Source organism: Variovorax davisae, from assembly GCF_030316845.1.
GTDB lineage: Bacteria > Pseudomonadota > Gammaproteobacteria > Burkholderiales > Burkholderiaceae_C > Variovorax > Variovorax davisae.
On sequence record NZ_JASZYS010000013.1, the window covers coordinates 166,189 to 207,932 of the forward strand.

General features: G+C 66.2%; 44 protein-coding genes and 1 pseudogene (1 of these 45 running past the window's edge). 10 read left to right on the forward strand and 35 right to left on the reverse strand.

The genetic code is table 11. The features are described 5' to 3' along the window. Positions 1 to 47, reverse strand: partial view of a TIGR01841 family phasin gene (gene phaP / locus QTI33_RS26515; protein ID WP_286509349.1) — the beginning only. It extends 490 nt beyond the left edge of the window; 47 of the gene's 537 nt are visible here — the first part of the coding sequence; the start codon lies at positions 45 to 47; its stop codon lies beyond the left edge, outside the window. A 331-nt stretch (positions 48 to 378) separates the two neighbouring features. Beyond that, positions 379 to 561, reverse strand: coding sequence for a DUF3606 domain-containing protein (locus QTI33_RS26520; RefSeq protein ID WP_286509350.1), 183 nt, complete (start codon positions 559 to 561; stop codon positions 379 to 381). Positions 562 to 761: 200 nt separating this feature from the next. On the opposite strand from QTI33_RS26520, the gene QTI33_RS26525 reads away from it, so the two are divergent. Beyond that, positions 762 to 917, forward strand: a complete 156-nt coding sequence (locus QTI33_RS26525) for a hypothetical protein (RefSeq protein ID WP_286509351.1) — start codon at positions 762 to 764, stop codon at positions 915 to 917. 125 nt (positions 918 to 1,042) lie between these two features. Here QTI33_RS26525 and QTI33_RS26530 read toward each other — a convergent pair whose 3' ends face one another. Next, positions 1,043 to 1,333: a hypothetical protein gene (locus QTI33_RS26530; protein ID WP_286509352.1), complete on the reverse strand. Its 291-nt coding sequence runs from the start codon at positions 1,331 to 1,333 to the stop codon at positions 1,043 to 1,045. Positions 1,334 to 1,738: 405 nt separating this feature from the next. Next, complete coding sequence (locus QTI33_RS26535; RefSeq protein WP_286509353.1) at positions 1,739 to 2,167, reverse strand: serine/threonine protein kinase; 429 nt, start codon at positions 2,165 to 2,167, stop codon at positions 1,739 to 1,741. 1,103 nt (positions 2,168 to 3,270) lie between these two features. Between QTI33_RS26535 and QTI33_RS26540 the strand changes: the two genes are divergently transcribed. Then, complete coding sequence (locus tag QTI33_RS26540; RefSeq protein WP_286509354.1) at positions 3,271 to 4,230, forward strand: fasciclin domain-containing protein; 960 nt, start codon at positions 3,271 to 3,273, stop codon at positions 4,228 to 4,230. A gap of 235 nt (positions 4,231 to 4,465) precedes the next feature. Here the strand turns inward: QTI33_RS26540 and QTI33_RS26545 are convergent, their stop codons facing one another. Both QTI33_RS26545 and QTI33_RS26550 read right to left on the reverse strand, forming a co-directional pair. Then, positions 4,466 to 5,233, reverse strand: a complete 768-nt coding sequence (locus QTI33_RS26545) for a Crp/Fnr family transcriptional regulator (protein ID WP_286509355.1) — start codon at positions 5,231 to 5,233, stop codon at positions 4,466 to 4,468. 53 nt (positions 5,234 to 5,286) lie between these two features. Further along, positions 5,287 to 5,805: pseudogene (locus tag QTI33_RS26550) on the reverse strand (Crp/Fnr family transcriptional regulator); the annotation flags it as partial. Positions 5,806 to 5,994: 189 nt separating this feature from the next. Between QTI33_RS26550 and QTI33_RS26555 the strand changes: the two are divergent. The 3 genes from QTI33_RS26555 to QTI33_RS26565 all read left to right on the forward strand — a co-directional run bounded on the left by QTI33_RS26555 (position 5,995) and on the right by QTI33_RS26565 (position 7,951). Continuing rightward, a complete protein-coding gene (locus QTI33_RS26555; RefSeq protein ID WP_286509356.1) occupies positions 5,995 to 6,957 on the forward strand; it encodes a hypothetical protein in 963 nt (320 codons plus the stop codon). Between the two features lie 146 nt (positions 6,958 to 7,103). Then, positions 7,104 to 7,301 (forward strand): hypothetical protein, encoded by a 198-nt coding sequence (locus QTI33_RS26560; protein ID WP_286509357.1) that lies wholly within the window; start codon positions 7,104 to 7,106, stop codon positions 7,299 to 7,301. Next, positions 7,274 to 7,951, forward strand: coding sequence for a DUF4124 domain-containing protein (locus QTI33_RS26565; protein ID WP_286509358.1), 678 nt, complete (start codon positions 7,274 to 7,276; stop codon positions 7,949 to 7,951). Before QTI33_RS26560 ends, QTI33_RS26565 begins: the two co-directional genes overlap by 28 nt. Positions 7,952 to 8,047: 96 nt before the next feature. On the opposite strand, the gene QTI33_RS26570 is transcribed toward QTI33_RS26565, so the two are convergent. The 4 genes from QTI33_RS26570 to QTI33_RS26585 all read right to left on the reverse strand — a co-directional run bounded on the left by QTI33_RS26570 (position 8,048) and on the right by QTI33_RS26585 (position 9,910). Then, positions 8,048 to 8,404 (reverse strand): DUF2934 domain-containing protein, encoded by a 357-nt coding sequence (locus QTI33_RS26570; protein ID WP_286509359.1) that lies wholly within the window; start codon positions 8,402 to 8,404, stop codon positions 8,048 to 8,050. A 130-nt stretch (positions 8,405 to 8,534) separates the two neighbouring features. Next, positions 8,535 to 8,774 carry a hypothetical protein gene (locus QTI33_RS26575; RefSeq protein WP_286509360.1) on the reverse strand — a complete coding sequence of 80 codons (240 nt, stop codon included), beginning with the start codon at positions 8,772 to 8,774 and terminating at the stop codon, positions 8,535 to 8,537. Between the two features lie 496 nt (positions 8,775 to 9,270). After that, complete coding sequence (locus QTI33_RS26580; RefSeq protein WP_286509361.1) at positions 9,271 to 9,516, reverse strand: hypothetical protein; 246 nt, start codon at positions 9,514 to 9,516, stop codon at positions 9,271 to 9,273. A gap of 217 nt (positions 9,517 to 9,733) precedes the next feature. Then, positions 9,734 to 9,910, reverse strand: a complete 177-nt coding sequence (locus QTI33_RS26585; protein WP_286509362.1) for a DUF3606 domain-containing protein — start codon at positions 9,908 to 9,910, stop codon at positions 9,734 to 9,736. Between the two features lie 1,778 nt (positions 9,911 to 11,688). On the opposite strand from QTI33_RS26585, the gene QTI33_RS26590 reads away from it, so the two are divergent. Then, entirely contained in the window at positions 11,689 to 11,874 is a 186-nt protein-coding gene (locus QTI33_RS26590) for a hypothetical protein (RefSeq protein ID WP_286509363.1), read from the forward strand. Between the two features lie 382 nt (positions 11,875 to 12,256). Here the strand turns inward: QTI33_RS26590 and QTI33_RS26595 are convergent, their stop codons facing one another. Beyond that, complete coding sequence (locus QTI33_RS26595; protein WP_286509364.1) at positions 12,257 to 12,952, reverse strand: winged helix-turn-helix transcriptional regulator; 696 nt, start codon at positions 12,950 to 12,952, stop codon at positions 12,257 to 12,259. A gap of 125 nt (positions 12,953 to 13,077) precedes the next feature. Between QTI33_RS26595 and QTI33_RS26600 the strand changes: the two genes are divergently transcribed. The 3 genes from QTI33_RS26600 (at position 13,078) to QTI33_RS26610 (ending at position 16,672) form a co-directional block, all read left to right on the forward strand. Continuing rightward, a complete protein-coding gene (locus QTI33_RS26600) occupies positions 13,078 to 13,965 on the forward strand; it encodes a class I SAM-dependent methyltransferase (protein ID WP_286509365.1) in 888 nt (295 codons plus the stop codon). A gap of 73 nt (positions 13,966 to 14,038) precedes the next feature. Then, the gene (locus tag QTI33_RS26605) at positions 14,039 to 14,920 is read left to right on the forward strand and encodes a Fic family protein (RefSeq protein WP_286509366.1); all 882 of its coding nucleotides are present in this window, start codon (positions 14,039 to 14,041) and stop codon (positions 14,918 to 14,920) included. A 597-nt stretch (positions 14,921 to 15,517) separates the two neighbouring features. Then, positions 15,518 to 16,672, forward strand: coding sequence for an epoxide hydrolase family protein (locus tag QTI33_RS26610; RefSeq protein WP_286509367.1), 1,155 nt, complete (start codon positions 15,518 to 15,520; stop codon positions 16,670 to 16,672). Positions 16,673 to 16,693: 21 nt separating this feature from the next. Here the strand turns inward: QTI33_RS26610 and QTI33_RS26615 are convergent, their stop codons facing one another. The 24 genes from QTI33_RS26615 to QTI33_RS26730 all read right to left on the reverse strand — a co-directional run bounded on the left by QTI33_RS26615 (position 16,694) and on the right by QTI33_RS26730 (position 39,991). Further along, entirely contained in the window at positions 16,694 to 17,500 is an 807-nt protein-coding gene (locus tag QTI33_RS26615; RefSeq protein WP_286509368.1) for an IclR family transcriptional regulator, read from the reverse strand. 30 nt (positions 17,501 to 17,530) lie between these two features. Beyond that, a complete protein-coding gene (locus QTI33_RS26620) occupies positions 17,531 to 17,845 on the reverse strand; it encodes an NIPSNAP family protein (RefSeq protein WP_286509369.1) in 315 nt (104 codons plus the stop codon). A 43-nt stretch (positions 17,846 to 17,888) separates the two neighbouring features. Then, positions 17,889 to 18,680 (reverse strand): SDR family NAD(P)-dependent oxidoreductase, encoded by a 792-nt coding sequence (locus tag QTI33_RS26625; RefSeq protein ID WP_286509370.1) that lies wholly within the window; start codon positions 18,678 to 18,680, stop codon positions 17,889 to 17,891. Positions 18,681 to 18,684: 4 nt separating this feature from the next. Continuing rightward, complete coding sequence (locus QTI33_RS26630; protein WP_286509371.1) at positions 18,685 to 19,665, reverse strand: Bug family tripartite tricarboxylate transporter substrate binding protein; 981 nt, start codon at positions 19,663 to 19,665, stop codon at positions 18,685 to 18,687. 38 nt (positions 19,666 to 19,703) lie between these two features. Then, positions 19,704 to 20,498: an SDR family NAD(P)-dependent oxidoreductase gene (locus QTI33_RS26635; protein ID WP_286509372.1), complete on the reverse strand. Its 795-nt coding sequence runs from the start codon at positions 20,496 to 20,498 to the stop codon at positions 19,704 to 19,706. 13 nt (positions 20,499 to 20,511) lie between these two features. After that, positions 20,512 to 21,297 carry an enoyl-CoA hydratase/isomerase family protein gene (locus tag QTI33_RS26640; RefSeq protein ID WP_286509373.1) on the reverse strand — a complete coding sequence of 262 codons (786 nt, stop codon included), beginning with the start codon at positions 21,295 to 21,297 and terminating at the stop codon, positions 20,512 to 20,514. A gap of 51 nt (positions 21,298 to 21,348) precedes the next feature. Further along, positions 21,349 to 22,401 carry an acyl-CoA dehydrogenase family protein gene (locus tag QTI33_RS26645; protein ID WP_286509374.1) on the reverse strand — a complete coding sequence of 351 codons (1,053 nt, stop codon included), beginning with the start codon at positions 22,399 to 22,401 and terminating at the stop codon, positions 21,349 to 21,351. 10 nt (positions 22,402 to 22,411) lie between these two features. Next, positions 22,412 to 23,593, reverse strand: coding sequence for an acyl-CoA dehydrogenase family protein (locus tag QTI33_RS26650; protein WP_286509375.1), 1,182 nt, complete (start codon positions 23,591 to 23,593; stop codon positions 22,412 to 22,414). Positions 23,594 to 23,626: 33 nt separating this feature from the next. Further along, positions 23,627 to 24,616, reverse strand: coding sequence for a quinone oxidoreductase family protein (locus tag QTI33_RS26655; protein ID WP_286509376.1), 990 nt, complete (start codon positions 24,614 to 24,616; stop codon positions 23,627 to 23,629). Next, positions 24,613 to 26,220, reverse strand: a complete 1,608-nt coding sequence (locus QTI33_RS26660) for a class I adenylate-forming enzyme family protein (RefSeq protein WP_286509377.1) — start codon at positions 26,218 to 26,220, stop codon at positions 24,613 to 24,615. Before QTI33_RS26660 ends, QTI33_RS26655 begins: the two co-directional genes overlap by 4 nt. A gap of 14 nt (positions 26,221 to 26,234) precedes the next feature. Then, entirely contained in the window at positions 26,235 to 26,951 is a 717-nt protein-coding gene (locus tag QTI33_RS26665) for an SDR family NAD(P)-dependent oxidoreductase (RefSeq protein WP_286509378.1), read from the reverse strand. Between the two features lie 37 nt (positions 26,952 to 26,988). Continuing rightward, the gene (locus QTI33_RS26670; RefSeq protein WP_286509379.1) at positions 26,989 to 28,089 is read right to left on the reverse strand and encodes a glycerol dehydrogenase; all 1,101 of its coding nucleotides are present in this window, start codon (positions 28,087 to 28,089) and stop codon (positions 26,989 to 26,991) included. A gap of 2 nt (positions 28,090 to 28,091) precedes the next feature. Then, positions 28,092 to 29,078, reverse strand: coding sequence for a transketolase family protein (locus QTI33_RS26675; protein WP_286509380.1), 987 nt, complete (start codon positions 29,076 to 29,078; stop codon positions 28,092 to 28,094). Beyond that, positions 29,071 to 29,916, reverse strand: coding sequence for a transketolase (locus tag QTI33_RS26680; RefSeq protein WP_286509381.1), 846 nt, complete (start codon positions 29,914 to 29,916; stop codon positions 29,071 to 29,073). The genes QTI33_RS26675 and QTI33_RS26680 overlap by 8 nt, the downstream gene beginning before the upstream one ends. A 17-nt stretch (positions 29,917 to 29,933) precedes the next feature. Next, positions 29,934 to 30,650, reverse strand: coding sequence for an ABC transporter ATP-binding protein (locus QTI33_RS26685; protein ID WP_286509382.1), 717 nt, complete (start codon positions 30,648 to 30,650; stop codon positions 29,934 to 29,936). After that, positions 30,631 to 31,368, reverse strand: a complete 738-nt coding sequence (locus tag QTI33_RS26690) for an ABC transporter ATP-binding protein (protein ID WP_286509383.1) — start codon at positions 31,366 to 31,368, stop codon at positions 30,631 to 30,633. Before QTI33_RS26690 ends, QTI33_RS26685 begins: the two co-directional genes overlap by 20 nt. Further along, positions 31,365 to 32,414: a branched-chain amino acid ABC transporter permease gene (locus QTI33_RS26695; protein WP_286509384.1), complete on the reverse strand. Its 1,050-nt coding sequence runs from the start codon at positions 32,412 to 32,414 to the stop codon at positions 31,365 to 31,367. The genes QTI33_RS26690 and QTI33_RS26695 overlap by 4 nt, the downstream gene beginning before the upstream one ends. Positions 32,415 to 32,424: 10 nt before the next feature. Next, on the reverse strand, positions 32,425 to 33,309 hold the full coding sequence (locus tag QTI33_RS26700; protein ID WP_286509385.1) for a branched-chain amino acid ABC transporter permease: 885 nt from the start codon (positions 33,307 to 33,309) through the stop codon (positions 32,425 to 32,427). 83 nt (positions 33,310 to 33,392) lie between these two features. Further along, entirely contained in the window at positions 33,393 to 34,658 is a 1,266-nt protein-coding gene (locus tag QTI33_RS26705; RefSeq protein WP_286509386.1) for an ABC transporter substrate-binding protein, read from the reverse strand. A gap of 127 nt (positions 34,659 to 34,785) precedes the next feature. Beyond that, positions 34,786 to 35,208, reverse strand: a complete 423-nt coding sequence (locus tag QTI33_RS26710; RefSeq protein ID WP_286509387.1) for a PaaI family thioesterase — start codon at positions 35,206 to 35,208, stop codon at positions 34,786 to 34,788. Positions 35,209 to 35,409: 201 nt separating this feature from the next. Further along, positions 35,410 to 36,018 (reverse strand): site-specific integrase, encoded by a 609-nt coding sequence (locus QTI33_RS26715; protein ID WP_286509388.1) that lies wholly within the window; start codon positions 36,016 to 36,018, stop codon positions 35,410 to 35,412. A 717-nt stretch (positions 36,019 to 36,735) separates the two neighbouring features. Next, positions 36,736 to 37,032 (reverse strand): hypothetical protein, encoded by a 297-nt coding sequence (locus QTI33_RS26720; protein WP_286509389.1) that lies wholly within the window; start codon positions 37,030 to 37,032, stop codon positions 36,736 to 36,738. Continuing rightward, a complete protein-coding gene (locus QTI33_RS26725; protein WP_286509390.1) occupies positions 37,029 to 38,966 on the reverse strand; it encodes an aconitase family protein in 1,938 nt (645 codons plus the stop codon). The genes QTI33_RS26720 and QTI33_RS26725 overlap by 4 nt, the downstream gene beginning before the upstream one ends. 23 nt (positions 38,967 to 38,989) lie before the next feature. Beyond that, positions 38,990 to 39,991 carry a tripartite tricarboxylate transporter substrate-binding protein gene (locus QTI33_RS26730; protein ID WP_286509391.1) on the reverse strand — a complete coding sequence of 334 codons (1,002 nt, stop codon included), beginning with the start codon at positions 39,989 to 39,991 and terminating at the stop codon, positions 38,990 to 38,992. 104 nt (positions 39,992 to 40,095) lie between these two features. Between QTI33_RS26730 and QTI33_RS26735 the strand changes: the two genes are divergently transcribed. Next, positions 40,096 to 41,004, forward strand: a complete 909-nt coding sequence (locus QTI33_RS26735; protein WP_286509392.1) for a LysR family transcriptional regulator — start codon at positions 40,096 to 40,098, stop codon at positions 41,002 to 41,004. Positions 41,005 to 41,744 lie beyond the last annotated feature (740 nt).

Here is a 41,744-nt window from a genome sequence, read left to right on the forward strand (position 1 = left end):
TAGATCGTGTGCACGGAAGCAGTGGCATCGGCAGCGAGTGAAGTCATGGGAGCTTTCTGGAGGTAAAGGAACGACGGCGACAGATTGCTGCACTGCAGCATAAGCAAGTGTGGGGGGCATGGGGTGGCGACACAAGCGAAATACCGGGCGTTACGCGGCATTAGAGGAATGCACTCAAACTGGCGGCGGATCCAAACCGGCGACACGTCGTCGGTCGGCGCGCAAAACACCTTGTAGGCGGCGGATCGCAGGGCTCGGCCTCCGCCCTCCAGTTGGCGGCGTCGGGCAGGTCGCGATTCGCTACCCTCTTGGGGTGCTCCTGGGGGACTCGATGAGCTGCACGGGTCTTTAGCGATCTCGGCTTTGCGTCGCGCGGGGTCAGCCTTTCCAGTCGTGGAGGTAGGCGCGCACCGCATCCGGTGAATCGCCGACGGCACGCACCGCAAGGCGCAGTTCGGCCTCGGTGCAGCCCAGGGTGAACATCCACGAGCGGACTTCGTGCAGCACGTCCACGTTGATCCGCCGAACGTCGGGTGGAATGTCGCGGGATTCGTCAGTCATTCGTACCTCTCCTTGGTCGGAGTTCAACGTTGGCCTGTAGCAACCGACCTGGCCGTCAGCAGTGGCTGAAGGCGCGGACGGCGACGGCCTACGACTCAGGTTTGCGTCATCTGCTCCCGCGCCAACGCCCATAACAATCCGCGGCATATGCTCCAGGGCTTTCTCGGGACATGGGGCGCTCGCGCCATTCATCGAGAGCGATGCGTCTCGACAGTTTTCAGATCCAACAGTTGTCGAACTTCGTCGAGCCGACCGAGGCCAACAATCCGTCGACCGTGGAGACCTTGCCATGGAAAATGCTCGGCTGGTATTCGCTCTGCGCGAGCGCGAGTAGCGGGCCGCAATCGGCCACGTGACGCCCCGTTACTCCAGTGCGTCGACCGAACGCTGCGTTCCGAATCAGCGAACGCCTCTTGGCTTCCCGTGAGTTGGGAAGCTGAAGCAGCGCATGCACGGTGTCGTGCTTTGTTCCAAACGGCCGCTACGCGACCAAGTGGCTGCCCGACTCTGCCATGGCTGCAGCAGCAGCCGCTCCGGTAACTTCGCTGTCTCGAACAACGAAAATGACGCCTTGGCGATTGCCCGGATTTGGCATCACAAGAACGTCCACGCTATAGCCAGCGACCGTCACAGCCATACCGGTCTTGAGCACCTCGTTCTTGGCGTCTCGCAAGATCTTCAGCGCTGTATCTTCAGTCATGCCCACATTCTCGACGGGCGGCGACGCGTTGGTGCGCCAGGTGGTGAAGCTCCAACGTTTGCGGCAAGCCATGTGAGCAAGTGTGGAAGTTGTGCCGCGCTGCACCGCCCGAGCGCACCTTTTTCAATTACGCCTCGCCTTCGACTCGCGGGCAGACTCGAAGCAGATCAACGACTTGAGAGCGAGTACAAAGGTTCGAGCGACCTGTTCGGTCTTGTCCGGGTCATGCGCGCGGCGAGAATCCTAGGCAAGTCTTTCAACTTGTAACGCGTTCACACAGCTGACCTGATTTGGTGGTCCATTCTTCAAGGGGCTCGGGGCCATCGAACCTTCCTGGATGAAGCGATGAGGGCTCGTCGCGGCTGGCTAGATCGTCGGCATGAGGTATGGGCCAAACGTTCGACCTTGTAGCAGCGCTGCCCCCATCGACGCCCTCCGGTCAAAGCATGGTGGGCTAGTACTCCATCGAGACCGCTGCTACTGCGGGGTCCCGGTCTTGTCCTTGGGGTTGGTCGGAACGTCCGGCCGCTCACCCTTGACGCCGGCCTGCGGCTTGAGTTCGTTCTTCGTCGGCTTCACTTCGGCGCGGCTGAGTTCCCCCGTCGGCTGGGGCGCATTCGGCTGGTTGTTCGTCATGGTCGAGGGTTCGCCCTTCGGCACCGTGGTGTTGGCAGGGCTGCGGTTCTCCAGGCGGGCTTCGGACTTCACGTCGGCGCGGGAGGCCGGGTTGCTGCCGTCGGGCCGCTGCGTCGGATTCGCGACGCCTGCAGGGGTCTTCGTGCTGGCCTGCCCGCCCTTGGCGGGATCCGGCGCGGCTGGGATTGCGGTAGTCTGGCCGGTGACGCCGCTAGACAGACCGAGCAATCCGGCAAGCGCCACGGTGGTGATAAGTTTTCCCTGCTTCATGGTGTCTCCCAAGAAATTGGTCGCACCTCGGATCGAGGTCATTCCGAATCTAGGAGCTTGTCGCGCGCGAGGTGTGAGCATTCGGGGCCGCTGTCTGTAGGCCGGCTCGGCTGGAGTTGAATCCCGCACGGGTCTCCGTGGCCAGGTGACCTGCCTTGGTCCTGGCACCGATACCGCGGCTATGAATCGGTAGATCGCAGGCGCATCCAATCTGTTCAAGATCTCGAACGAGGTTCACGACGGTTCGCTCTCGGCCGCGCGGGGTGTCAACCTCGCGCGCATGGATTTCGAGTACATCGTGTTTGGCGCACTTGTGGCCCTCATCATCGCCTGCTGCCTTGCCGATCTGGGGCGCCGCACGCCGTCGATGGAAAGCGCAATGAAAGAGCAACTTCGGCGCTCCTCGGACACGATTCATGGCGCACCCTTGGAGGAGCCTCGTCCCCGCCGGCGTCGGATCAACACGTTGGGCAGCAATGACGGCGGTCGAAGCTCGTCTATCGGGCCATCTCGCTGAGCGGCATCCTCGTTCATTCAGACGAATTGCAGAACGCGTTCTTCAGACCATCCCTAGCTTTTCCGACCGCGCACGCTGCAAAACAGACAGATTGGTGCCACTGCCGCGGTCCGAACAGCAGCCGGCGGTATGCCCTCTACTACCCAGGTCAGCGGACTGGCCGACACATCCAAGGTCGAGGTGCTCGGCTACGCGAAACTGGGCGTTGATGTGGTCGTACCAGAGGCCTGCTCCCAAGGAAGAGCGCCGTGGCCACTACCTCGCCACTAGGCGTCGACGTGGGACTTCTGGAGGCCGTAGGGACTTGCATGCGCCCACGCATTGGCGGCTCAGGCTCGATTCGATCCCGGCCGAAGCCTGCTTGCTGCAACGCGAACACCTTCGGGCGAGGAAGAAAGGTGCTGCAGCGGCGACGAGGATCATCAGAGGACGCCGCCGTTAAGGGACCCACTGGGTCCGGTCAACGGACCTGCGATTCGTTACACGGTGCCTGGCAATCGTGTGATCCAGGTTGATCCCCGAATCCGTATCAACGTGGCCTCAGCATGTCTAGCGGTCTGTTCACCAACCTGAAGGAGCCCACGCCATGAAGTCTGCGCTGCGACGCCGTCGCCTTATCTTCTCGGTCGCCGCGCTCGGCGTTACCGCCGTGCTTCCGGCATGTGGCGGCGGCGGGGATGGAGGAGGCTTCGTGCCCCTAATCCCGAACCTGGTGCAGTCCGCGCAGGGCAAGCCTGAACTGAGCGTCTTCGTTGAAGCGGTCAATGCCGCGGACCTGAGCGCCACGCTGCAGGGGTCTGGGCCCTATACGGTATTTGCTCCGACCAACGAGGCGTTCACGGCGCTCCTGGGCGAACTCGGCGTGACCAAGGACGCGCTGCTCGCAAACAAGCCTCTCCTCACCACGGTGCTGAGGTATCACGTGCTGTCTGGCGCGGTACGCAAGGCCGACATTCCCCTTGGCAAGGCCATCGTTCCCCTGTCTGGGGGCTTCTTCAAGGTCGAGGCCGAGGGCTCGGCCTTGAAGATGACCGATGGCCGCAATCGCGTGACCAGCGTGATCAGCACCGATGGGGCCGCGCTGAATGGCGTCATCCACACCGTCGATCGCGTGCTGCTACCCGCCAACCAGGACATCGTGCAGACGGCCCAATCCACGCCGAGCCTCAGCATACTTGTCGAGGCCGTGGTTGCCGCGGGCCTTGTCGACACGCTCAAGGGTCCGGGCCCTTACACAGTCTTTGCGCCGACCGACAACGCGTTCGTGGCGCTGCTGGCGGAGCTCGGCGTGACCAAGGACGCGCTGCTTGCCGACACCGCATTGCTGACCACAGTGCTCACCTACCACGTGCTGCCGGCACGCGTGCTGAAGGCCGAGATTCCGCTCAACACGCCGATCCTCACCGTGCAGGGTCAGTCGATCGTCATCGACAGCAGTCTTCAGATCATCGACCAGCGGGGCCGCAGCAGCGGCGTCGCGGCTACCGACATCTTCAATAGCAATGGCGTCGTGCACGTCATCGACAAGGTTCTGCTGCCGAGTTAGTCGCCTTTCAAGTTTGGCACTGCGCCGCGCGCCGGCCCGTCATGCGGCGCCGCGGAGGACCTGTGGGTCCGGCAATCGAGTCACCTGTGGGGCAAAGGGACTCGGTGCGGAAGCACCAGAAAGGGCAAGATTTGGCGTGGTGAATACTCTGCGGTGATCCAATTCGCCGGCCGCCACCGCAGCGAGGATTCTGAACCCATGGATGGCGGCCGGTTCCGGGGCGATGAGACGGAGTTCACAAATCCACCATAGCCCTTGTGCGCACCTGCCTCTGTTCGCCAACGCACATAGTGACAAAGATGAATGCAGGCTTCCCTAGCCGAAAACTTCCGAGTAGGCACGCCGGTCCGAGGCGTAGCAGCTGCAGGCCATCTTTTCCAATCCGGGGCGCTGAAGCACCGTGAGTTCGCCCCTCATGTACCCGATATGTCCTTCGTGCTGCAGCGCCCGCGCGGCCGCGGTGATGCCGACTCGGCGAACGCCCAACATGAAGAAATTCTTGTGTCACCCGAAAGTGATCGGAGCGCGCCCGGTCCTGCGTCATGAGCAGCCAGCGCGCCAGCCGCGGTCCGACATGATGGTGACGCAAACACGCGGCAGAGGTTGCAAGCTGCGTCATGAGCACGTAAACGTAGCGATTGAGAACTCTGCGCAGATCCGGGCTGTCCGCAAGCTGCGCTTCCAGCGCGCCAACGCCGATGCGCAGTGCGATGCCCTGGCCTTGCACCACCGCTTGCAACGGTGTGCTCGAAACGCCAAGGGCCACCTGCACGCCGACCATTCCTTCCCGGCCTACCATTCCGACCTCCAAACCGGGCCTGTTCTCGATCGTCTTCAGCAGTGATACGAATCCGTCGATGGGAAAGTAGGCGTAACGCGTAACGTCACCAGGCTCGCTGAGCACGTCACTCAAATTCAGTTCGAAGGTGTCGCCCGCAGAGATCAGCTTCCGTCGATCACCACGAGACAGCAACTCAATGAGTTGGTTGTCAACCCTGGCCAAAACGGGGCTCCGATCTCGGTTGCGCCACCGATTGACGGGAAAACGAAGAACCGCGATCGTGCCTCTAACCTCGCGCGGTCGAGGACCTTGATGCGTCCCCGCGCATAGCGGATCAAGCCAGCAGCCTGGAGTTTCGTCGCAGCCTCGGTCACGCCTTCGCGTCGCACGCCCAGAATGTTGGCGATCAGCTCCTGCGTCATCACCAGATCGCTGCCCGTCAGACGATCCAGGCTCAACAAGAGCCGGCGACACAACTGCTGGTCCAACTCATGATGGCGGTTGCACACAGCCGTCTGCGACATCTGTGCGATGAGGGCCTGGGTGTAGCGCAGCAGGAGATGCAACACCGGGCCACCGCGATTGAATTCCTCAGTCATCGCCTTCGTGCCGAGCCTCAATCCCTTCCCGGCGCTCTGGACGATGGCACGGTTCGGGGTCGAGTCGCCACCCATGAACAGCGCGATGCCCACCACGCCCTCGTTGCCGACCACGGCGATTTCCGCCGAACCGCCGTTCTCCAGCACTTGCAGCAGCGAAACGATGGCGGTCGTCGGAAAGTACACGTGCGTGATCGTGGCGCCCGGCTCGTTGCTCTCCTTAATAAATACAAGCTTCCCCCGAGTGGCCCCGGCGTTGGAACCCACCGGGCTCGAAGGCGTCCGGGTCGGGCGATTGCCTACCTGAATCAGCGAGCCTTGCGTACACCGGTATCTCCGCTTGGCGCGTTCCATGCGACGTACATCAACATTGAAGGACGCGCCATGGCCACTTACGCTCAAGAATCCCCGATGCCAGGCATTGCCCCGCGCCACGACGTGGCGGCGCCCGAAGCTCCCCGATCAGGCGTGTCATGGGGCGCCGTGTTTGCAGGCGCAGCCGTGGCCGCCGCGCTTACTTTGATCATGATGGTGCTGGGCGCCGGCATGGGCCTCGGCCTCGCCTCCCCATGGGAGGGCGAGGGTGCAGAAGCGAAAACGATCGGCATCGCCGGCATTTTCTGGATTACCTTTACCCAGCTCGCTTCTTCCGGCTTGGGCGGATACCTCGCTGGGCGTCTACGGACCAAGTGGAGCGGCATCCATACGGACGAGGCGCGTTTTCGGGACACTGCTCACGGGGTTCTCGCTTGGGCAGTAGCTACCCTTGTGACCTTCGCGTTGATCGCCTCAGCCGTCGGGTCGGCGGTGACCGCTGGAGCCAAGGCCGGCATGGGTGTGGCCTCGACCGTGGCTGGTGGCGCAGCGACAGCGGCGGCAGGAGCTGCAGCGAACCGCTCCGGAGATGATGCAAGCAGCGGACCCATGGCTTATATGACTGACTCGCTGTTCCGAAAGGACCCCGGCACGACTTCGGCGCCGGGGGCAACCGGCCAGCCGGACGCAGGGCAAGCCGCCTCGGAACGCGCGACCACTGCCGAAGTCGGGCGAATCTTTGCCAACGCACTGCGCACGGGAACACTGTCGCCCGAAGACAGCCGCTACGCGAGTCAGGTCGTCGCTCAGCGAACCGGGCTGAGTCAACAGGATGCGGAGAAGCGTGTCAACGACGTCTACTCTCGCGCCAAAGCCGCGTTGGAAGAGACCAAGACGAAGGCCAAGGCGATGGCAGACTCGGCTCGAAAGGCAACCGCCTACGGATCGCTCTGGATATTCATTTCGTTGGTGCTGGGTGCGCTCTTCGCCTCCTACTGCGCAACGCTCGGCGGGCGACAGCGGGATCTGTGACCTGGAGCATGTGGGCGACGTCGGCGGCCAGCCCAGCCGTCGACGGACGCGTTCGACCGAGGGCCCCGTAGCGGCGGCGCCCCCCCACCTTCCTTTCGTGGAGAAATACACACACGAAAGTATTACATGTAGCTACAATCGGTTACATGGAAGAAACGCAGTACGACACAAACCTCGGTTGGTGGACCGACAAGCCTGCGCGGGAGGGTCGGGCGCACTCGCAGCAGTGGGTCTCCCTTCGGCGCGAGCAGCCTACCGATGGTTTCGGCGTATGGCGCACCAGTGCGTTGATCGTCACGTTGGTGACCGTCCTCACATGGATCCTGAAATTTGCGGTGCTTTGATGAAGTCGATCGGAGAAAGAGCCGCCGCATTGGCCTGCTGTGTCCTGGTTTCGCTCAGCTCAGCCGAGTCAGATGCCCAGTCGCCCCCTCGGGTCTATGCCTGCAAAGACGCCCACGGCCGCACGTTGACTTCAGACCGACCGATTGCGGATTGCGCGGACAGGAACCAGCAGGAGTTGCGCAAGACTGGAGGCGTCTTACGCACAGTCGGTCCGACTTATTCGGACCGGGACCTTGTCGCTCGCCAGAATCAAGCGCAACGGGCGGAGCAGGCTGCCCTCGACCGCGCGGGCGAACGCCGGCGGGAACGAGCCCTCCTGGTGCGATATCCGGACGTTCGCATTCACGACCGTGAACGCGACGAGGCCCTGGCGCAGATCGAACAAGCCGCCCAAGTCGCCAAGCATTACCTCGCAACGTTGAAGGTCGACCGGCAAGGGCTCGACCAAGAACTCGAGTTTTATCGTGGGGACCGAACCAAGGCACCGGCAGCCTTGCGTGAGAAGTTCGAGGAGAACGAAGCCGGTTTTCGGGCGCAGAGCAAATTCATCCAGTCCATGGAAGAGGACAGACAGCGTCTCGCCCTGCGATTCGCCAAGGAGCGCACACAGCTTGAACCGCTCTGGCAAGCCGTAGCGGCGAAACGCTAGCTGACGGTGCCCTGAAGTCGTTGTACAGGTTCTCAGTAGCCAACGTGACCCTCAGGATCAAGCCCGAAAAGTTCGCGGACCACTGCTTGAAACCGGCTATGCGATGCCCGAATTGCTGGTGCCACCTTCGAGCGACCGCTCCGCCTCCAGCCAATCGTCCAACTCGTGGCCCGCCTGTCGGCCTCGCCGCTCCCAGGCGGCATGCGCTGCCGCGCGGATGCGCGCTTGGCGATCGTCCTCACGGCTCGACGCGTCTAACTGGGAAGTAGACTCGACGTGCGGGTCGATGCCCTGAATCGGCCTGTTCGTCAGGTCGTTGCCGATCTCTACGATCTTTTTTTCGTTGGCCTCGTCTCGAAACTCCGCCGGCGCAGATTCGGTGGCTCGCTCCATATTGCGCTTGACGGCCTCACGCTCCGACTCGGGGCGGTTCTGCAGATTCTGCGTGGTCATGACAACTCCTGTAGGAGAGCGGATCGCCGCGACTGCGGTGTCTGTGCATTGGACGAAATGACGGCGATGCTGGCCGGTGCGTTGTTGCTCTCGGGTAACGGGCCGCCGTCCGACTGATCGCGGCCGCGGGTCATTTTTGGCGCTCCGCCTCTTCGGGGCGCGCCCTGTCCTGGTAGGGAGAACTGCCCTGATTGCTGGACTCACCGACGCCGGCATCGCCTGGGCGGACTGACTTCTTTGGGGGCTTAGCAGTCTCGGGCTCCGCGTCAGGGATAGCGCCCCTCTCGGCGTCAGTCTTGGCGAACTGCTTCATGGCGTTTTCCGCGGGCGTGGGTTGCCGCGCGGGGGCCGTCTGGTCTGAGAGTTTCATGCGTGTGCCTTCAGCGTTTGTCATCCGGTACTGGCTCGGGATTGGGGGAAGCCGTGAGGTCTTCCGTGAGGCCGAACGAGGCCGAGTGGTCTCGCCGGGCGGATTCGACCGTCCTTTTGGCCGGCATGTGCTCAGGGCGCAGGGCCGGATGGTGATTCGCCGGTTGCAGTCTTTATCGTGGAGAACTTTTCTCCCGCACCGATGTTGTCCACGCCGCCGCTGGTCGTCGGCCGCGTTCCATCTCCTATTCCTGTCACGGGTGGGTTGCTCATTGAAGTTCCTTTGATCAATGAACTTACCCTCCGCCGTGCGCAAGCTGCGCAACGTAGGACATCCACGCTTCCAAACGGCGTCGTTTCGCCGCCAGCATGCTGAACAAGTGCGCGGCGGATCAACATGGCCTTAGGTACCATCCACGGCGGGGCAAGAAGCTGGTCGCGGGACAGCAGAAGGGGCCGCAGCCGACTGCCAGTGCAGTCGTTATGAGGTGGGATCGTCAGCCGACCGGGTCGGCATCTTCGTCTTCGCCAAGCGCGCGCGGCCCGAGGGTTGCGTCCGGGACCAGTCGGTAGAGCTCGACCATACCCGCTTCGAAGGCCTCGGTCCAAGAGGGATACGACTGGGCGCCTTCTTCGACGTCGACCCAGACCGAGGCATCCTCGGTGCTCTCGTGGAGCACCCAGTGGAAGTGGCCGGGGTCCGGCTCGTCAACGAAAACGGTGATGTGCCGCAGGTGGGTCATGGCGCGATCCTAGTCTCGGTCGCCGGCTGCCTCGCGGCCGCCCCCTTGGGCGTCCGCCCCGGGATCGTTCCGTCGCGGCACCAGATGCCCGCAGTTGCTTCAGACTTCGCTGACGCGCGCTTGGCCGGCTTCCGCGGAAGGCTGGCAAACGAGGCGATCATGCGCGCCTCTGCATCGTACTTGGGCTCGCCGGGCCCCTTCGCAGCGGCCCGGGCGGTCACTTCTTCTTCAGGTATTCGCGTACCTTCTCCGCCGAGTTGCCAACGGCCGCCACCGCGGCCTTGAGCGTCTCCTCGTCGACGCCAAGGGATTCGGTCCAGCTGCGGACCTCATGGGGTTCGTTCAGGGCGATCAGCTTTCGATCGAGGCCGGTCTTCTTGGGGTCGTCTGCCATGTGATTCTCCAGTGACGGCCAGGCTCAACTTGAGCCAGCGCCCGGACATGGTGGATCGTTTCCTGTCGCGTAAGCATGAGGCAGTTTGCGCGTTCCGCTGACAGCCAATGCCTCGCCTTCTAGGGGACTCCTTTAGACCTCGTGCACTACCTGCCGAAGCTGCTCGAAGAGCGCGCCCTCCCGTCGACCGCTCCAAGGTGGGTCTTCGAGATCAGGTATGACGGCTACCGCCTCACGGCGATGTTTGGGACGGGGAGTTGCAGGCCACACGGGCGATGGCGCAACGCAACGCTCCGGTTTCCGGAAGTGGCCATGTCCCTTTGCGGTTCGCGATGGACCCTACGTGACGGAGGGCGAGATCTGCGTGCGACGACATCGAGCGCTCGGACCTCGATCGCCTGCATGCCCGAGCGCGCGGCCACCGTTGGTTTGAAGGCTAAGTCGCCAAGCGCGACGCCTGCATCTACGTGCCTGGCGCGTGCAGGCGAAAAGTGAAGCGGAAGGGTGCGGCGCCGGCGGATTTATAGGGCCCGGCGACCCGAACCGCTCAGGAATCAGATTCAACCCCAGCTCGCAGCCTTGAAGGATTGCTTGATGTGGAAGGGTGGGTTTCCACATGGACTTGGTGGTCGTGGTTCAGCGGACTTGAGTCCGAAAAGGCGGCCCATGATCCACCGGCCGCTAATACCGAGAGGGCAATCCACCGAGGGGCGCGTGCCTTCCAGATCGCCAGAATCCCGAGCGTGGCTGCACTTACGGTTAGTCCGAGGAAAGCGGGATCGTGCATAGGGAACTCTGGCCGTGCTTTTTGATGGAGGGGATTTTGGATTGGAAGGCGTGGCACTGTTCGCTTGAACAAAGGCCCATTGCGTCGGCTGCTCACCAGAGCGCGCCGCCGAGGGATAGTAGAGTCGGCCGGCCGCGCTGCCGGCTCGCTCTCTGTGGTCCAAGCTAGCCGCCCATGAAAAAGCCCGCCGAAGGCGGGCAAGACCTATTGATGGTCGGAGGGGTTGGAAAAATAAAAATGATAGTTCGGTCCTCTGAACGACCCCTGAACGCCGTTTCAGACCGTGTTCTTGAAAAGCCCCCGCCTGACAAATGACTAACAAAGGAACGAGCCCTGGATGTCCGCGGTCGCAACCTTCATCCGGCGCCAGTGAGATGCCGCTTTCGCAGGCAATGCGGGGAGAGGCCCAACTGCAAAGGCCTCGTTGCGCGTGGAGTCTTCTTATCAGCAACGTCACCCACCGCAACGGTGGACAACCTTTAGTGGCGCTGGGCCGAGTCCACTTGCAAGCCCATGGTGTCCGTTCGACACGGAAAATCCCGCGGGGTGACCGACGGGCGGAGTGCGGGGCGCGCCCGCCCGCAGGGCGGCTGCACGGCCTGCTAGTAGCTTGCGCTTTTTGCTTTGCTTCGGCTCGCCCGGCCTCGGGTCTCTTGACCTAGCGACGAAAACAACGCCGTGTAGACCGTCGTTGCGCAGTTTTTGGCTGGATGGCCGCTCTCGCAGGAGAAGGAACGTCCGCAACGGGTCCAATCGGCCGGCTCGCGCTACCTGCCGTGGAATCTCATCCCAGCCGCCGGGCAGCCGCTTCAACTTTTGATTGCAGGCATCGGTTTCTACATTGCGGCCACGCCAATGGCATCGCGAGCCCCTTGCGAGATGGATGCGACTGACGCAGCAGCGCGGTGGCTCTGAAGGCTGAGTTCAGCCAGGAGCGGGCCTTCCCGTTTGCCCCTGTTTTCGCCATGATGCTGGCACTTCAAGGAAGTCGATGCGCCTACTGTCCTTTATTGTTCAGCTCTCGATGTTCTGGATTCCTTTGGCCATTGCCTTGCTGACCCTCGGCTATGCGGTCTATCTGGGCAACGTAGGCATGGGCATTCTGGGAGGTACCGTTGCGCTGGTTCTAGGGCTATGCAAGGCCATCATGCTGGGCGCTGCAATCAAGAACAAGTAGCTTGGTCGCCGGCCGCTGGTTGCCGGCGCGCTGTCAACTTCCGGGTGCGGCCAGGACCGGCCGTTCGCCGGTGGCGCCCAATTCGCCCGTTAGCCGACCTTCGCGACACCCCGCGCACAATGGGTCGAACGCCGCCAAAGGACAACATGAACGCCGTTGAAGTACAGCGCTGGAACCAAGAGCTTGATGGGCTCTTGGAATCTACCGGGACCACCGCCGGCCTGTTCGTCAACGCGTTCTGACCTGGTGGTTCACGGCCCTCCTGCGAGCCTGGTTCCGGCAACGTGCTGAACTTGATCTACCGGAGGCCTGAGGTGGTTGCGGGCCCGGCGACAGCGCGGCGAGTTGGGGTGAGAGCGATTAAAAATCTTCCCAGGGAACGCTACGTCGCTTCAGCGCGCATGGAGATTCTCGTCGGCGCGAACATGCTTCGTCCCAGCCAGCGCCACAGTGATTGCCCCTGACGCCCGGCGCCCTGGACAACGAGCACGCCGGCGCGGATCTGCTGACCCGGATCGCCGTCGCCATTCCAGATTTCGGTCAGCGAGCGGACGGTAGATTCCACGATCACCGTCACCTCGTGGCCCGGGTCATCCCGGCACAGATCGGCGGTGCCGTCTTCCACCACCAACCACCACAATCGCTCTGCCGAGGGGGCGTCGCGAAAGCGGAAATGCACCACGGTCCGCTGGCCTGCCGGGAACTCCTCGATACGCGCAAAACGCCGGATGTCCCACATCAGGAAACCGGCATCGAGTTGCTCGCGCCGCAGCCGGCTGCCGATCCATCGCGCCCCCCAGTGGCCAATTCCGACCACGATCGGACGAAGTTCCTCGCCTGCGGGGGTGAGGTGGTACTCCCAGGCCTTGCCTGCCCGCCGTCGCTCGACCACGCCGATCGACTCCAGCTTGCGCAGCCGCTGCGTCAGGAGCGTCGGGGACATCCGCGGCACGCCGCGGTGGATGTCGTTGAAGCGACTACTGCCGCAGAGCAGTTCTCGGACCACGAGGGGCGTCCAGAGCTCGCCCAGTACCTCGGCGCCGCGAGCCACTGTGCAGAACTGCATGTAGTCGACCATGGCCGAGTCTATTCCGATCACCCGTTCCGGAGAACTCCAGAATCTGGACTTGAGGAGAGCGAGCTGGCGGGCTACCTTGACGCAGCCGACGCATGTCGCGCCGGCACTTCCTCTGAGGAGCTGCCATGGTTGAAACCCTTCAAGCGCCCAATGCCGCCGCAACCTTTGACCCTGACAAGTTTCGCGCTACCACCCGTACGCAATGGGAGGCGGCGGCCGAAGCGTGGGACCGCTGGTCGCCTCTGCTGGCCCGGTGGCTTGGCCCCGCGACTGAAGCCATGATGGACGCGGCCGGCGTCGGGCCCGGCGCACGCGTGCTCGACATCGCCGCGGGCGCCGGCGAACAGACGCTGGTGGCCGCGCGTCGTGCCGGTCCGGCTGGCTATGTGCTTGCCACCGACATCTCGCCCGCTATCCTGCGCTACGCTGGCGCGGCCGCGGACAAGGCCGGCCTGGCGAATGTCGAGACCCGCGAACTCGACGGTGAGCGTCATGATCTGTTGGAGGCGGCCGCTTTCGATGCCGCGATCTCGCGCGTCGGCCTGATCTACTTTCCCGACCAGCAGCGTGCGCTGGCGGGCATCCGTCACGCCCTGCGCCCCGGAGGCCGGTTCGCTGCGGTGGTGTACTCCACGCCGGAGATGAATCCGTTCTTTGCCCTGCCAGTCGGCATCATTCGCCGTCGGGCACAGTTGCCGCCCCCGCTGCCGGGCCAGCCAGGGCCCTTCTCGCTCGGCGGCGAAGGCGTCCTGGCGCGCGCGCTGGAGCAAGCGGGCTTGCGCGACGTGCAAGTGCAGAAGGTCGACTCACCGCTACGCCTGCCGACCGCGGCGGCGTGCGTGCAGTTCGAGCGCGAGTCTTTTGGCGCGCTGCTCCAGATGATGTCAGGCATGGGGGACGACGACCGTGCCGCCACATGGGACGAGATCGAAAGCACGCTATCCCGCTTCGAGACGCCGGAGGCGGGCTTCGTCGGCCCCTGCGAAATGCTCGTCGGCAGCGGCACGCGCTGATGTCGGATGTGTGGTCTTGGTCTGCACGAAAACGCCTGCGACAGTTGGCCCGCTGCGTCCAATGAGCGTTTTTATGCAAACAGGCGCCAGAGAGATCGATCTTATGCGCCGATTACCGTTTTTATGGCAGGATGACATCCTCGGTGAGGTGACCACCCTTGCCTCGTTCGGCCTGCGGCAGTCGCCTGTGTTTGTCGGTGAAACGATCCGCTACGAAAACGTGGTGCACTACGTCGCGCCCGAGTGGCCCGATGTCGCTCCGATGCTGGAGGGGCTGCGGACATTCGTGGAGCGAACGCAGGGGGCATCGGCCACAGCTCGCGCTGCGGTTGCCTCGTTCGCGTTCGTGTACATCCACCCTCTGGCTGACGGCAACGGACGCGTGCACAGGTTTCTGGTCAACGACGTGCTGCGGCGCGACGGCGCCATACACGCCCCTTTCATTCTTCCCCTATCCGCATTGATCACCGAGCACTCAGCGGAACGTGCACGGTATGACGAAGCGTTGGAGGCGTTCTCTCGGCCGCTGATGGAGCGCTATGCAGATCGGTATCGATTCTCCAAAGAGCCGGAGCAGCACCCCGACGGTGTCGTGTCGAACTTCCACTTCGACGCGTACGCCGATGCACGGATGGCCTGGCGATTTCTCGACCTGACCAGCCATGTTGAATACACTGCCGGGCTCCTCGCCCGAACCATTCAGCAAGAGATGCATGCACAGGCCGCCTTCTTCCGAAGCTTTGGCCAGGCACGGGCAGCAGTGAAGGAAATCATCGAGGGGCCTGACGCCGACGTGGACGCCATCGTCCGATCGGTGCGAGAGAACAACGGCGTACGATCGGGGAAGCTGGCCAAGCGATTCCCGGCACTGCAGAACGACACAACATGGGCAAAGGTCGCGTCTGCCGTCGCAGAGTCTTTCGCTTCCGGGTCGCCGCCTCAAGACAGACCCTGAGGATGCCGATCAGAAGTCACATCCCTTGGGACGCCCGAGCGGCGGCTCGCCACGGGAATTTGCGCGTCCATGTGAAGGCGCGCGGCATGCCCATTGGCGACTTCGGCGAGATGATTCGCGGCGCGCGCCCTCACCCTCGGCGCGGAGGTAGCCACGGACAACACCCGGCATTTTGCGCTCTCAAGAGCTGAGGCGCTTCGTGGTGACTTTCGGCTGTACACGGGTCAAAGCGTGTGAAATGTTCCAGCGGCTGTCAAACCAAGTTGACACCCGGCAGGATCAGACGCGGACCGCGCGCTGCGCTTGGCTCTGATGTGCGCGGGTGGACAGGTGCAGCCCACGCTCGTGGACGCGTGTTCAATGCGAAATGGCTCGCACAGGCCAGATCGCAGCGGCCAGGCCCCGTGGCGTGTAGGGCGTCGGACCGGGTCGCCGTGGCCCCGGCGAATGCGTCCACCGGGCCCGCAAGAATGGTCGAATAGCCCCGATTTGCCAGGGTATCTCCCGAGTTCACATACTGGGCACTACCAAACCTGCTAACCACTCGCGCCCCGGATCCGGAACATAGTCGACGCCAAGTGCCAACACGGAGATGCCATGACCCCCACCCCTTACCAGTTGCATGTCCCCGAAGCCGCGATCGCCGATCTCCGCGAGCGGCTGGCGCGCACGCGCCTGCCAGACCAGGCGCCGGGCGAACCGTGGGCCTACGGAACGGACCTTGCGTGGATGCACGGGCTCATCGCGCACTGGCTTCACAAATTCGACTGGCGTGCGCAGGAGGCGCGACTGAACGCCTGGCCGCTGTTCAGCGTGGCGCTGGCCGGCATAGACCTGCGCTATCTGCATGTGCCAGGGGTCGGCCCGCACCCGATGCCCTTGTTGCTGTCGCATGGTTGGCCGGGCTCGGTTTTCGAGTTCATGGACTTGATTCCGCGCCTGACTGACCCTGCGCGCTTCGGCGGCGACCCGGCCGATGCATTCACGGTCGTGGCCCCCAGCCTGCCCGGCTACGGCCTGTCCTTCGCGCCTGGACAGCCACGCTTCTCGGTCGAGCAGATCGCCGACGCGTTCGCGACGCTGATGAGCGAGACCCTCGGCTATCGTCGTTTCGCCACGCAGGGCGGGGACTGGGGGGCATCGATTTCGGCGCGGTTGGGGCTGATGCATGCCGAAAAGACGATCGGCGTGCACCTGAATCTGCTGCCGCTGCGCCGTGATCCCGCCGCCTTGGTGGGCGACGATGACGCCGCGCGGCGGTATCGGATCGATCTCGATCGCTGGCTCAGCGAGGAGACCGGCTACAGCACCCAGCAGGGAACCCGGCCCCAGACTTTGGCCTTTGCGTTGACTGATTCACCCGTGGGGCTTGCCGCTTGGATCGTCGAGAAGATGCGCGCCTGGTCCGACTGCAATGGAGACGTCGAGTCCGCATTCTCGAAGGACGAGATTCTTGCCAACGTCTCGCTGTACTGGTTCACGGGCGCCATCGGCTCGTCGTTCTGGCCGTACTACGCGCGGCAGCACGGGCCGTGGCCGATTCCGGACGGCGAGACCGTCGACGTGCCGATGGGCTATTGCGAGTTCCCCAAAGAGATCGTCCGGCCGCCGCGCTCGCTCGCCGCGCGCACCTTCACCAACATCCGCCGCTGGAGCGTGATGCCGGCTGGCGGTCATTTCGCAGCGATGGAAGAACCGGAAGCGCTGGCGACGGAGATCCGCGCCTTCTACCGTTCACTGCGTGTGGGTTGAGAAGCTCGGCGGCGCCTTGGCTCAGGCGCCAAGGCCCAGGCCGCGCAGCTCGGTCTCGAACATCTGGCGCATCTTGTGCTGGCGCTCGAAGCCGAAGCGCGCGGTCAGCGTGGCAATGCTGATCGCGCCCATGCCGTGCTCGCCCATGCGGAAGGCCATTCCGAAGCCTGCCACGCCGACCTCGCCGAACGCGTCGAACACCAGCGCGCAGCCTTGCTCGCGTACGGCGGTGGACCTTGCCTGCAGCATGTCCTCGTCGATCAGGTTCTGCGCGTAGGCCGCGGCATTGCGCGCGTAGGTGCCGGCAATCTCGGCCTTGTCCATGAAGCCAAGCACCGCCGTGCCGCCGGTGCCAGTGCCGATCAGACGACGTTGCCCAATGCTGGTGGTCAAAATTTTGATCGGCGAGCTGCCCTCCTCCCGGTGCGCGCAGTAGACGAGATCGCCCTGCCTCATCATGAGGAATACCGTATCGCCGCCGATGCGCCCGATGCGCTTCATCACGGGGACGAAGCGTCTCAGCAAGGGCGTGGGTTGCGGGAGCAATGAACCCAACAGCACGGCCTGCGGGCCAAGCCGGTAGAGTTGCTCGCCGTCGCGATCGACGAACTGCTCTTCGACCAGACAGGTCATCAACCGGTAGGTCGTGATGCGGTCCAGGCCCTCGTCACGCACCAGTTGCGCGAGCTTCACGCCTTCGTCGTTGTACTTGGCCACGCAGCGCAGAAGCTGCAACGCCCGCCTGACACTCTGGGTACCGCGCGCGGGGCCGTCGGACGCCGGCTTGGAAGACTTGGGGGTGGCGGATTCGACGGTCAGAAGCTGCATGTTGGATACGATTTCACCAGACGCCATCGATCACTGCAGCGGAGAAAACCCGGTGGGCTTGAGCAGTCGATTCTCCATGCGCACGATCCACGGCAGCACCTTGGCGGAATAGGCGAGCCACTCGGGATCGCTCCACATGGCGGCGCGGCGCCGCTCCCGATCGGCCAGGTCCTCGAAGGCCCAGATGTGCACCGCCGTGTTCAGCGCCCCGGTCTCGGCCGTGAAGTAGCCGACCAGCTGCCCAAGGTGTGCGCAAGTGAGGGCCAGGCCCTCGTCCTCGAAAAGCCGCAGGAAAGGGCGGAAGTTGAGGGGCGCGAAGCTGTAGTTGCGTTCTTCGTAGATCATGGTTTCAGTCTCGTTGCACGAATCGGTCCGGTCGCTCGCAGCCTCAGTCGAGCGGCCCGTCGTAGGCGTCGCCCACGGCCCCCCAGGCCATGTAGCCGCCGTCCACGGGCAGGGTCGCGCCGGTGATGAACTCGGCGCCGTCCGAGGCCAGGAAGAGCATCGCGTCGGCGATGTGCCGTGCACTGCCCAGTCGGCCTGCCGGGGTGCGGCGGCGAACCTGGTCGGCGTCGAGCTTGCCTTCATCGACCAGCCGCTGCATGAATGGCGTCAGCATGTAGCCCGGCGCAATGGCATTGACCCGGACGCCTTGCGATGCCCATTCGCAACCCAGCGTGCGGGTCATCATCCCGATGCCTGCCTTGGCGGCGCTGTAGGCGTTGCGGCGCGCGAGACCCAGCACACCGGCGATGGAACTCAGGTTGATCATCGCGCCGCGCCCCTGGCGCAGCATGTGGGGCGCGGCCGCCTTGCACATCATGTAGGTGCCGCCCAGATGGACGTCGACCAGCCGGCGGAAGTCGGCGGCGTCCTGGTCGACCGTGGGCTGGAAGCTGTCCGGGATGCCCGCGCTGTTGATCAGCACATCGAGCCGCCCGAACTGCGCCAGCGTGGTGGAGACCAGCAACTGCACATCGGCCTCGTCGGCCACATCCCCACCGAGGCCGAGATGCCGGGCGCCGAGCCGCGCGGCTTCGGCGGCGGCAACATCGGCGCGCAGGTCGGCCAGCACGACCGCGGCGCCCTCGCGCGCAAAACCCTCGCCGGCGGCCAGCCCCAGCCCGCTGGCGCCGCCGGTGATGAGAACCACCCTGTCCTTCAGTTCGGGATAAGGCACGCGCTCATTCCTCCAGCTTGATGTTGGCCGCTCGAATCACGCCGCCCCACAAGGCCGCCTGGGACTTGACCAGGGCGCTGAACGCCTCGGGCGTGGTCGGCGAGGGCTCGATGCCGAGCTCATCCAGCTTCTTGCGGATGTCGGCCGACGCCAGTGACTGGTTCAGCTCGCGATTCAGGCGGGCGACGACCGCAGGTGGCGTGCCGGCGGGCGCCGCCAGTCCTTGCCAGGAGTAGGACTCGAAATCCGGCACGCCGGCCTCCGCGAAGGTCGGCACGTCGGGCAGCACGGCGCTGCGCCTGGTCATCGACAGCGCGATCGGCCGCAGTCGCCCGGACCGGATGTGCGGCAGGCTGGCAGCCGTGTTGACCAGGTACATGTCGATGTCACCGGCGATCAGCGCCTGCAGCGCCGGCGCGTCGCCCTTGTACGGCACGTGCAGGAGCTGGGTTCCGGTCTTGCGCTGCAGCAGTTCCATGCCCAGGTGATTGGGCCCGCCAAGACCCGGCGTTGCGTACTTCAGGCCGCCCGGCGTCTTGCGCGCGAGCGCGAGCAAGTCCTGCAGATTCCTGGCCGGCACGTCCGGGTTGACCACCAACACGAACGGAAAGCGGGTGGTGCCGCCGATGAAGGCGAAGTCCTGTTCCGCCTTGTAGGGCACCTTGGCATAGAGATGGGGCGCGAGGGCGACGGTCGAGGTGTCGACCGTGCCGACGGTGTAGCCGTCGGCCTTGGCCTTGGCGACCAGGTCGCCGCCGATCATGGTGCCGGCGCCGGGCTTGTTGTCGATCAGCATCGACTGGCCCAGCGCCTGCCCCATCGACTGCCCCAGCATGCGCGCCACGACGTCGGTACCGCCGCCGGCGGGGTACGGCACCACCCAGCGCACGGGCTGGTTGGGATAGCTCTGGGCATGCGCTGGCGCCAGCGCCGCGCCGGCGGCCAGAGCAGCGGCCGCCAGCCTCAGGAGGAAAGGGAATTTCATGAACGTCTCTGGTTGTGTGAATGAAGAAAGGGCATCGCTCAGGCGGCAGGCGCGTCACGGACTCCGCCGAAGGTGCTCCACGAACCGGCGACCAGCCAGCCCGCATCGACCGGCAGATTGATCCCGGTGATCACGCCGGCCTGGTCCGACAGCAGGAAGGCCACGGCACGCGCGATGTCCGAGGGCGCGATCAGGCATCCCAAGGCGCTGTTGGCCTTGAGCTTCCCGGGGTCGCGCAGTCCGAGGTCGATCTGCCCCTGCAGCGCTGCGGTGACTGTATAGCCCGGCGACACGGTGTTCACCCGCACGCCGGCCCGGCCCCATTCGCCGGCGAGGCACTCGCCGAGCGAGATCACGGCCGCCTTGGCGGGCGAGTAGGCATGCAGCGGCATCGAGCGCATGCCGGCGACCGACGCGATGTTGACGATCGCCCCGCGGCCACGTTGCGCCATCGCGCTGCCGAACTCCGCGCAGCACGCATAGGTGCCTTCGAAGTCGATCGCCAGCACGCGCTGGAACTCTGCATGCGCCAAGGTGGCGGGCGCGTCCGGCGACTGCACGATGCCGGCGCAATTCACCAGCAGGTCGACCTCGACGCCCTGGTCGCGCAGCCGCCGGTGCGCCGCCGCGACGGCCGCGCGGTCGGCGACATCGAAGGCCAGCGCAAGCACACCCAGGGTGCTCGCCACCGCGTCGGTGCGCGGGCCATCGAGGTCCGCCAGCACCACCTTCGCGCCGCGGTCGCGCAGCAGCTCGACGCAGGCCAGCCCGATGCCGCTGGCTCCGCCCGTCACCAGCGCCGTGCGGCCTTCGAAGTCCCGGATCTGCGACATGTGAGAGGCCTCCTCAGCGGCCGGCGAACGCCGGCTTGCGCTTGGTCGCGAAGGCCTCGATGGCTTCGTGGTGGTCCTGCGTCAGGTTGGTGAGGCATTCGTAGGCCGTGCCGGCATCCATGTGGCCGTGGGCCAGCTGGCGCAGCGGAATGGTGTAGCCGGCCTTGGTCCAGCGGATCGCCTTGACCGCGCCGTTCCTGAGCTTGGCGACGAAGGCGTCCACCTTGGCGTCGAGTTCGGCCGCGGGGACCACGTTGCCGATCGCGCCGAGCTGCTTCGCCTCGGCCGCACCGAGCAGGTCGCCGGTCAGCAGCAGTTCGCGCGCCTTGCCGAAGCCGATCATCTGCGGCCAGAGGAAGCCGCCGCCGTCGGCTGCATTGAGTCCGACCCGGACATGCGGGTCGCCGATGCGCGCGTGGTCGGCCATCACGGTGATGTCGCACAGCAGCGCGAGCGTGGCGCCGAGCCCGACGGCGTCGCCGTTGATGCGGCCGATGATCGGGATCTCGCAGTCGAGCATCGAATAGACGATCCGCTTGGCCTCCCAGGTGACGATCTCGAAGCCCTCGGGCTCGCGCACGGCCTGCTTCATCCACTCGATGTCGCCGCCGGCGCAGAAGGCCTTGCCCTCTCCGCTGAGGACGATGACGTTGATGTCGCGCCGCTCGCCCAGGTCGATGAAGGCGCGCGACAGGGCGGTATGGAGTTCGGCGTTGACCGAGTTCAGGGCCTCGGGACGGTTGATCGTGAGATAGGCGACACGGTCTTTGACTTCGAGTCGGAGCGCGGATGGGGTCATGGATGAAAACCTCGGGTTGGACGAACGGAAAGGGAAGGGATGCAACGACGCTCAGGCCGCCAGCAACTGCGCGCGCACATCGATGCGCGCGAGTTGCGCCTCGGCGCCACCGAACAGCGTGGCGGCGACATGCAGTCGCCGGTAGAAGTGGGTCAGCTTGTATTCCTCGGTGACGGCGATGCCCCCCGAGACCTGGATCAGCTGGCCCGCGGCGCGCAGCGCACGCCGGCCCAGGAAGCTCTTGGCCGCCGCCAGCGTCGGCCAGGGGCCTTCGGGCGCGGCGTCGAGTTCGGCCGCCACGCGGCCAGCCAGCGCCAGCAGCTGCTGCAGGTCACAGAAGATCTCGGCCATCTTGTGCTGTACCGCCTGTTGTGCCGACAGCGGCTTGCCGAATTGCGTGCGCTGCTTCAGGTAGTCCAGGGTCAGCGTGAAAGCGGCATCGAGGACGCCCGCGCTGTCCGCCACCTGGGCGGCGGCGGCGAGATCGAGGGCGCGCTGCGCGGCCGGGAGGCCCTCCACGGCCAGCACCGGCGTGGCGCGGAAACTGAATTGCGGCGCGCGGCGGCCGTCGACGAGCCGCGCGTCGGTCCTCGACACGCCGGGAGCCTGCAGATCCGCGAGCAGCAGCGCCGGTACGCCATCGCGTGCTGCCGGCACCAGCAGGTGCGTTGCGTGGGCGCCGCCCAGCGCGGTGCCGGCGCGGCCCTCGAGGCGGCCGGCGGCACTGCAGCGCGCCGCGTCGTCGCCCTGCGCGCGATCCGCCAGGCCGATGCGCATCGCGCCGCTGGCCAGTGCCTCGGCCTGCGCGGGCATTGCCTTGGCCAGGAGCGGCGCGAGCACCAGGTGCAGATCGAGCGCCTCGGGCCGCGCGTCGCGGCCGGCTTCGCGGATCAGTTCGAATGTCGCGGCATGGCGCGCGCCGAACCCGCCGGCATCCACCGGCAGCGACAGGCCGAGCCAGCCCAGTTCGGCCATCTGCGGCCAGGCCGCTGCGTCCTCCGCATGGCCGCTGCGAAAGGCCGCGACGCGCGCTTCCAGCGGATGGTTGGCGCCGAACCAGCGGCGCGCGGTGTCCAGCAGCAGATCGATGTCTTCACGTTCCACGGATGTCCTCTCACATGTCCAGGATGGACTTGGCGATGATGCTTTTCTGGATCTCGTTGGCGCCCGCGTAGATCGTCACCACGCGGCGAAAGAAGTGGCGCTCGGCCCAGCCCAGGCCCTCGGGCGCCAGCAGGCCGCCGCCATAGTCGGGCGACAGCACGATGCCGGCCTGCCCCAGCAGCGCCAGTGCGGTCTCGCTGACCCGCTGCTGCAGCTCGGAGCCGCGGATCTTCAGCGTCGAGGCGGCCGGTCCCGGCTCCTTGCCCGACATCTGCTCCGCAAGGACGCCGAGCGCGGCCGATTCGAGCGCGACGAAGTCGGCGGTGAGCGCGGCCAGCCGCCGCCGCACCCGCGCATCCTCGATCAGCGGCCGTCCTTCCGCGTCCTTGCAGTGGCGTGCGATGCGGTCGAGTTCGACGATGTCGCGCTTGGTGCGCGGTGCCTGGGCGTTGTTGACGCGCTCGCGCGCCAGCAGCTCCTTGGCATAGGTCCAGCCGTTGTCGAGCTTGCCGATCACGTTCTCGCGCGGCGTTCGCACGTTGTCGAAGAACACCGCATTGACGCTGTGCCCCTCGTCCATCGTGAGGATCGGCTGCAGGGAGATGCCGGGGGCGCGCATGTCGACGATGAACTGGGTCAGGCCGGCCTGCGGCTTGACCTCGCCGTCGGTGCGGGCCAGGCAGAACATCAGGTCGGCGTGATGGCCGCTGGACAGCCAGGTCTTCTGGCCGTTGATGACCCACTCGTCGCCCTCGAGTCGCGCCGTGGTCTTGAGCGACGCCAGGTCGGACCCGGCATTGGGCTCGGAGAAGCCCTGGCACCAGAACTCCTCGCCCGCCAGCACCTTCGGCAGGTAGCGCGCCTGCTGCTCGGGACTGCCCGCGGCGATGATCATCGGCCCGGCCAGGAACAGCCCGTGCACATCGCCCAGCGGCGCGTCGGCGAAGGCCGACTCCTCTTCGAAGATGTAGCGCTGCAGCTCGGTCCAGCCGGTGCCGCCGAATGCGCGCGGCCAATGCGGTGCGCCCCAGCCGTGCGCATTCAGCGTCGCCTGCCAGCGCGCCATCGGTTCGCGCTCCAGGTGAAGGCCGGCGCGCGTGGCGTGCACCAGATCGCCGGTGAGCTTCTGCTGAAGGAACTCGCGCACCTCGGCACGGAAGGCGCGAAGTTCGGGCGTTTGGAAAATGCTCATGGTCAGCCTCGTGTCATGCGTCGGACCTGGGTGTCAGGGAATGAGGATCAGCGAGCCGCTGGTCCCGCGCCCCTGCAGCGCGCTGTGGGCCGCCGCGGCATCGGCCAGCGCAAAGCGCCCGCCGATGTGCACCACCAGGTCGCCGCTCGCGATCAGCCCGTAGAGCACATCCGCGGCGGATTGGAGATCGGCATGCGTGTTGACGTAGGCGAACACCCCCGGCACCGAGACCGTCAGCGAGCGCGCCGGCCCCAGGTCCGCCAGCTTGACTTCGGGCAGCCCCTCGGCAACCTGGCCCAGGTTCACCAGCTGCCCGAACGGCTTGAGGATGGTCAGCGAGTCGTGGAAGACCTGGCCGCCCAGGCCTTCGAACACCCACTCGACGCCCGCGCCGCCGGTCAGCCGCTTCACGCCGTCGACAAAAGGCTCTTCGTTGTAGAGGATCACCTCGTCGCAACCGCGCGCCCGCGCCAGCGCGGCCTTCTGGGGCGATCCGACCGTGCCGATCACACGACAGCCGAAGCGCTTGCTCCACTGCGTCAGCAGCGAGCCGAGGCCGCCCGCCGCAGCGTGGACCAGCACCGTGTCGCCGGCCTGCGGCCGCGTGACCCGATGCAGCAGCATGTGCGCGGTCAGCCCCTGCAGCGTGCCCGCGGCGGCCTGCTCGAAGCTGACCCCGGCCGGCAGGCGCAGCAGCAGGCGCTGCGGCAGGTTGCGCAGGCTCGCGTAGCTGCCGACCGGCGGACAGGCGTAGGCGACGCGGTCGCCCGGTGCGAAGCGCGTCACGCCCTCCCCCACCGCCACCACCTCACCCGCCGCCTCGACGCCGAGCATGCCGGGCAGCGAGCGCAGCGGGAACACGCCGCGGCGATGGTAGGTGTCGAGGTAGTTGATGCCGACCGCATGCTGGCGGATCTGCACCTCGCCCTCGGCGGGCGCGGCGACGTCGATGGGTTCATGGCGCAGCTGCTCGGCGCCGCCATAGGCGTGGATGCGAACGGCGTATTCCTGGCGTCGCGTCATGCGACCTCCTTGCTGACAAGTCGGGGGTTGAGAAGCAGGTCGCGCAGATCGCGCTTGAGGATCTTGCCCATCGGGTTCTTCGGCAGGGCGGCCAGCACATGCCATTGGCGCGGGACCTGGTAGTCCGCGAGGTGCAGCGCGCAGTGGCTGCGCAATGCCTCGGGCTCGAGAACGACACCCGCAGCGGCCACCACGCAGGCGGCGATGTCCTCGCCCAGGCCGGCATGCGGGACGGCCACGACGGCGGCTTCCGCCACGCCCGGGAAGCGGTACAGCACCTCCTCCACCGCGGCCGAGGCGATCTTCAGCCCGCCGCGATTGATGATGTCCTTCTTGCGATCGACGAAGTGCAGGTGCCCTTCGTCATCGAATCGACCGATGTCACCGGTGCGCACCCAGCCGTCGACGAAGGTCTGGGCGCTGGCCTCGGGGTTGCGGAAGTAGCCGAGCGCCATCGACCGACCGGAGAACTCGATCTCTCCGGTGTCTCCGGACGCCGCCGGGCGGCCCGCGTCGTCGACCACGCGCACCGCGCAGCCTCGCATCGCGCTGCCGATGCAGCCGGCCTTGCGCGGCAGGAACCACGGCGCGAGAAAGGTGCCCGCGGGTCCGGTCTCGGTCATGCCCCAGATGTGCACCTGGTCGACCCACGGCAGGCGCTCGCTGAACTTGGCGATCACCTCGGCCGGCATCGCGGCGCCGCCGTAGCCGAGCCGCCGCACGCGCGACAGGTCGTAGCGCCCGCGCGCGTACTCGTCGATCATGAAGTGCAGCGGCGAGGTGACGCCGTGGTAGACCGTCGTGCCCTCGCTCTCGATCAGGCGCAGCCGCCCCGCGTTGTCGAGCGTGGTCTGCTCGAGCACGGCACCGGCGCCATGGGCCCAGGCAGACATGCAGGCCATGTTGAGCACCGAGCTCGTGAAGATCGGCCAGGCACCCTGGTAGGTGTCCTGGTCCGTGAGGCCGATGGCGCCGCCCACCGCATAGCCGCAGAAGAGCTGGCTGCGATGGCAATGCAGGACCGCCTTGGCACGCGCGGTGGTGCCGGAGGTGAAGAGCAGCACGCTCGGGCTGTCCGCCTGCGCCGCCTCGGGCAACTCGAGCGCGTGGAAGACCTGCTCGGGCTCCGGCCAGGCCGCCTCGTGGCCCGAATCGCCGCCCAGCACCAGCATCGACGCCGAGGGGCAGAAGCGCTTCAGGCGCGCCTGTGCTTCGGCGGTCGTCACGATGAGCGCGGGCTCGACCAGGGCCAGCGCGTGCTGCAGTTCGTCGTCCGACGCGCGCACGTTGAGCGGTGCCACGACCGCGCCGAGCCGCCAGCAGCCCAGTGCCGTCAGCACCGCCTCGCGCACCGCATCGTTGGACAGGAAAAGCGCCACGCGCTCTCCCTGCCGCAGACCACGCAGATGCAGTCCGCGCGCCATCGATTCCATGCGGATCACGAGCTGCGCATAGGTCAACCGGTCGCGATGGCCGCGATGGCTGTGCGCCGACAACGCCAGCTTGAAGGGGTGCTGCACGGCGCGGCGCCTCAGCAGGTCCGGCACTGTCAGGCCGTGCAGTTCGTTGTGGAGAGCCGCCCCGGGATCGCTCATGTCGTTCATTTCCTGCCTCCGGCTCAGGCGGCGCTGTAGCCGCCGTCGACCGGCAGCGTGACGCCGGTGATGTAGCGGGCATCGGCGGAAGCGAGGAAGGCCGCGGCCTTGGCAATGTCGAAGGGCTTGCCCCAGAAGCCGGCTGGCAGGCGCTTCCTGATCTCGCGGCTGCGCGACTCGTCACTGAAAGCGGCCTCGGACATCCGGGTCTCGATCCAGCCCGGCGCCACCGCGTTGACCCGGATGCCTTCGGCCGCGTAGGCAACGGCGAGCGAACGCGTGAGCGACACGATGGCGCCCTTGCTGGCGCTGTAGGCCGGATTTCGCGGCGAGCCGAAATAGCTCCACATCGAGGCGAAGTTGACGATGCTGCCCCGCGCGGCCGCGAGGGCCGGGCGCAGCAACAGGCAGGCCAGCTGGGTACCGCTCAGGTTGACGTCGACCACCTTGCGAAAGCCGTCGATGGTGAACTCCGCACCACCGTGCTGGATGATGCCGGCCGCGTTCACCAGCACCTGCACCTGCGTCAGGCCAGCGGTCACCCGGCGCATGGCTTGCTCGTCGGTGATGTCGAGCGCGTGGAACTCGATGCCCGAGCCTTCGAGTTCGGGTTCGGTGTCGAGACCGAGGGCGATCACGCGGTGGCCGCGCGCGTGCAGTTCGAGGCCGGTGGCCAGGCCGAGGCCGGTGCCGCCGCCGGTGATCACGGCGACGGGGGGGGTGCCGGTGCTGGGTGTCATGGTGTGGGATGGGTTTGTCATGAAGGTCGAACGAAGCTCAGGCGCCGGCCAGCGCTTCCAGCCGGTGCATCGCGGTTTCGAAATCGGCGGCCGAGAGCGGCCGCTGGAAGTGCCTCAGGTGGGGCGAGCTCATCGTCCCGTCGGCGATGGCGCGGATCGTCGCCGCACCCGGATCGCGCACGCCCAGTCCTGCGAGGTTCACGGCCAGACCGACCGAGCGATGGAAGGCCAGCTGCGCCGCCAGAAAGTCCGGCGATCGATCTTCGAGAATGAACTGCACCAGCAGGCCGTAGCCCACATGGAAGCCATGCAGCGTGGTCTCGGAGCCGGCCGCGAGCGGCAGGCCGCGCGTGATCGAATGCGCCAGCGACAGGCCGCTGTTCTCGAAGGCCAGGCCGCTCAGCAGCACCAGTGCCTCGATCAGGCGCTCGAAGGCCGGCGTGGGCGCGCCGCCGTCGAGCGCTTGCAGACCTTCGACAGCGTCCTCGCGAATCACGCGTTCGCAGGCGATGGACAGCTGCTGCGCCGCGATCGTGCCCGCACCTGCGAACAGATTGAGCCCACCGCTGGCCCGGACCTGGTCGCCTTCGTAGAGCTTGCACAAGGCGTCGCCGACGCCCGAGACGAGAAGCGTGCGCGGCGCCCGCACGAGCACTCGGGTGTCGACCAGCACCGCATCGGGATTGCGAGGCAGGAACTCCACCGACACCATGCGATGCGCGTCGTCGTAGTAGACGAAGGCCTTGCTGCACGGCCCGTCGTTGGAGGCCGAGGTCGGCAGCACGATGAGCCGCGCCCCGAGTTCGCGCGCCACGGCCTTCCCGGTATCGACGCCCTTGCCGCCGCCGGCGGCCAGCACGACGTCGGGCGCGTGGCCGCCTTCGCGCGCGGCGGCCACCAGCGCCCGCACGGCCGCTTGCGTGACGTCGCCGCGCACCGCCACCCAGCGCAGCTCGAGGCCCTGCGCGCGGCAGGCTGCGGCGGCGGTGTCGAAGACCAGCCCATGCACGATCTCGTCGGCGACCAGCAGCGGCTGCCGGCCGAGGCTGGCCGCCACCTCGCCCGCCAGGCCGATCGCGCCGGGCCCCTGGTGATAGCGGTGGACCGCGCCGAAGACGCGGATCGCGTGCGGATCCATGCTCACTGGATCCACGCAGCGACGCGCTCGCAGATGCGCGCTGTCGTCAGTCCGTAGCGGTCCTGCAAATACGGCAGCGAGCCGCACTCGATGAAGCGGTCGGGGATCGCGATCTTCAGCAGCTTGCGCGCCAGACCCGCCTCCTGCAGCGCATCGATCACCAGCGTTGCCAGGCCGCCGATCGCCACATGGTTCTCGACCACCACCAGCCGCCGCGCCGAGGCCGCGAATGCGAGCAGGCCGTCGACGTCGAAAGGCTTGATCGTCGCACTGTGGAAGACCGACGCCGAGACGCTGCCCTGGCGGAAGTACTCGGCCGCATCGATGGCCCGTTCCGTCATGAAGCCGGTCGAGACGAAGCCGACATCGACGTCCTTGCCGGCGTCGCCGATCACATGCCCCTTGCCCACCTGGAAGCGATGGGTCGACGGGTCGAACACCTGCGCCACGTTGGCGCGCAGGAGCCGGCAATACAGGGTGCCGGGCATGTCGACCGCCATCTGCGCGATCTGTGCCATCTCGGTGGCGTCGCAGGGATCGATCACCGTCATGTTCGGGATCGACCGCATCAGCGCCAGGTCCTCGGTGGCCTGATGGGTGCCGCCGTAGCCGGTCGTGAGCCCCGGGTTGCCGGCGAACATCTTCACGCGCTCGTTGCTGTGTGCACAGGCGATCGCCAGGAAATCGTAGGCGCGGCGCGTCGCGAAGGTTCCGTAGGTGGTGCAGTAGGCCACCTTGCCGACCTTCGACAAGCCCGCGGCCGCAGTCACCAGCGCCTGCTCGGCCATGCCGACGTTGAAGAAGCGCTCGCCATGGCGGGCGCGGAAATCGGCGGTGTCGGTGTACTTGCCGAGATCGGCGGTCAGCAGCACGAGCTCCGGGTGGGTTTCGGCGGCCTTCATCATGCCCACCGAAAAAGGCGCGCGCACCGACGGACGGCCCACGATCGCCTCGGACTCGCTCATCGCGAGGGTCTGTGCCTCAAGCATTCTCGATCTCCAGTTCACGGGCCAGGTCATCCCATTCCTCGGCGTCGATGCGCACGAAGTGGGCACGGTCGCGCTGCTCCACGCGGCGGATGCCACAGCCCGGTCGCGTGCGCAGCACCACCGCCTTGGGCTTGCCGGCGCGCGCGCGGCTCCATTCGAAGGCGTCGAGCAACTGGCCCAGGTCGTTGCCGTCGATCTCCATCGTCTCCCAGCCGAAGGCGGCGAAGCGGCCGGCCACGGGTTCGATCGGCACCACGATCGGCCCGTCGGCCTGGATGCCGTTGCAGTCGATCCAGCAGACGAGGTTGTCGAGGCCGAAGGCCGCGGCGGTGCTTGCGCCCTCCCAGGTCGAGCCCTCCTGCAGCTCGCCGTCGGAGATCTCCACGTGGATCGCCGAGCGGTGGCCGTCGAGGCGATAGCCCATCGCGGCGCCGGCCGCGATGCCCAGGCCGTGTCCCAGCGAGCCGCCAGTCATCTCGACGCCTGGCACATGACCCTCCATCGTGCTCATCTCGAGGGGGCTGCCATCGGCGCCGTAAGTCAGCAGGCTCTCGCGGCTGAGGATGCCCAGCTCGGCGAAAGCGGCCCACAGGGCGATCGAGTTGTGGCCCGTCGAGAGGTAGAAGCGCTGCCGGTCGGCGCGCGAGAAATCGAGGTCCTCGGGCTTGAATTCGTCGAAGTACAGCACTGTCAGGAAGTCGGCGATGCCCAGGCCCTGGCCCAGGTAGCCCTGACCCTTGCCGCGCGCCTGGGTCACCATGTGGCGCCGCAGGTTGAGCGCGGTGGCGCGCAGCGCCGCCAGGCGTTCGGTGTCGTTCGGTGTCGTCCGTGCATTCATGGTGTTGCGAAGGCTCCTTACATGCCCAGGTAGGTGGATCGCAGGTGCGCATTGGCCAGCAGATCGGGCCCGGTTCCCTGCAGCGAAATGGCGCCGTTCTCGACCACATAGCCGTAGTCGGCCATCTGCAGCACCTTGAAGACGTTCTGCTCGATCACCAGCACCGTGACGCCGAGGTCACGGATCTTGCGGATCGAATCGAAGAGGCGGTCGACCATGATCGGCGCCAGGCCCAGCGAGGGCTCGTCGAGCGCCAGCAGCTTGGGCTTGGCCATCAGCGCGCGTCCCACGGCAACCATCTGCTGCTGCCCGCCGGACAGCGTGGAGGCCGCGAGCCTCTGCCGCTCTTCGAGGATCGGAAACAGCGCGAACACCTCGGCCAGCGTCTGCTCGCGCACAGCCCGCGCGCGCGGGTTGTGCGCTCCCACCAGCAGGTTCTCGCGGATCGACATGCCGAGGAACAGCTGCTTGCCTTCGGGCGACTGCACGAAGCCGCTCTCGACCACGCGGTGCGGCGGCCGGCCCTGCAGCTCGACGCCATCGAGCTGGATCGAACCGGCGCTCGGCCGCAGCAGGCCCGATGTGGTGCGCAGCAAGGTGGTCTTGCCGGCGCCGTTGGCGCCGATCAGCGCCACCAGCTGGCCCGGCTCGACCTTCATCGACAGGCCGCGCAGCACGGACACGTCGCCATAGCCGACCGTGAGGTCGCGGATCTCAAGCGCCGGCTTCGACATAGTCGTCTCCAAAGTAGGCCTTGAGCACGTTGGGCTGGCTCACCACGTCGGCCGGCAGGCCGTCGGCGATGAGCTCGCCGAGATGCATCACGATCACCCGGTCGGACAGGCTCATGATCACCTTCATGACGTGCTCGATGATCAACACGGTCACGCCTCGGTCGCGCACCCGCTGGATCAGGCCGACCATCGTCATCGCCTCCTGCGGCGTGGCACCGGCCACGACCTCATCCATCAGCAGCAGGCTGGGCTCGGTGGAGAGTGCGCGGCCGAGTTCGACCTTGCGGCGCTCGAAGGCGGTGAGGTTGTCGGCGTCGACGTCGGCCAGCGCACTCATGCCGAGGAAGTCCAGCAGCTCGTCGGCCTTGGCCCGGCTGCGCTGGCGGTCGTTGGTCTTGACCAGCGAGCCGACCACCAGGTTCTCGCGCGTCGACATGCCGCCGAACGGGCGCGACAGCTGGAAGGTGCGCGCCAGTCCGGCCCGGCAAACGTCCCACGGCCGCTGGCCCGTGATGTCGCGGCCTTCGAGCGCGATGCGGCCGGTGTCGGGGCCGATGAAGCCGGCGATCATGTTGAAGGCCGTCGTCTTGCCCGCGCCGTTGGGTCCGAGCAGGCCGAGGATCTCGCCGCGCCGCAGTTCGAAGGACAGCGACTTCACGGCCTGGACGCCGCCGAAGCGCTTGGCCACCTGGTCGACCTGGAGGAGCACTTCGCTCATTTGGCGCCTCCTGCTACGGGATAGCTGCCCGAAGACGGTGCGGCCCGGCGATGCGCACTGGCGCCGCGCAGTCGGGCCATGAGGCGACGCGCCACTTGCTGCAGTGGATGCAGCAGGCCCTTGGGGAGGTACAGCACGGCGACGATCAGCACCAGCCCGTAGAGGGCAAGGTGCAGGCCGGCGAACTGGCCGCCGAGATAGGTGCGGGTGATCTCCGCCAGGGGCGCGAGGAACAGCGCACCGATCAGCGGACCGAACACCGTGCCCTGTCCGCCGATGATGCTCATCAGCGCCATGTCGATCGACAGCTCCGTGCCCATGTTGCGCTCCGGATTGATGAAGCGGATGAACTGGGCATAGAAGCTGCCGCCAAGTGCGGTCATGAAGGCGCTCATCGCCAGTGCGGTGAGCGTGTAGCGGGTCGGATTGATGCCGAGCGACTCGGCCGCGTCGCGGTCGCCGCGGATCGCCTTCAGGCAGACGCCGAGACGGCTGCGCTCCATCAGCCAGGTGATGGTCATCACCGCGACCAGCATGCCGAGGATGATGTAGTAGTACGGCACCTTGCTCTCGAACTGGAACTTCGCCCAGCTGGTGCCGACCAGCGGCACCGAGAGCCCTTCGGCACCCTTGAGCTGGATGCCGAACACGACGTCGGTGTTCTCGAACCAGATGCGGATGATTTCCGCGAAGGCGATCGTCGTCAGTGCGAAGTACGGTCCGCGCAGCCGCATGGTCGGATAGCCCATCGCGACGGACAGCAGGGCCGCCGCGACGCCGCCTGCCAATGCGCCCAGCCACGGCGACAGGCCCATGCCGGTCAGCAGCAGCACCGAGGCATAGCCGCCGACGCCGCTGAAGACCGAGTGGCCGAAAGAGATCTGGCCGACATAGCCGCACATCAGGTTCCAGGCGGACGCCAGGTACGCGAAGTACAGCACCATGATCACCGAATGGATCAGGAACTCGTCGTGCAGCACCAGCGGCAGCGCAATGCAGGCCAGCAGCAAGGCGGCGATGGCGAGGAAGTTGAAGCGAGGGGTCATTGGCTTGCTTTCACTTGCGGCCCATCAGGCCCTGGGGCCGTACGAGCAGGATCAGGATGAAGAGCCCGAGCGAGAAGATCGAGGCGGTCGGCGTGGCGACGAACTGCGAGGCGACCGACTCGAACAGCCCGATCACGATGCCGCCGACCAGCGAGCCCGCGATGCTGCCGATGCCGCCCAGCACGACCACGATGAAGGACTTGATGCCGAAGCTGAGACCGACCTGCGGTGTGATCGGAATGAACGGCGCGATCAGGCAGCCCATCACGCCGACCATGGCGCAGCCGAGGCCGAAGGTCACGTTGTAGACAAGGGGCACGTCGACGCCAGACATCGCCGCCGCATCGCGATTCTGCGCTGTCGCCCGGATCGCACGGCCGAGGTCGGTGCGCGCCAGCCAGAGCGACACGCCGGCCGCCATCGCCAGCGCCGCCACCGCCGCCACCACCCTGAAGGTGTTGAGCGGGAAGCCCGCCACCATGAGGCTGGTGACCTGGACCAGCGACGGCGTCGACCGCACGTTGGGGCCGAAGGCCATCAGCGCCAGGTTGTCGATCAGGATGTAGACGCCCGCCGTCAGCAGCAGCGCGCTCACAGGCTCCACGACCAGCGCCCGCTCGCGCCGGATCAGCGGGCCGATCACGAACCACTGCACAAAGTAGCCCAGCACGAACATGAGCGGCGCCGCGATCAGGACGCTCACGTAGGGGTCGATTCCACCGAGTTTCTGCAGCCAGAACGCGGCGTACATCGCCAGCATCAGGAAGGAGCCGTGGGCGAAGTTGACGATTCGCAGCACGCCGAAGATCAGGCTCAGGCCCAGCGCGATGCCGCCCAGCATCGCGCCGACCAGCAGGCCGTTGAAGGCGGCGTAAGTCAGTACGTAGGTGTCCACGGAAGGGTCCTTGCTTGGTCCGAGGGGCGTCGGGCCGCGCCGTGCCGATGGCACGGGCGCTCCCGGCGGCGTGCGTCAGCGGCTCAGCGCTGGGCCCAGGCCGGCACTGGCCAGACGGGCTTGGTGTCGGCCGCGCGGTTTTCGCTCGGCCAGACGGTGCGACGCTTGCCGCCGATGTTCTCGGAGATCACGCCGTGGGCGAAGGTGTTCTGGCCCGCAGCGTCGAACTTGATCCGCTGGTAGCCGGGGAACAGGGCCGGGCCCGAGGTGATGTCCGTCGCGGCCAGCGCGTCACGCAGCTTGTCGCGGTCGGCGGACTTGGCGCGCTCCAGGGCATCCTTGATCACGTAGACCGACGACAGTCCCTGCGACACGTAGGCGCTCATGCCATAGCCCAGGGCGGCGCGGGTGCGCTTGTCCGCATCGGCGAGCAGCGGATCCTTGTTGGTCTCGAGCGCGTCGACCTGCCAGTCTTCCTGGACGAAGTAGTAGGCCACCATCGGCGCCTGGACCGCGGCGTAGAACGAGGGGTCCTCGGTGCCGCCCCCGGCCGAATGCACACCGAAAGGCAGGTCGAGCCGCTGTTCCGCCAGCTGGCGCGTGAAGAGCAGCTGGTCCGGGGTATAGAGCGCGAGGATCAGCGCGTCCGGCTTCGCCGAGCGGATCTTGAGCAATTGCGAAGTGAAATCGACCTGGTTCGGGGGTGCCGGCTCGTCCAGCACGATCTCGATGCCACGCTCGGTGGCGAGCTTGCGGATGTTGGCCGCATGCGAACGGCCCCAGTCGCCGCCCTCGTAGAACAGGGCGGCCCGCTTGACCTTCTTGCCGGTTTCCTTGGCCAGCAGGTCCATGGCGTCGAGCTGCTCGCGCGCGTCGTAGGTCGCCTTGTTGTTGATCCGGAAGACATACTTGTAGTTTCGCTCGGTGATCTCGTCCTTGACCGCCCCGACCACCACCCACGGCGTCTTGCTGCGCTCGGCCAGCTCGGTGGCCGGGAAGGTCACCGCGCTGTTGAAGGCCCCGCACATCACCGCGACCTTCTCGCGCTGGATCAATCGCTCGGTCTCGGACACGCCCACGTCGGCTTTCGACTGCGAGTCTCCGAACACGGCCTCCAGCTTCGCACCGCCCATGGCCTGGACGCCACCGGCCGCGTTGATCTGCTCCACCGCGGCGACGACACCGGCACGGGTCTGGTTGCCGACAGCGGCCGAGCCACCGCTGAGCGGCAGCACGCAACCGATCTTGACCGGCGTCTGGGCCGCGGCGCTGGCGCACAGCCCCAGCGAAAAGGCCCCCGCCGCCACGATGCCGCGCAGCACGCCGTGGCGCTTCGATTCCAAGCTCATGGATGTCTCCGTCGTTGTTGAAGTGAGCGCAGAGTGTCGAATTCAGCTGTTCACGACGCGGCGGAAATACGGTCAATCGTTCACCATGTGAACCTGTCGCTTTCCCCTATCCGGGGAATCGGCGCATCTATGCCGAGAGCGGCACGTAGAAGACCGCACTGGCGCGGACCAGCACCTGGTCGCCGGACCGGATCACGCACTCACCGAAGCGCACGCGGCCCCGTTCCTTGGTCAGTTCGACGTGGGCTTCGATCCAATCGCCGACGCGCCCGGCGGCGATGTAGTCGAGCTTGAGGTTGAGGGTCAGCGTGGTCTCGACCCCCTCGCCGGTCCGCGCCAGGTTGGCGCCGATGGCGACATCCGCGAGCGTCGCCAGCATGCCGCCGTGCAAGACGCCGTAGCGGTTGGCATGTCGAATCTCGGCACGGAACGCGAGCACGAATTGGCTGGTGTCGGATGATGCCTTCATGAACAAGGGACCGACATGATCCAGGAAGCCCTCGTGCAGATCGGAGGGCGTGAAACCTGTGGGAACGATGGAGGCGTGCATTGCTTCAGAAGTGAGAGATGTCCTGTGCGCATTCTCCGCGCGGACGGCTCGCGACCGAATGGGATGGCTGTCGGCGGCTGGCGGCAGCCTCCGGTGGCGCCGCCGTTGCTCGGGGTTCTTTACTAGAGACGAAAGGTGCGCAGGCGGCTCAGGCTCCATAGCGGCGGAGGGTGCCTAAGTTTCCGGCCGAGGATCCCCGGTCTATTGACTACAACTGGACAGCCACCGCACGGTCCCTGCGCGGCGCCGAGCGGCATCATCCTGAGCATCGTCGAGCACCGCGTTCAACCGTTGCCATTGCGCCATCGTCAGCGATCGCTGGGAACCCAAGGGCCGCACTACTGTGTTCGGCATGGCAATACCCGCGAACGGATTGCCCACGAGGTAACCTTGAGCCATGAGGAAGGCAAACAGGGTCCGCAGGATCGTGACCGCCTGGCGCTGTGCCGCCCTCGAAAGTGAGCCCTTGAGGGGTCGCCACAGCGGCGACCACCGCTGATGGTGACGGCGGCCACACCAATGGCTCGGCGGATCGGCCAGAAAGCCCAGATAGGCTGCGGCATCGTCGACTCCCAGGGATGAGAAAGTCTTGCTCCGCTCCAGGATCGACCAAAGGAGGAGCCGTTCTGCCTCCTTGCGGCAGGTCCGTTGCGTTGCCGGCACGTCCCTTCTGCGTACCAGGGATGCACGGTCGTCCTCGGCATCGAGCAGGCACTGCGCCTGCGGCAGGCGAGAGCGCCCTGCCCGACCGTCCAGCGCTGGGGGAACACGCAACTTCTCGAGCGGCACCAGCCCCGTAGAGGCTGGCACGACTTGAGCGAGTTCGGCGGTAGTAAAGGTTGGGCGCTTCGCGCCATCAACTCGCCACACTGGCCTTCACACCGGAGGGCAAGCGAGACGACAAGTGCACGAATTTTGGGGACTATGGTGTGCGGCCACACAACTGTGGCTATTCCGTGGTCGCCAGATTCCCCTTCGCGGTGGGAAGCGACAACGCCGATTCCTTCGAAGTGATACTTTCAAATGGCAAGGGGTACATCGCTGAGGCGCCGCTATTGAGTTGGAGAGGGCTTAAGGCAATGCCCTGACGGCGACGTCTATGGGCATGAGTACGCATCCGCCTGGGCAGACGCCGGGCTAAATCCACGATCGGTGATCGTCGCCGTCGGCACGTAGGCGTTGCCACCCCGACGCGCGACCTCGTTCCGAGTAAGCGCAAGCAGGTCGCGCTTCGCCTCGGCCATGCTCCAGTAGTTCACGTTCCCCGTCACTTCCACAACGCCGAGGAACTTGCAGGGGCTGTTCGCCCCAGGTGGCGCGACCTGCCGCACCTGCAGGGCGGCAGGGTCGTGTGGCGTCGCACATGCGGTGCGATTTTGCGTCGGGCCACAGCTTTTCGGCATTCGCGAATGTTCGATCGTGGCCGACAGCCGTCGGTCGAGCAAACTTAGCAACTCGGAGACGCTAGTCCGCCAAGTGATTCAGCGTAGGAATCGGGCACATGTGGGTGCTTCGGAGGGCGATGGATCAGGACCACAGCGGTTCGTAGAGGGGCAACTCGACGGGGAGCCAGACGAAAAAGCCCATGGACGACAACAAGGCGGCGCGGGCAGAGGGAAGCCAAGATCGTTCCACTGTGAACCTTCTTGGCTTTTTTCTTGGCGCGACGATCCAAGGCTCACCGCGATAGGCAGGTATGGGCTGCGGATTCAGCATGTCCGCAATGCGTGTGATGCCGACCTTGGCCCAGTCGATGCGCGTCGAAGCCGGACGAAGTGATTTTTTGTTCCTCTTGGGCACATCCCCGAATGGCGAGATGCTCACTGCCCGATCGATGCCTTCAGTTCCGAGAAGCTCACGATCCGGCCGGCGATCGCGCTGGCGGCTACTGTGGAAGGGCTGGCGAGCCACAGCGCGCCCGGGCCCGAGCGACCCGGAAAGTTGCGATTGATCGCGCTGATCGTGACTTGGTCCTCGCGCTCGCTGGCGCCCGGGCCCGCATTGATGCACGCCCCGCAACCGGGCTCGACCAGCTCGACGCCCATGCGCTCGAAGAGCGCCACCATCTGCATCCGGTCGCTGCGCGCGCGCACGTCCTCGCTGCCGAACTGCAGGAAGAATCGCACGCCGGGCGCGATGCCGAGCCGGTGTTCTTCGGCCCAGGCCAGCACCGCGTGGTAGGCCCCGATGTCCTCGAGCTTGCCCCCCGTGCAGGAGCCACCGTACGCAATGTCGATCGCGACCGCCTTGTCGAGTGCCGACAGCGCAAGGCCCTGCCCGGGATCCCCGGGGCGCGCCACCATGGGTTCGAGCGTGCCGCAATCCACCTCGATCTCGTGCGCATACTGCGCCCCCTCGTCGCTGCACATCCAGGGTTCGAGTCGGAAGTCGACGCCCCGACGCTCGCGCAGGAAGCGAAGCGTTTCATCGTCGGGGGCCACGATGCCCGTCAGGCCGCCGATCTCGGCCACCATGTTGGTGAGCGTGGCGCGCGCGTCCGTCCCCATCGCGCGCAGCGCCTCGCCGGTGTACTCGAAGACGAGTCCGACCAGGCTTCCGTTGCGGACCTCCGGCAGGCGCAGCAGATGCAGCACGACATCCTTGGCGTCGACCCCGTCGGGCAGCGTCCCGCGCAGCTGCACCCGACAGACCTTCGGCGCTGCCACGCGCACATCGCCCGTGATCCAGGCGTTGGCCATTTCGCTCGCACCGATGCCGAAGGCAAAGGCCCCGAGCGCGCCGCAATGCGGGGTATGGGAATCGGTGCCGATCGCGACCTGGCCCGGCAACACGTAGCGCTCGGTCATGATCGAGTGGCAGATGCCTTCCGCCCCCTTTCTTCCGGGCACGCGGTGATGCAAGCGGACGCCGTGCTGCGCGCAGAATTCTTCCTGCATCCTGCCCATCGCCATCGCTGAGTCGAGCAGCCCCAGGGCGCGCTTTGCCGGTGACATGGTCTCTTCGACATAAACCAGGTGATCCGCGAAGCACTGGATCGATGCGACGTCCTGCAACGCAATGTCGGGGCCCATCGCGTTGTTCATGAATGCGGCGCACATCCCGGTCACGTAGTCGTGCGAGTAGCGCCAGTCCGCCTTCACGAAGCTGATGCCCGAAGTCGAAGGTGGCCTCCTGGCCGAGCGCGCGATGATCTTCTCGACGTAGGTCAACGGGCGGCGCTCGGGCGGTTGCGGCTCCATCGCGATCTCGCCGGCGAGCCGGGCTTTCGTGTAGTTGAAGAGCCCCCCGCGCGCCAACACCTCGGCCGTCACGGCATCCAGCCCCGCCACCAGCTCCGAGACCGGGATCGCCTCGCCCGCGCGGATGCGATCGACGAGGCCGAAGTCGCTCGACGTGAAGATGCCGAGGTTGTGGCAGTTCTGGCGATAGATGCGCTCGAACTTCTGCGCGATGACCAGGCGGATGCCCGCCATGCGCTCGGCATAAGGACTCGCCTCGCGCGACGAGCCCTTGCCGTAGCGCGTGCCGGCCACCGTCACCGCGAAGCCGCCGCGCCGCACCTGGTCGGTGCCGATGGGCCTGCGACCCTCGCAGGTAAGGCCCACGTAGGGATAGCGGCCGAGCGTCTCGTCGACATGGAAGCAGGCCCAGCCCGGCGTGATCTCGTCCGTGGACACGTCGTCGCGCAGCTTGCCGGCTTGTGCCTGCGAGAGATCCTCGCCGGCGATCTGCCGGTCGATCAGCGTCGGATCCTCCGACAGTAAAAGGATGCGGCCTTCGAATCGGATGGCATGCATGTCGGCTCCTCTGGCTGCGCCGATCATTCGACCAGCTTGACGTCGGCATCGCGAATGATGCCCTCGCGCTGCTGTCGCTCCGCCTGCATGCGCTTGGCGAAATCAGTCACCGTCCCGCCAGTGGGCGTGAGGCCCAGCTCGGCGAGCTTGCTGCCGACGCTCGGGTTGCGCAGCGCGATGCCAACGGCCTCGTTGAGCCGAGCGACGATCGGCGCCGGCGTCGACTTGGGCGCCATCAGGCTGTAGCTCACCAGCATGTCGGTGCCAGGCAAGGTCTGCCCCATGCGGGGAATCTGCGGCTGAGCCTCGTACACCTTGGTGGACGCCACGCCGACCAGCTTGATCTTGCCGGCCGCCACCATCGGCTGCGCCGTGCTAACCAGCGTGATCAGCATGTCGATCTGGCCCCCGGCGAGGTCGCCCAGCGCCGCGCCGGCTCCGCGGTAGGGCACATGATTGAGGCGGACCTGGCCTGACTTGGCAATCAGCTCGCCCAGCAGATGATGATCGGTCCCGACGCCGGGGGTGCCGAAGCTTAACGGCGCGCTGCTGGCTTTCGCTTGCTTCAAGAGGCCTGCGAAGTCGTTGGCCGGTGACGCGCTATTGACCGCGATCACGAGCGGCGCCTCCGCCAGGTGCGCGACCGGTGCAAGTGCTGCCACGGCGTCTTCCGCCTTCTTGCCGTAGAGCGCCGGATTGATGGCGTACAGGCTGTCGGTCGCCAGTAGCAGCGTGTAGCCGTCCGCGGGCGCCTTGGCGACCAGCGAGGTTCCGACCAGCCCGCCCGCGCCCGTGCGGTTGTCAACCACGACCGGTTGCTTGAGCGTTTCGGTCAGCGAGTTGGCCAGCACGCGACCCAGGATGTCCGCGCTGCCGCCCCCCGCGAAAGGCACGACGAGCGTGATCGGTCGGGCAGGATAGGCATCGGCGGCGGCAGCGCCACTGACGATGCCGCAGGCGCAGGCAGCCAGTGCGGCGCCGCGCATCAGCGTTCCGACGGCGAATTTCGCGCTGTTCAACTTCATGCTTGTCTCCAGGTGGGGGTATGCCCCTTACTCTAGATTTCCCTTAGAGACACAAACTTCAATTTGGCGCATTGTTCGTTCCCGTTTGGAACTTATCTCCCCCGATGCGCACCGATTTCGATCCTGTGAGCCTGCGCCTCTTCCTGGCCGTCTGCGAAGAGGGAAGCATCGTGAGGGCGGCCGATCGGATGTCCATCGTGCCCTCGGCCGTGAGCAAGCGCATGGCTGCACTCGAGGACGACGTCGGCATCGAGCTGCTGCAGCGTGGCGCCGGGGGCATGGGCCCCTCCGAGGCCGGTCAGGCATTCGCAAGGCAGGCCCGGGAGGTGATAGCCGGCATGGACCGCATGCACACGACCATGCGCGACATGGCGACGGGCGGCGCCGGGACGGTTCGTATCCTCGCGAGCCTCGCGGCACTGTCGCACCGTCTGCCTGCCGACATCGCCGCCGTGCTTGGAAAGCACCCGGCCCTAAAACTTAGTCTGCGCGAGGCGTCCTCCAGCGAGATGGTGCGGCAGGTGAAAGAGGGGGCGGCCGACCTCGCGGTGTGCTGGGACGTCGCAGACTTGACGGGGCTGCGGACCGTGCCCTATCGACCCGACCATGCCTGCGCCCTGGTTTCGCGCGCCCATCCGCTGTCCCGAAGGAAGTCCGTGCCCTTCGCGGAGACGCTCGGCTACGACCATGTGAGCGCGATGCCCGGCAGCATGATGGAGACGATGTTGCGCCGGCATGCGGCGGTGGCGGGCAAGACCTTGCAGCCACGCATCGAAGTCGAGAGTTTCGAGGGCGTCGCCCATGTTGTCGCGGCCGACCTCGGCATCGGCATCCTGCCGCGCGAGGTGCTGCGCCCATGGGTCGACGCACTGCCGATTCGCGTGATTCCCTTGTCCGACGAATGGGCCACTCGGCGCTTCGTCGTGTGCTTTCGGACAGAGCCCTATGTGTCGCGTGCCGCGCAGATCGTCGCAGAGGGGCTTCGGCTCGCTGCCACCATAGCGGCGGAATGAACGCGTCCGCTGTTTGCCCCTTCTCGAACGTTGAGCCACGCAGCGGCGAACTTCCGCTTGTGGCCGGTTGCGGCTGCATGCGCCGACCTACTCATAGGTGCAGCCCACTGGACTGCCCGCGCCCAGACCGACCATGGCGATTGCCTGTCTTCGCTTCTCGACGCAGCCAGGCGCGAGGGACTTTGCCAACAGGAATTCTGCTGCAGCGCAGTCGGCAGCGGTGCCGCTTGTGACACGCCCGTCCCGATAGCGGCATTCGGTCAGGCTGGCGTCTTCTGCATTGGGTGTCCAAATGCGCACGGGGTCGCCGCGGATGACCTCGGTGGCCGCGATGACGACCCAACGAGTTCCTTGGGGAGCCCAGACCACTTGGCAGCCGCTATATGACCTACCGATGCTTCGCGCACGGGGGTAGACGCGTAGGACAACACCATGGGCTTCCTTCTCTCCCGCGGACTGGGGCGGTGCTGCCAGCAGGCAGTTCTTCCCATGAGGCCTCTCTGCCCGTACAGCCGGCGCCGCCACCACGAGAACGAGTGCGAGCAAAAGACAGTTCGGCCAGGTCAGTTTCATCGTTTTTGAACGCCACTGTTCAGCGAATCCTGGCCTAGCGAGCAAGGTCCGGTTCTGGCCGAGGCCGTGTGTAAACGGCTTTGATCGCTGGTATGCAGAACACGCGGCCGTGTGGTCGTCATCAGGCGCCACGGATTCATCCAGTGGTCTCATAGCGCAAACGCAGG

Coding starts and splice junctions, on each gene's coding strand:
- QTI33_RS26570 (WP_286509359.1), bottom strand. CDS start 8,404: ATGACCACGCAGAATCTGCAGAACCGCCCCGAGTCGGAGCGTGAGGCC.
- QTI33_RS26580 (WP_286509361.1), bottom strand. CDS start 9,516: ATGACCCACCTGCGGCACATCACCGTTTTCGTTGACGAGCCGGACCCC.
- QTI33_RS26590 (WP_286509363.1), top strand. CDS start 11,689: ATGCGCCTACTGTCCTTTATTGTTCAGCTCTCGATGTTCTGGATTCCT.
- QTI33_RS26575 (WP_286509360.1), bottom strand. CDS start 8,774: ATGAAACTCTCAGACCAGACGGCCCCCGCGCGGCAACCCACGCCCGCG.
- QTI33_RS26525 (WP_286509351.1), top strand. CDS start 762: ATGCGTCTCGACAGTTTTCAGATCCAACAGTTGTCGAACTTCGTCGAG.
- QTI33_RS26540 (WP_286509354.1), top strand. CDS start 3,271: ATGAAGTCTGCGCTGCGACGCCGTCGCCTTATCTTCTCGGTCGCCGCG.
- QTI33_RS26670 (WP_286509379.1), bottom strand. CDS start 28,089: ATGGATCCGCACGCGATCCGCGTCTTCGGCGCGGTCCACCGCTATCAC.
- QTI33_RS26705 (WP_286509386.1), bottom strand. CDS start 34,658: ATGAGCTTGGAATCGAAGCGCCACGGCGTGCTGCGCGGCATCGTGGCG.
- QTI33_RS26650 (WP_286509375.1), bottom strand. CDS start 23,593: ATGAGCATTTTCCAAACGCCCGAACTTCGCGCCTTCCGTGCCGAGGTG.
- QTI33_RS26520 (WP_286509350.1), bottom strand. CDS start 561: ATGACTGACGAATCCCGCGACATTCCACCCGACGTTCGGCGGATCAAC.
- QTI33_RS26595 (WP_286509364.1), bottom strand. CDS start 12,952: ATGGTCGACTACATGCAGTTCTGCACAGTGGCTCGCGGCGCCGAGGTA.
- QTI33_RS26535 (WP_286509353.1), bottom strand. CDS start 2,167: ATGAAGCAGGGAAAACTTATCACCACCGTGGCGCTTGCCGGATTGCTC.
- QTI33_RS26675 (WP_286509380.1), bottom strand. CDS start 29,078: ATGCTTGAGGCACAGACCCTCGCGATGAGCGAGTCCGAGGCGATCGTG.
- QTI33_RS26565 (WP_286509358.1), top strand. CDS start 7,274: ATGGATCCTGAAATTTGCGGTGCTTTGATGAAGTCGATCGGAGAAAGA.
- QTI33_RS26655 (WP_286509376.1), bottom strand. CDS start 24,616: ATGACGCGACGCCAGGAATACGCCGTTCGCATCCACGCCTATGGCGGC.
- QTI33_RS26710 (WP_286509387.1), bottom strand. CDS start 35,208: ATGCACGCCTCCATCGTTCCCACAGGTTTCACGCCCTCCGATCTGCAC.
- QTI33_RS26695 (WP_286509384.1), bottom strand. CDS start 32,414: ATGACCCCTCGCTTCAACTTCCTCGCCATCGCCGCCTTGCTGCTGGCC.
- QTI33_RS26560 (WP_286509357.1), top strand. CDS start 7,104: ATGGAAGAAACGCAGTACGACACAAACCTCGGTTGGTGGACCGACAAG.
- QTI33_RS26585 (WP_286509362.1), bottom strand. CDS start 9,910: ATGGCAGACGACCCCAAGAAGACCGGCCTCGATCGAAAGCTGATCGCC.
- QTI33_RS26605 (WP_286509366.1), top strand. CDS start 14,039: ATGCAAACAGGCGCCAGAGAGATCGATCTTATGCGCCGATTACCGTTT.
- QTI33_RS26660 (WP_286509377.1), bottom strand. CDS start 26,220: ATGAACGACATGAGCGATCCCGGGGCGGCTCTCCACAACGAACTGCAC.
- QTI33_RS26635 (WP_286509372.1), bottom strand. CDS start 20,498: ATGTCGCAGATCCGGGACTTCGAAGGCCGCACGGCGCTGGTGACGGGC.
- QTI33_RS26730 (WP_286509391.1), bottom strand. CDS start 39,991: ATGAAGTTGAACAGCGCGAAATTCGCCGTCGGAACGCTGATGCGCGGC.
- QTI33_RS26530 (WP_286509352.1), bottom strand. CDS start 1,333: ATGGCTTGCCGCAAACGTTGGAGCTTCACCACCTGGCGCACCAACGCG.
- QTI33_RS26630 (WP_286509371.1), bottom strand. CDS start 19,665: ATGAAATTCCCTTTCCTCCTGAGGCTGGCGGCCGCTGCTCTGGCCGCC.
- QTI33_RS26555 (WP_286509356.1), top strand. CDS start 5,995: ATGGCCACTTACGCTCAAGAATCCCCGATGCCAGGCATTGCCCCGCGC.
- QTI33_RS26735 (WP_286509392.1), top strand. CDS start 40,096: ATGCGCACCGATTTCGATCCTGTGAGCCTGCGCCTCTTCCTGGCCGTC.
- QTI33_RS26725 (WP_286509390.1), bottom strand. CDS start 38,966: ATGCATGCCATCCGATTCGAAGGCCGCATCCTTTTACTGTCGGAGGAT.
- QTI33_RS26615 (WP_286509368.1), bottom strand. CDS start 17,500: ATGCAGCTTCTGACCGTCGAATCCGCCACCCCCAAGTCTTCCAAGCCG.
- QTI33_RS26620 (WP_286509369.1), bottom strand. CDS start 17,845: ATGATCTACGAAGAACGCAACTACAGCTTCGCGCCCCTCAACTTCCGC.
- QTI33_RS26680 (WP_286509381.1), bottom strand. CDS start 29,916: ATGAATGCACGGACGACACCGAACGACACCGAACGCCTGGCGGCGCTG.
- QTI33_RS26685 (WP_286509382.1), bottom strand. CDS start 30,650: ATGTCGAAGCCGGCGCTTGAGATCCGCGACCTCACGGTCGGCTATGGC.
- QTI33_RS26690 (WP_286509383.1), bottom strand. CDS start 31,368: ATGAGCGAAGTGCTCCTCCAGGTCGACCAGGTGGCCAAGCGCTTCGGC.
- QTI33_RS26600 (WP_286509365.1), top strand. CDS start 13,078: ATGGTTGAAACCCTTCAAGCGCCCAATGCCGCCGCAACCTTTGACCCT.
- QTI33_RS26610 (WP_286509367.1), top strand. CDS start 15,518: ATGACCCCCACCCCTTACCAGTTGCATGTCCCCGAAGCCGCGATCGCC.
- QTI33_RS26640 (WP_286509373.1), bottom strand. CDS start 21,297: ATGACCCCATCCGCGCTCCGACTCGAAGTCAAAGACCGTGTCGCCTAT.
- QTI33_RS26665 (WP_286509378.1), bottom strand. CDS start 26,951: ATGACACCCAGCACCGGCACCCCCCCCGTCGCCGTGATCACCGGCGGC.